This is a genomic window from Branchiibius cervicis (assembly GCF_042661605.1).
GTDB lineage: Bacteria > Actinomycetota > Actinomycetes > Actinomycetales > Dermatophilaceae > Branchiibius > Branchiibius cervicis.
This window is the reverse complement of record NZ_JBHSWJ010000002.1, coordinates 3,745,732-3,801,842: the sequence shown is the minus strand read 5'-3', so window position 1 is coordinate 3,801,842 and position 56,111 is coordinate 3,745,732. Positions and strand designations below refer to the sequence as shown.

Annotated in this window: 57 protein-coding genes and 2 pseudogenes (2 of these 59 only partly in view); 29 read left to right on the top strand and 30 right to left on the bottom strand. The window is 67.7% G+C overall.

Features of this window, described 5'->3' with window-relative positions; genetic code table 11:
• The 3 genes in view from ACFQBT_RS19640 to ACFQBT_RS19630 are tightly spaced (at most 26 nt apart) and all read left to right on the top strand, a layout consistent with a single transcriptional unit that may run on beyond the window.
• A protein-coding gene (locus tag ACFQBT_RS19640) for a glycoside hydrolase family 3 protein (protein ID WP_377819846.1) crosses the window boundary here: on the top strand, positions 1–838 show its 3' portion. It extends 617 nt beyond the left edge of the window; the window shows 838 of its 1,455 coding nt (coding positions 618–1,455); the start codon falls outside the window, past its left edge; the stop codon is at positions 836–838.
• On the top strand, positions 835–1,626 hold the full coding sequence (locus ACFQBT_RS19635; RefSeq protein WP_377819845.1) for a hypothetical protein: 792 nt from the start codon (positions 835–837) through the stop codon (positions 1,624–1,626). Before ACFQBT_RS19640 ends, ACFQBT_RS19635 begins: the two co-directional genes overlap by 4 nt.
• 26 nt (positions 1,627–1,652) lie before the next feature.
• Positions 1,653–2,429 (top strand): hypothetical protein, encoded by a 777-nt coding sequence (locus tag ACFQBT_RS19630; protein ID WP_377819844.1) that lies wholly within the window; start codon positions 1,653–1,655, stop codon positions 2,427–2,429.
• Positions 2,430–2,432: 3 nt separating this feature from the next.
• Here ACFQBT_RS19630 and ACFQBT_RS19625 read toward each other — a convergent pair whose 3' ends face one another.
• Genes ACFQBT_RS19625 through ACFQBT_RS19615 form a run of 3 tightly spaced genes read right to left on the bottom strand, consistent with a single transcriptional unit; the run spans position 2,433 to position 6,331 of the window.
• Entirely contained in the window at positions 2,433–3,347 is a 915-nt protein-coding gene (locus ACFQBT_RS19625) for a M56 family metallopeptidase (protein WP_377819843.1), read from the bottom strand.
• 50 nt (positions 3,348–3,397) lie between these two features.
• Positions 3,398–5,728 carry an MMPL family transporter gene (locus tag ACFQBT_RS19620; RefSeq protein WP_377819842.1) on the bottom strand — a complete coding sequence of 777 codons (2,331 nt, stop codon included), beginning with the start codon at positions 5,726–5,728 and terminating at the stop codon, positions 3,398–3,400.
• A gap of 24 nt (positions 5,729–5,752) precedes the next feature.
• Positions 5,753–6,331 (bottom strand): TetR/AcrR family transcriptional regulator, encoded by a 579-nt coding sequence (locus tag ACFQBT_RS19615; RefSeq protein ID WP_377819841.1) that lies wholly within the window; start codon positions 6,329–6,331, stop codon positions 5,753–5,755.
• 180 nt (positions 6,332–6,511) lie between these two features.
• Here ACFQBT_RS19615 and ACFQBT_RS19610 point away from each other — a divergent pair, with 180 nt between their 5' ends.
• The 3 genes from ACFQBT_RS19610 to galK are packed head-to-tail and all read left to right on the top strand — an operon-like array spanning position 6,512 to position 9,540.
• Positions 6,512–7,267, top strand: coding sequence for a DUF4282 domain-containing protein (locus ACFQBT_RS19610; RefSeq protein WP_377819840.1), 756 nt, complete (start codon positions 6,512–6,514; stop codon positions 7,265–7,267).
• A 6-nt stretch (positions 7,268–7,273) separates the two neighbouring features.
• The gene (gene galT / locus ACFQBT_RS19605; RefSeq protein ID WP_377819839.1) at positions 7,274–8,371 is read left to right on the top strand and encodes a galactose-1-phosphate uridylyltransferase; all 1,098 of its coding nucleotides are present in this window, start codon (positions 7,274–7,276) and stop codon (positions 8,369–8,371) included.
• Positions 8,368–9,540 (top strand): galactokinase, encoded by a 1,173-nt coding sequence (galK, locus tag ACFQBT_RS19600; RefSeq protein WP_377819838.1) that lies wholly within the window; start codon positions 8,368–8,370, stop codon positions 9,538–9,540. The genes galT and galK overlap by 4 nt, the downstream gene beginning before the upstream one ends.
• Positions 9,541–9,639: 99 nt before the next feature.
• Here the strand turns inward: galK and adhP are convergent.
• Positions 9,640–10,658: pseudogene (adhP, locus tag ACFQBT_RS19595) on the bottom strand (alcohol dehydrogenase AdhP).
• Positions 10,659–10,763: 105 nt separating this feature from the next.
• Here adhP and ACFQBT_RS19590 point away from each other — a divergent pair.
• Genes ACFQBT_RS19590 through ACFQBT_RS19575 form a run of 4 tightly spaced genes read left to right on the top strand, consistent with a single transcriptional unit; the run spans position 10,764 to position 13,545 of the window.
• A complete protein-coding gene (locus ACFQBT_RS19590) occupies positions 10,764–11,537 on the top strand; it encodes a VOC family protein (RefSeq protein ID WP_377819837.1) in 774 nt (257 codons plus the stop codon).
• Between the two features lie 44 nt (positions 11,538–11,581).
• Positions 11,582–12,997 (top strand): adenylosuccinate lyase, encoded by a 1,416-nt coding sequence (purB, locus tag ACFQBT_RS19585; RefSeq protein WP_377819836.1) that lies wholly within the window; start codon positions 11,582–11,584, stop codon positions 12,995–12,997.
• A 37-nt stretch (positions 12,998–13,034) separates the two neighbouring features.
• Entirely contained in the window at positions 13,035–13,316 is a 282-nt protein-coding gene (locus tag ACFQBT_RS19580) for a metal-sensitive transcriptional regulator (protein WP_377819835.1), read from the top strand.
• 10 nt (positions 13,317–13,326) lie between these two features.
• A complete protein-coding gene (locus ACFQBT_RS19575; RefSeq protein WP_377819834.1) occupies positions 13,327–13,545 on the top strand; it encodes a heavy-metal-associated domain-containing protein in 219 nt (72 codons plus the stop codon).
• 12 nt (positions 13,546–13,557) lie between these two features.
• Here ACFQBT_RS19575 and ACFQBT_RS19570 read toward each other — a convergent pair whose 3' ends face one another.
• From ACFQBT_RS19570 to ACFQBT_RS19540, 7 genes are all read right to left on the bottom strand, one after another.
• A complete protein-coding gene (locus ACFQBT_RS19570) occupies positions 13,558–14,211 on the bottom strand; it encodes a VOC family protein (RefSeq protein WP_377819833.1) in 654 nt (217 codons plus the stop codon).
• A gap of 43 nt (positions 14,212–14,254) precedes the next feature.
• Complete coding sequence (locus ACFQBT_RS19565) at positions 14,255–15,064, bottom strand: TrmH family RNA methyltransferase (RefSeq protein ID WP_377819832.1); 810 nt, start codon at positions 15,062–15,064, stop codon at positions 14,255–14,257.
• Positions 15,061–15,852, bottom strand: coding sequence for an HAD family hydrolase (locus ACFQBT_RS19560; protein ID WP_377819831.1), 792 nt, complete (start codon positions 15,850–15,852; stop codon positions 15,061–15,063). Before ACFQBT_RS19560 ends, ACFQBT_RS19565 begins: the two co-directional genes overlap by 4 nt.
• A gap of 42 nt (positions 15,853–15,894) precedes the next feature.
• Positions 15,895–16,956 carry a hypothetical protein gene (locus ACFQBT_RS19555; protein WP_377819830.1) on the bottom strand — a complete coding sequence of 354 codons (1,062 nt, stop codon included), beginning with the start codon at positions 16,954–16,956 and terminating at the stop codon, positions 15,895–15,897.
• A 91-nt stretch (positions 16,957–17,047) separates the two neighbouring features.
• The gene (locus tag ACFQBT_RS19550; protein ID WP_377819829.1) at positions 17,048–18,229 is read right to left on the bottom strand and encodes an ABC transporter permease; all 1,182 of its coding nucleotides are present in this window, start codon (positions 18,227–18,229) and stop codon (positions 17,048–17,050) included.
• Positions 18,226–19,137, bottom strand: a complete 912-nt coding sequence (locus ACFQBT_RS19545) for an ABC transporter ATP-binding protein (protein ID WP_377819827.1) — start codon at positions 19,135–19,137, stop codon at positions 18,226–18,228. The genes ACFQBT_RS19550 and ACFQBT_RS19545 overlap by 4 nt, the downstream gene beginning before the upstream one ends.
• A 65-nt stretch (positions 19,138–19,202) precedes the next feature.
• On the bottom strand, positions 19,203–19,862 hold the full coding sequence (locus ACFQBT_RS19540) for a response regulator (protein WP_377819826.1): 660 nt from the start codon (positions 19,860–19,862) through the stop codon (positions 19,203–19,205).
• 54 nt (positions 19,863–19,916) lie between these two features.
• Between ACFQBT_RS19540 and ACFQBT_RS19535 the strand changes: the two genes are divergently transcribed.
• Entirely contained in the window at positions 19,917–21,665 is a 1,749-nt protein-coding gene (locus ACFQBT_RS19535; RefSeq protein ID WP_377819825.1) for a pyruvate dehydrogenase, read from the top strand.
• 131 nt (positions 21,666–21,796) lie between these two features.
• Entirely contained in the window at positions 21,797–22,186 is a 390-nt protein-coding gene (locus ACFQBT_RS19530) for a hypothetical protein (protein WP_377819824.1), read from the top strand.
• Between the two features lie 7 nt (positions 22,187–22,193).
• On the opposite strand, the gene ACFQBT_RS19525 is transcribed toward ACFQBT_RS19530, so the two are convergent.
• Together ACFQBT_RS19525 and serS are read right to left on the bottom strand one after the other, a co-directional pair.
• A complete protein-coding gene (locus tag ACFQBT_RS19525) occupies positions 22,194–23,468 on the bottom strand; it encodes a sensor histidine kinase (protein ID WP_377825294.1) in 1,275 nt (424 codons plus the stop codon).
• Between the two features lie 18 nt (positions 23,469–23,486).
• Positions 23,487–24,797, bottom strand: coding sequence for a serine--tRNA ligase (serS, locus tag ACFQBT_RS19520; RefSeq protein WP_377819852.1), 1,311 nt, complete (start codon positions 24,795–24,797; stop codon positions 23,487–23,489).
• 144 nt (positions 24,798–24,941) lie between these two features.
• Between serS and ACFQBT_RS19515 the strand changes: the two genes are divergently transcribed.
• Together ACFQBT_RS19515 and ACFQBT_RS19510 are read left to right on the top strand one after the other, a co-directional pair.
• Entirely contained in the window at positions 24,942–25,748 is an 807-nt protein-coding gene (locus tag ACFQBT_RS19515; protein WP_377819822.1) for a diacylglycerol/lipid kinase family protein, read from the top strand.
• A gap of 57 nt (positions 25,749–25,805) precedes the next feature.
• Entirely contained in the window at positions 25,806–26,543 is a 738-nt protein-coding gene (locus ACFQBT_RS19510) for a class F sortase (protein WP_377819821.1), read from the top strand.
• Here the strand turns inward: ACFQBT_RS19510 and pheA are convergent.
• A complete protein-coding gene (gene pheA, locus ACFQBT_RS19505; protein WP_377819820.1) occupies positions 26,540–27,457 on the bottom strand; it encodes a prephenate dehydratase in 918 nt (305 codons plus the stop codon). The two genes, ACFQBT_RS19510 and pheA, sit on opposite strands and share 4 nt — an antisense overlap.
• Positions 27,457–27,881, bottom strand: a pseudogene (locus ACFQBT_RS19500) (DUF4446 family protein). The gene pheA and the pseudogene ACFQBT_RS19500 overlap by 1 nt, the downstream one beginning before the upstream one ends.
• Positions 27,882–27,971: 90 nt before the next feature.
• Here ACFQBT_RS19500 and ACFQBT_RS19495 point away from each other — a divergent pair.
• Positions 27,972–28,613, top strand: coding sequence for a TMEM165/GDT1 family protein (locus ACFQBT_RS19495; protein ID WP_377819819.1), 642 nt, complete (start codon positions 27,972–27,974; stop codon positions 28,611–28,613).
• An 18-nt stretch (positions 28,614–28,631) separates the two neighbouring features.
• The gene (locus ACFQBT_RS19490; RefSeq protein ID WP_377819818.1) at positions 28,632–30,740 is read left to right on the top strand and encodes a hypothetical protein; all 2,109 of its coding nucleotides are present in this window, start codon (positions 28,632–28,634) and stop codon (positions 30,738–30,740) included.
• Here ACFQBT_RS19490 and ACFQBT_RS19485 read toward each other — a convergent pair.
• From ACFQBT_RS19485 to ACFQBT_RS19475, 3 genes are read right to left on the bottom strand one after another with little or no spacing between them, the layout of a single operon-like run.
• Positions 30,631–31,857: a glycosyltransferase 87 family protein gene (locus ACFQBT_RS19485; RefSeq protein WP_377819817.1), complete on the bottom strand. Its 1,227-nt coding sequence runs from the start codon at positions 31,855–31,857 to the stop codon at positions 30,631–30,633. The two genes, ACFQBT_RS19490 and ACFQBT_RS19485, sit on opposite strands and share 110 nt — an antisense overlap.
• Before the next feature lie 25 nt (positions 31,858–31,882).
• On the bottom strand, positions 31,883–32,377 hold the full coding sequence (locus ACFQBT_RS19480) for a hypothetical protein (protein ID WP_377819816.1): 495 nt from the start codon (positions 32,375–32,377) through the stop codon (positions 31,883–31,885).
• Entirely contained in the window at positions 32,320–32,544 is a 225-nt protein-coding gene (locus ACFQBT_RS19475) for a hypothetical protein (protein ID WP_377819815.1), read from the bottom strand. The genes ACFQBT_RS19480 and ACFQBT_RS19475 overlap by 58 nt, the downstream gene beginning before the upstream one ends.
• Positions 32,545–32,617: 73 nt before the next feature.
• On the opposite strand from ACFQBT_RS19475, the gene ACFQBT_RS19470 reads away from it, so the two are divergent.
• The 5 genes from ACFQBT_RS19470 to ACFQBT_RS19450 all read left to right on the top strand — a co-directional run bounded on the left by ACFQBT_RS19470 (position 32,618) and on the right by ACFQBT_RS19450 (position 40,790).
• Positions 32,618–34,645, top strand: coding sequence for a DUF2339 domain-containing protein (locus ACFQBT_RS19470; protein ID WP_377819814.1), 2,028 nt, complete (start codon positions 32,618–32,620; stop codon positions 34,643–34,645).
• Positions 34,646–34,771: 126 nt separating this feature from the next.
• The gene (locus ACFQBT_RS19465; protein WP_377819813.1) at positions 34,772–35,581 is read left to right on the top strand and encodes a GNAT family N-acetyltransferase; all 810 of its coding nucleotides are present in this window, start codon (positions 34,772–34,774) and stop codon (positions 35,579–35,581) included.
• Between the two features lie 84 nt (positions 35,582–35,665).
• Complete coding sequence (gene aspT / locus ACFQBT_RS19460; RefSeq protein ID WP_377819812.1) at positions 35,666–37,354, top strand: aspartate-alanine antiporter; 1,689 nt, start codon at positions 35,666–35,668, stop codon at positions 37,352–37,354.
• A gap of 27 nt (positions 37,355–37,381) precedes the next feature.
• Entirely contained in the window at positions 37,382–39,109 is a 1,728-nt protein-coding gene (gene aspT, locus ACFQBT_RS19455; RefSeq protein WP_377825292.1) for an aspartate-alanine antiporter, read from the top strand.
• 10 nt (positions 39,110–39,119) lie between these two features.
• Complete coding sequence (locus tag ACFQBT_RS19450) at positions 39,120–40,790, top strand: bifunctional aspartate transaminase/aspartate 4-decarboxylase (protein WP_377819808.1); 1,671 nt, start codon at positions 39,120–39,122, stop codon at positions 40,788–40,790.
• Here ACFQBT_RS19450 and mptB read toward each other — a convergent pair.
• From mptB to ACFQBT_RS19425, 5 genes are read right to left on the bottom strand one after another with little or no spacing between them, the layout of a single operon-like run.
• On the bottom strand, positions 40,726–42,240 hold the full coding sequence (gene mptB / locus ACFQBT_RS19445) for a polyprenol phosphomannose-dependent alpha 1,6 mannosyltransferase MptB (protein ID WP_377825290.1): 1,515 nt from the start codon (positions 42,238–42,240) through the stop codon (positions 40,726–40,728). The genes ACFQBT_RS19450 and mptB overlap by 65 nt on opposite strands.
• On the bottom strand, positions 42,213–42,893 hold the full coding sequence (locus tag ACFQBT_RS19440) for a glycosyltransferase family 2 protein (RefSeq protein ID WP_377825289.1): 681 nt from the start codon (positions 42,891–42,893) through the stop codon (positions 42,213–42,215). Before ACFQBT_RS19440 ends, mptB begins: the two co-directional genes overlap by 28 nt.
• A complete protein-coding gene (locus ACFQBT_RS19435) occupies positions 42,890–43,759 on the bottom strand; it encodes a DUF5926 family protein (RefSeq protein ID WP_377825287.1) in 870 nt (289 codons plus the stop codon). Before ACFQBT_RS19435 ends, ACFQBT_RS19440 begins: the two co-directional genes overlap by 4 nt.
• A gap of 20 nt (positions 43,760–43,779) precedes the next feature.
• Positions 43,780–44,208 (bottom strand): ATP-binding protein, encoded by a 429-nt coding sequence (locus ACFQBT_RS19430; protein WP_377825286.1) that lies wholly within the window; start codon positions 44,206–44,208, stop codon positions 43,780–43,782.
• Positions 44,205–45,020 carry a glycerophosphodiester phosphodiesterase gene (locus tag ACFQBT_RS19425; protein WP_377825284.1) on the bottom strand — a complete coding sequence of 272 codons (816 nt, stop codon included), beginning with the start codon at positions 45,018–45,020 and terminating at the stop codon, positions 44,205–44,207. Before ACFQBT_RS19425 ends, ACFQBT_RS19430 begins: the two co-directional genes overlap by 4 nt.
• Before the next feature lie 45 nt (positions 45,021–45,065).
• Between ACFQBT_RS19425 and ACFQBT_RS19420 the strand changes: the two genes are divergently transcribed.
• On the top strand, positions 45,066–45,530 hold the full coding sequence (locus ACFQBT_RS19420; protein ID WP_377825283.1) for a MerR family transcriptional regulator: 465 nt from the start codon (positions 45,066–45,068) through the stop codon (positions 45,528–45,530).
• Positions 45,527–46,519: an aldo/keto reductase gene (locus tag ACFQBT_RS19415; RefSeq protein WP_377825281.1), complete on the top strand. Its 993-nt coding sequence runs from the start codon at positions 45,527–45,529 to the stop codon at positions 46,517–46,519. The genes ACFQBT_RS19420 and ACFQBT_RS19415 overlap by 4 nt, the downstream gene beginning before the upstream one ends.
• Here ACFQBT_RS19415 and ACFQBT_RS19410 read toward each other — a convergent pair.
• On the bottom strand, positions 46,499–46,963 hold the full coding sequence (locus tag ACFQBT_RS19410; protein WP_377825279.1) for a glutamate ligase domain-containing protein: 465 nt from the start codon (positions 46,961–46,963) through the stop codon (positions 46,499–46,501). The genes ACFQBT_RS19415 and ACFQBT_RS19410 overlap by 21 nt on opposite strands.
• Positions 46,852–47,925 (bottom strand): Mur ligase family protein, encoded by a 1,074-nt coding sequence (locus ACFQBT_RS19405; RefSeq protein ID WP_377825278.1) that lies wholly within the window; start codon positions 47,923–47,925, stop codon positions 46,852–46,854. Before ACFQBT_RS19405 ends, ACFQBT_RS19410 begins: the two co-directional genes overlap by 112 nt.
• Before the next feature lie 202 nt (positions 47,926–48,127).
• Here ACFQBT_RS19405 and ACFQBT_RS19400 point away from each other — a divergent pair, with 202 nt between their 5' ends.
• The 5 genes from ACFQBT_RS19400 (at position 48,128) to ACFQBT_RS19380 (ending at position 52,265) form a co-directional block, all read left to right on the top strand.
• Positions 48,128–48,304: a hypothetical protein gene (locus ACFQBT_RS19400; protein ID WP_377825620.1), complete on the top strand. Its 177-nt coding sequence runs from the start codon at positions 48,128–48,130 to the stop codon at positions 48,302–48,304.
• Positions 48,265–49,479, top strand: coding sequence for an HNH endonuclease (locus tag ACFQBT_RS19395; protein ID WP_377825576.1), 1,215 nt, complete (start codon positions 48,265–48,267; stop codon positions 49,477–49,479). The genes ACFQBT_RS19400 and ACFQBT_RS19395 overlap by 40 nt, the downstream gene beginning before the upstream one ends.
• Before the next feature lie 63 nt (positions 49,480–49,542).
• Positions 49,543–50,178: a hypothetical protein gene (locus ACFQBT_RS19390; RefSeq protein ID WP_377825277.1), complete on the top strand. Its 636-nt coding sequence runs from the start codon at positions 49,543–49,545 to the stop codon at positions 50,176–50,178.
• Between the two features lie 31 nt (positions 50,179–50,209).
• Positions 50,210–50,884, top strand: a complete 675-nt coding sequence (locus ACFQBT_RS19385) for a VIT1/CCC1 transporter family protein (protein ID WP_377825275.1) — start codon at positions 50,210–50,212, stop codon at positions 50,882–50,884.
• Positions 50,885–50,984: 100 nt separating this feature from the next.
• Complete coding sequence (locus ACFQBT_RS19380) at positions 50,985–52,265, top strand: cryptochrome/photolyase family protein (protein ID WP_377825574.1); 1,281 nt, start codon at positions 50,985–50,987, stop codon at positions 52,263–52,265.
• Here the strand turns inward: ACFQBT_RS19380 and ACFQBT_RS19375 are convergent.
• Genes ACFQBT_RS19375 through ACFQBT_RS19360 form a run of 4 tightly spaced genes read right to left on the bottom strand, consistent with a single transcriptional unit; the run spans position 52,244 to position 55,204 of the window.
• On the bottom strand, positions 52,244–52,636 hold the full coding sequence (locus ACFQBT_RS19375; protein ID WP_377825274.1) for a Fur family transcriptional regulator: 393 nt from the start codon (positions 52,634–52,636) through the stop codon (positions 52,244–52,246). The genes ACFQBT_RS19380 and ACFQBT_RS19375 overlap by 22 nt on opposite strands.
• Positions 52,633–53,484 carry a metal ABC transporter permease gene (locus ACFQBT_RS19370; RefSeq protein WP_377825272.1) on the bottom strand — a complete coding sequence of 284 codons (852 nt, stop codon included), beginning with the start codon at positions 53,482–53,484 and terminating at the stop codon, positions 52,633–52,635. Before ACFQBT_RS19370 ends, ACFQBT_RS19375 begins: the two co-directional genes overlap by 4 nt.
• Positions 53,484–54,293 (bottom strand): metal ABC transporter ATP-binding protein, encoded by an 810-nt coding sequence (locus tag ACFQBT_RS19365; RefSeq protein WP_377825270.1) that lies wholly within the window; start codon positions 54,291–54,293, stop codon positions 53,484–53,486. Before ACFQBT_RS19365 ends, ACFQBT_RS19370 begins: the two co-directional genes overlap by 1 nt.
• Positions 54,290–55,204 carry a metal ABC transporter solute-binding protein, Zn/Mn family gene (locus ACFQBT_RS19360; RefSeq protein WP_377825268.1) on the bottom strand — a complete coding sequence of 305 codons (915 nt, stop codon included), beginning with the start codon at positions 55,202–55,204 and terminating at the stop codon, positions 54,290–54,292. The genes ACFQBT_RS19365 and ACFQBT_RS19360 overlap by 4 nt, the downstream gene beginning before the upstream one ends.
• Positions 55,205–55,334: 130 nt before the next feature.
• Here ACFQBT_RS19360 and ACFQBT_RS19355 point away from each other — a divergent pair, with 130 nt between their 5' ends.
• Positions 55,335–55,946, top strand: coding sequence for an HdeD family acid-resistance protein (locus ACFQBT_RS19355; RefSeq protein ID WP_377825266.1), 612 nt, complete (start codon positions 55,335–55,337; stop codon positions 55,944–55,946).
• Positions 55,947–55,975: 29 nt separating this feature from the next.
• On the opposite strand, the gene ACFQBT_RS19350 is transcribed toward ACFQBT_RS19355, so the two are convergent.
• Positions 55,976–56,111, bottom strand: the end of a protein-coding gene (locus tag ACFQBT_RS19350; protein WP_377825264.1) for an enoyl-CoA hydratase/isomerase family protein. Its footprint extends 641 nt past the window's final position; 136 of the gene's 777 nt are visible here — the last part of the coding sequence; its start codon lies off the right edge, out of view; it ends in the stop codon at positions 55,976–55,978.

Here is a 56,111-nt window from a genome sequence, read left to right as displayed (position 1 = left end):
CATCGCGTCACAAGCGCCGGCCATCATGACCTCGCACGTTGTGTTGCAGGCCCTCGATCCCGGCCGCCCCGCGACCCTGAGCCACCGGGTCCTCACCGAGCTGCTGCGCGACGAACTGGGCTACGACGGGGTCATCGTCACCGACGCGCTCGATATGGCCGGTGCCAGCCAGGGTCGCGGAATCCCGGCCGCTGCCGTCGAATCCCTCGTCGCCGGAGCGGATCTACTGTGCCTGGGCCCGCTTCTCGGACCGACGCCGACGGTACTGCTCGAGTGCGTGCAGGCCATCGAAGCCGCGGTCCGTGACGGCAGTCTCGCGGCCAACCGGCTGCTCGACGCAGCGCAGCGCGTCGGCGCACTGCGGCAGCGATGGACCGGCGCGGCCATGCCCGATCCGGCCACCATCGCCACCGGACGCGCTCGAGCACGAGCCGTCGCCGACCGGGTCGTGTCCGACGCGCCCCACCTTGCGCCCGGCCCGGTCACGGTCCTCCGCATCACCAGCGGCACGAACCCCGCTGTCGGAGAGACGGTCTGGGGTCAATTGGCCCTCGGCTCGAGTACCGACGTCGCCGTCGATGCGCTCGATCAGACTGTGCCGCCGAGCGGACCAGCGGTGATCGTCGGGCGCCGGGCCAGCAGTGATCCTCGGGTCTGGGCGTGGCTGGCCCATTGCCTGGAGCAGAATCCGGAAGCGATCGCCGTCGAGCTGGGCTGGCCCACCCCCGCCGCCCTGCGACACCCGGCCGTGGTGTGCACCTGGGGGCAGGCCCGCGTCCTGACCGACGCTCTTGCGGAGGCATTGCGTCCCGGGTCGCACCTACGATCAGACAGGTGAGCATCGCACGACCTCGTCTTGCCCGAATCGCCGCTTCGTGCGCGTTGGCGCTGAGCCTGACCGGTTGTGCGTCATCGATCCATCTGACGCTGCCCTCGGGCGCCACCAGCTCGACGCCTCCAGCCAGCCCTACGCCTTCAGCAAGCCCGACACAAAGCACCACCCCCGGTAGCAGCGCGTCGAGTACCGGCGGCTTGCCCACCGCCGAGGACCTCACCCGCCAGATCGCCGCGAACTTCACCACCGCCAAGAGCGCTCACCTGGTCGCGACATACACCAAGAACGACGAAACGCGGACGCTGGACGTCTCCGGCACCGTGGACGGCAGCAACCAACGCACCGTGCTCACCATCAACAAGGACAACGTCAAGGCGGAGATCCGCACGGTCGACGCGCGCGTCTACGTGAACGGCAACGAGGCGTACTACCGATACTCCGGGGTGCCGAGCTCCCGGGCCAAGCAAGTCGCCGGACGCTGGTTGTCGATCCCGGCAGCCAGTGCCGCATCGACCACCCGGGACTTCACGTTGCGAACCATCTTCAGCGACCTGAACTCCAACCTGTCCAGGAGTGAGAGCCGCGGCCTGACCGTCACCGAGTCGAGCCGCGACGGGAAGAAGATCTGGCAGGCAGCCAACGCCCAGACCACGATCCTGGTGGCTGCCGACGGCAGCGGCCGGCTGCTGCGCGCATCCAACAAGGGCCTGCTGAACACCCAGGCCTACACGTTCGACCAGTGGGACTCGGCACCCACGGTCGATGCCCCGTCGAATGCGGTGACGACCTGAGCGCGACCAGCACCTACCATGACCGGATGACCCGTCACGTCACCCGAACCACCCTGTCCGTCGCTGCTGCTGGCCTGGCCCTTGCGCTGGCCGCCTGCGGCGGCACCACCACGGTCAGCACGACCGGCAGCAACTCCGCCGGTGCGAGTACGACGACCGGAAGCTCCACCTCCTCCGCCAGCCCGACGTCGACCACCAGCGCCGCCGCGGCAACTCCCACCGTGCAGGGTGCCGTGCGCCAGATGAACGCCGGCTTCGCGCAGGTCAAGAGCGCGCACGTGGTCGCCGAGGATCTCGATGGCAAGGACACGATCAAGATCGAGCTGGCCGGAACCGTCGACGGCAAGAACCAGCGCGGCTCGATCTCCAACAGCTCCGCCACCGACGGCGGTGTGGTGCAGTTCGTCGTGGTCGACGGCAAGGAATACGTGAACGGGGACGCCGCGTACTACAAGTCCTCGGGCAACACCAAGGGCTCGACCTACGCCGGTAAATGGGTGGTGGTTCCCTCGACCGCCGCCCAGAGCTTCAGCGATCTGACCCTCAAGAGCCTCTTCGATGAGATGGAAAGCGACTTCAGCGACGCCAAGACCACGAAGATGAAACTGACCACCGTTTCCGAGAACGGTGTGCCGGCTTGGCGGATCGCCGACAGCCAGACCACGGGGATCATCGCCGCCGACGGCTCGGGACATCTGATGCGCGCCGAGCACACCGAGGGCGGCAAGACCGAGAGGTACGTCTTCGACCGGTGGAACGCTGTTGCCCCGGCCACCGCACCGGCGGGGGCCATCCAGGGGTGAGGGTCAGTACCCCGCCAGCGCCCAGGCGGTGACCGCCAGCGGCAGCGCGATCAGCACCGCGCTGACCAGGCTCACGATCACCGTCTGGGCAGTGTAGGAACGAGTATCGGCCAACCGCTCGAGACGCGCGACGGCCGGGGCGCCGCCGGTACCCATCGCCCCGGCGGGATGCGGTGCATCCGCCAGCAACACGATCGCGCGGGCCACCGGCGTGCGACCCACAACCTGTTCGGCGCCGCGGTCGGCGAGGATCTCCACCAGCAAGCGGCCGCGACTCAGCCCGTGATCACTGCGCAACGCGGTGGGTACGGCGGTGTGCAGCACCGTGAAGAACTCCAGGATCAGGTCGTGCCGCTGCCGTAGGTGGGCCACCTCGTGCGCCAGGACCGCCTGCAGGCCGACCGGTCCCAACCGCTCGCCGACCGCGTCGCTGACCACCACACGGCCACTGAGGCCGGGGACGCAATACGCCGTCGGCGTCTCGAGCGCGAGCACGCGCAGGGAGTGCGGCGGGCTGCCCAGGGCGCGCCATCGACGTACGTCGGGTAGCGGCTCGCCGCCGGGATCCACCGCGAGCAGGTCGACGAGTTCGCGATGTTGGCGCCGGGAGGTCCGCAACGCCGTACCCACTCGATGGCCCCGGACGGCCAGGCGACCGCACAGGACACCGGAGATGACGACGGCCACCAGCACCAACGGCAGGTGGGCAGCGGGATTCGGTAGGTCGGGGCCGTCACGGACGACGCCGAGCACGGCCACGGGGGCGAGCAGGACGCCGGCCAGGATCGCGGCGACCGAAACCGCCTGCCACAGGAACAGGCTGGAACCCGGCGCGCGCACCTGACCGCGCCACCGCGGCAGCACATGGGTCGTGAGCACGCATGCCGCCGCGATGAACAGAAGAATCAGCGCCGGCACCCCTCCATTGTCTCGCAATCGGAGGGCTGCCGGCGCCGGTTCGCAGGCGATCAGACCGGGTCGGGTGCTTCCTCGTGGGCGGCGTGCTTGGGCGTGTGCTGCGAGGAGTCGCCGCTGATGGCCTGCAGCTTCTCGCCCTCGACGTCCACCGCCGGCAGGATCTTGTCCAGCCACTTCGGCAGCCACCAGGCCTTCTCCCCCATGAGGAACATCGCCGCCGGGATCAGGGTCATGCGGACCAGGAAGGCGTCGAAGAAGACGGCGGCCGCGAGCGCGAAGCCCATCGAGACGATGAACTGCTGACCTTGCAGCATGAACGCCGCGAACACCGAGATCATGATGCAGGCCGCGGCCGTCACGACGCGGGCACCGTGCCGGAAGCCGTCGACGACGGACTCATGGGCGTCGGCCCCGTGCACGTGGGCTTCTCGCATCCGGCTGACCAAGAACACCTGATAGTCCATCGCCAGGCCGAAGACGATCCCGATCAGGATGATCGGCAGGAAGCTGACGATCGGTTCGCCGGAGAAGATCCCGAAGGCGCCCTTCTGGAAGATCATCACCGTCGCACCGAACGTCGCGAGGACCGACAGCAGGAAGCCGATCGTGGCGGTGAGCGGGACCAGGATGGAGCGGAACACCATCATCAGCAGGATGAAGGCCAGGCCGACCACGATCGCCAGGTACTTCGGCAACGCCGAGGTCAAGGCGTCGGAGACGTCGGTCTGGATGGCGGTGACCCCGGTGACGCCGACCGTGGTCTTGGTCTGGGATTCGATACCTGCCTGACCGTCGCGCAGGTTCTGCAGCAACGTCGTCGTCGCCTCGTCGTCAGGACCCGACTTGGGCGTGATCAGGATCTGCGCACCCGTGGAGTCCTGGTTGACCGCGATCACCTGGGCGTTGGCCACGTCACCCTGTTTCGCGGCCCACTCGGTGACCCCGCCGAACGCCGCGAGGCGCTCCTTGGGGTCCTGGATCCCGGTGGCGTCGACCACGGTGATCAGGGGCGCGGCCCGGCCGGGGCCGAAGCCCTCGGTGATGAGGTCGGCGGCCTTGCGCTGGGTGGTATTGGTTGCCGCCGTCGAGTCGGTCGGCAGCGCCAGGTGCAGATCCTTGGCCGGCACCGCCAGCACGATCAGCACCAGCGTGATGATGCCGCCGATGACGGCCGGTCGCTTCCCGATGAAGCGTGCCCAGCGGACACCGTTGTTGATGACTTTGCCGTCGGAGTCGAGTTCGCGGTGCGGGGTGCGGAACGAGCCACCGAACGCATGCGACTTCAACATGCCGAGGATCGCCGGCAACAGGGTCAGGGCAACCAGCACCGCGAAGAACACGGTGCCCGCAGCCGCCATACCCATCGTGGTCAGGAACGGGATGCCGACGACGGCCAGCGCGGCAAGTGCGATCAATACGGTCAGGCCCGCGAAGACCACCGCGGAGCCGGCCTTTCCGACCGCCAGACCGGCCGCGTGGGCGCGGTCGTCGGTGTTCCGCAGTTCCGAGCGGTACCGGGACAGGATGAACAGGGTGTAGTCGATCCCGACCGCCAGACCGATCATCGTGGCCAGGATCGGAGTCGTGGTGCTGATAGTCGTGAACTTGCTGGCGATCATCACCCCGATGGTCCCTGCGCCGACGCCGACGAAGGCCGACAGGATCGGCAGGCCGGCGGCGACCAGGGAGCCGAAGGTGATCAACAGGACCAGCGCCGCGACCGCGACACCGAGCAGCTCTCCCGAGCCACCCTCGACATCGAAACTCTGCATGCCGCTGCCGTTGACCTCGGCCTGCAGACCGCTCTTGCGCGCGTCGGCCAGTGCGTCCAGCACCGCATCCTGGCTGGCCGGCTTCACATCGGTCACCTTGGCGACGTCGAAGTCGAAGGTCATCGTGCCGATCCGGCCGTCGGCGGACAGCGGTAGCAGCGCCTTGGCGTTGGCCTCGGCGACCGCCTGCGGCTGTCCCTGCTTGACCGCGGCCTGCACCGCCATCTGGTACTGCGCCGCCGAGGCCTGCACCGGGTTGACCAGCGTCTTGGCGTCCGCCGGCATCTGCGGGACCTTCTTCAACTGCGCGATCAGGTCGTTCACGGCATTGGAGTACGTGGGCTCCTTCAGGGTGTGACCCTTCGGCGCAGCGACGACGACCGTGACCGATGCCTGGTCCTCGGCGTTCCCGGTGCCCGGGAAGAGCTTCTGCTGCATCGTCTGCGCTTGCAGCGACGGGATGCCGGGGATGGAGAAGGTGTCCTGATAGGGCTGCTTAACCGCTCCCGCCAGGGCGCCGAACCCGACCAGCGCCACGATCCAGGCGGCCAGGAAGTAATACCACTTGCGGTACGCCGCGTGGCCGAGCTTGTAGAGCAGAGTCGCCATGGTTCCTCGTTCGGTGAGTGCGGTTCAGCGGATGGAAAGTAGGGACCGGGCCACCCGCAGGTGGTCACGGACGATGGTGTCGAGGCTTCGGTCGTCGGGGCGCTCGACGAATTGGTCCAGGGCGCTCCCGAAGACCCCTTTGATCACACTCAGCGCGACGCACGCCTCTTCGCGCGGCAACCCGGAGCGTTGCTCGACCAACTCGGTCATGGTCTTGGCGATGTCATCAAAGCGTTCGATCGCCGCGTTGAACACCCTCGGATTGGCGATGAGGCAATCTCGCATGGTGGCCCACTGCTCGCGGGTGAGTGGTCCCCACACGGTCAGCAGCGCGCAGACCAGTTCGCCGAGATCGCCGAGAATCTCACCCTGCGGGCCACCGGCCACGAACCTCTCGACGGCCTCGGTGGGCAGGCCGGGACGGGCGCCGAGGACGGCATCGAGCTTGCCCGGGAAGTAGTTGAACAGCGTGCGCCGGGACACCCCGGCCTGCTCGGCCAGTTCGTCGAGGGTGAAGTGGTCGTAACCCTGCTGGACGGCCAGACTCTGGGCGCAGAAGGTGATGCGCCGTGCCGTCTGGTCTCGGCGCGTCAGGGTGGACATGAACAAAACGTTTGCATTTTGATGCCTCAAAGTGCAATTCGGGTCGGTGTGATCCGCGCCTCACCCGGGTGCGCGGCAGACCGCCGCGTACCCCTCGGCGCGTAACCCGAGGGTGTGGGCGGCCTCGGCTAGGTTGAGAACAAGAAGCACTCCCGACGCGATTCTTCGAGGAAGACGACCATGACCGACTCCGATACCCCTAACACCCCGGACCCCCAGCAGCCCGCCCAGCCGGGCAGTCTCGGTCAGTCCTACCCCGGTCCGGAGCACACCCAACCGACCACCACGCACGGCACCCCCGCCGGCGGTCAGCCGCAGGCGCCGTACCAAGCCCCTACCCACCAGCAGGCTCCCCAGCCCGCCGCCGCGCAGCAGCCCGCAACCGGCCAACCGGCGCCCGGTCAACCGCGCCCCTCGCAGTACCAGCAGCCGACACAGGGCTATCCCCAGCAGGGCGCTCCCCAGGGCGCGCCGCGTCAGGGCTACCCCCAGCAGGGGTATCCGCAGCAGGGGTACCCCCAGCAGGGCGCTCCGCAGCAGGCGCAGCAGCCGAGCGGTCCGGGCTTCGGTCAACAGGCGGCAGCGGTGGGCGGCCAGTTCGCCAACGATGCCGGCAAAGTCGCCAAGGGCGCCGGTGACGGTCTGGGCGCGCTGTTCTCGGACCTGCAGTTCAAGAAGTCGCTGACCGGCAGGCTGGCCAGCATCGTCTTCCTCGGCGCCATCGTGTGGGCGGTGCTCAACCTGCTCAGCAACCTGACCTACTACTGGGGTTCCACCAACGGCTACAGCAACATGGGTGGCGGTTCGGCGACGTTCCACACCATCGCCGACATCATCTGGTTGTTGTTCTTCATCATCTCCGTGCGGATCCTGCTCGAGGTGGCGCTGAATATCGCCAAGATCGCCGGTCGCGACAAGGACTCGAGTAGCAAGTAAGCCGCCGTGGAGCGCACCGAGGCGCTGCTGGCCGACGGCCGACAGATCATCTGGTACGACGCCGACGGCACCCACCGGGTGCCGTCGGTCGATCGCCGGCCCTTGGAGCCGTCGGTCGTCATGTCGCAGATGCGGCATGACCCGCTGACCGGTGAATGGATCGCCGTCTCGTCGGCGCGGCAGAACCGCACCTACATGCCACCGGCCGATCAGTGCCCGCTGTGCCCGTCGCGCGATGGCCGGATGACCGAGGTCCCCTCGCCCGAGTACCAGGTCGTAGCCTTCGAGAACCGTTTTCCATCTTTCGCCACGCAGATCGAGGGCGTGATAACCGAGAACGACGGGTTCGAGCAGATCCGTCCCGCGACCGGTCGCTGCGAAGTCCTGTGCTTCACCAGCGATCACAATTCCACCTTCGCTGCGCTCACCCCGGCCCAGGCACGGCTGGTGGTGGACGCGTGGGCCGACCGCACGACGTACCTCAATGAACTCGAGGTCGTGAAGCACGTCTTCCCGTTCGAGAACAGGGGTATCGAGATCGGGGTGACCCTGCAGCACCCGCACGGGCAGATCTACGGCTACCCGTTCATTCCGCCCCGGGCGTACACCGAGTTGATGCACGCCGCCGCCCACCGTCAAGCCCACGGGCGGAACCTCTTCGGCGATCTCATCGCGTTCGAACAGGCGGGGCCGCGGACCGTGGCGAGCAACGAGGAATGGCTCGCGTTCGTGCCGTTCGCGGCCCGCTGGCCGGTGGAGGTGCATCTCTACCCGCTGCGGCGAGTGCACGACCTGAGCGAACTCGACGAGGCGCAACGCGACGCGTTCACCCTCATCTACCTGGACATCCTGGGCCGCTTCGACCGCATGTACGACTCGCGGCTGCCCTATATCGCCGGCTGGCAGCAAGCGCCGGCGCCCGATCCGGACAATCCCGACACGACCGCACTGCGCGACGAGGCATGGCTGCACCTGGAGCTCACCTCGATCCGGCGCGGGCCGGACAAGCTGAAGTACCTCGCCGGCTCCGAATCCGGGCAGGGTGCCTTCATCGCCGACATCCTGGCCGAGCCGCTGGCCGCGCGCCTCCGGGACCTGGCATGAGCGCGGTCCGGACGCCAGCGCCCCGCTCGGTCGATGATCTGGAGGCCACCTTCCGCGACCGGTTCGACGCGGCACCGGACGGGGTGTGGTTCGCACCCGGCCGGGTGAACATCATGGGCGAACACACCGACTACAACGGCGGATTCGTGCTTCCGATCGCCCTGGCGGAAGGCACCTGGGTCGCGGCGCGCCGTCGTGACGACGACACCGTGCGGCTGCACACCGACTCCCCCGACGTACCCGATCCGTCCGCGAGCGTCCACCTCGGTGAACTGCACGACGGAGAGTCGGTGGGGTGGGCCTCCTACGCCGCCGGAGTGGGTTGGGCGGCCGCGCAACGGGGATTCGACGTACCCGGCCTGGACATCGCCGTCACCTCCAACGTGCCCACGGGAGCGGGGCTTTCGTCCTCGGCGGCGTTGTCCTGCGGTACGGCGCGTGCCTGGGTCGATCTGGCAGGTTGGAGTCTGACGGACACCGAGGTCGCCGACCTCGGTCGGGACGCCGAGAACCACATCGCCGGTGCACCCACCGGGTTGATGGACCAGTTGGCTTCTGTCTGCGGGAGATCCGGGCACGCGATGCAGATCGACACCCGATCGGTCGAGATCACCCAGATCCCGTTCGACCTGTCCGCGCACGGCCTGGCGCTGCTGGTGATCGACAGCCGTGCGCCGCATGCTCTGGTCAGCGGGGAGTACGCCGAGCGGCGGCGATCCTGCCAGGAGGCCGCCGCGGCGTTGGGCGTCCCGGCGCTGCGCGACGCCACCGTGGCCGATCTGGACGGTCTGCCCGATCTGTTGCTACGTCGCGCCCGGCACGTGATCACCGACAGTGCCCGTGTCGAGCAGGTCGCCGCGTTGCTGACCGACGGCTCCGACCCGCGGATGATCGGACCGTTGCTCAACCAGTCGCACCTCTCGATGCGCGACGACTTCGAGATCACCGTGCCGGTGACCGACCTGATCGCCGAAACCGCTGTGCGCGCAGGGGCTTATGGCGCCCGACAGACCGGCGGTGGCTTCGGCGGGTGCGTGATCGCCCTGGTCGACCAGGACGCGGCCGAGACGGTCGCCGAGGCGTGCGTGGCGGCCGCGACGGCCGAGAACTTCAACGAACCGGCTTCGTTCGTCGCCGTGCCGTCCGACGGTGCTCGCCGGATCAGTTGATCCCGCCGTCAGAAACTCGGAAATCTGCACTGCCGCGGACGGCGTGGGCGCACGCGACCGAGACAGTGACGACGGCCGAGTAGGTGACCGCCCCGCCGTTCAGTAGCGGATGACCACGCGACCCTCGATGGCACCGTCCTTCATCTCATCGAAGATGTCGTTGATCTCCTCCAGGGACCGGGTGGAGATCGTCGGATGGATCAGGCCGCGGGAGTAGAAGTCCAGCGCCTCGATCATGTCCTGGCGCGTGCCCACGATCGACCCACGGACCGTGAGGCGCTTCAGCACGATGTCGAAGATGGGCGCCGGGAAGTCACCGGGGGCAACCCGACGAAGACGATGGTGCCGCCGCGCCGTGCCATTCCGATGGCCTGCCCGAACGCCTCCGAGTGCACCGCGGTCACCAATACTCCATGGGCTCCGCCGGTCTGGGCCTGGATCGCACCGATGGGGTCTTCGGTCGCCGCGTTCACCATGACCTCGGCGCCGTGTTCCTTGGCCAGGTCCAATTTGTCGTCGGCGATGTCCACCGCGGCGACTCGCATGCCCATGGCCTTGGCGTACTGCACCGCAACGTGCCCCAGACCGCCGATCCCGGAGATGACGACCCACTGCCCGGGCCGCACCTCGGTCTCCTTCAGCGCTTTGTACACGGTGACGCCCGCGCACAGCACCGGCGCCACCTCGTACGGGTCCGAGCCGGCTGGGATCCGCGGGGCGTACGTCGCGTCCACCAGCATGTATTCACCGAAGGAACCATCGACGGAGTAGCCGCCGTTCTTCTGCTGCTCGCAAAGGGTCTCCCAGCCGCTGCGGCAGTATTCGCAGTGCCCGCACGCCGACCACAGCCACGCGTTGCCGACCAGGTCGCCGACCTTGAAGCCTTCGACTCCCTCACCGACGGCCTCCACCTCGCCGACGCCTTCATGCCCGGGCACGAACGGCGGGCTTGGTTTGACCGGCCAATCTCCCTGCGCCGCATGCAAATCCGTGTGACAGACGCCGGAGGCAACCAGCTTCACGAGCAGCTCTCCGGGCCCGGGGGCGGGCTTGTCGTACTCCCCGACGGTGAGTCGGTCACCCAACTCCGTGACGTACGCAGCCTTCATCGTGCTCATCAGCATCTCCTGACGTCGCTGGCTCCGCCCCGTTGCGGAGCCGGACTTCAACGCTACTGGCCGCAAGGTTGCATCGGGGTTTCGCGAGCGCCGTACGCTCAGGGCATGACCACGCGCGACACGAACTGGCCCGCCGGCTATCCCTGCTGGATCGACATCAGCTTCGACACCGAGCATCGCCGCTTGCATCACGCGGCGACGTTCTACGGCGAACTGTTCGGCTGGCGGGTCGAAGAGGGCGACGAGCAGTACGGCGGCTATCGGATGTGCTTCAAGAACGACGCCGCCGTGGCCGGCCTGGCCCCGAAGATGGATCCCCAGCAGCCGAGCGTGTGGCTGCTCTACCTGGCCAGCGACGACGCCGCGGCGACGACGGCCGCGGTCCGGCAGTACGGCGGCCAGGTCATCGTGGAACCCATGGATGTGGGCAACCTCGGCACGATGAGCGTGTGCGTGGACCCGCAGGGCGGCGTCTTCGGCGTGTGGCAGGGCAAGGAACACCACGGTTTCGAACTCATCGACGAGCCGGGCTCGGTGGGCTGGTCGGATCTGCTGACCCACGACGGCACCGCCGCCCAGGAGTTCTACGCAGCAGTCTTCGGCTACACCTACCGCGAAGCAGACGCCGACGGCTACTTCTTCATCGAGAAGGACGGTCAGGTCGTCGGCGGTCTGCACCAGGCGCCGCAGGACGTACCGGTCGGCTGGCTGGTGCACTTCAACGTCGCATCGCGTGACGCCTCGGCCCAGATCGCCCAGGAGCTCGATGGAGAAATCATCATGACGCTCGACACCGTCGCCGGGCCGGAGGCGACCATCCAGGGCCTGGGCGGTGAGTTGTTCAACCTCGTGGAGCCGACGACCAATTTCACCCTGTAGCCCGCGTTTTGCCCCGCGATGGGCGGGCACGGGAGAATCGGGGCATGCATTCGCTGGCCGACATCACCCCGCCCATCGCCCTCGGTGCCCTCGACGGCCGCTACCGCGCCGCCGTGGCGCCGCTGGTCGATCACCTGTCGGAGGCGGCCCTCAACCGGCAGCGGGTGCACGTCGAGATCGAGTGGCTGATCCACCTGACCAGCGAGCACGTCGTCCCCGGGGTCCGCGAACTGACCGGCGCAGAGCAGGACCACCTGCGCGCCATCGTCGATCACTTCGGGGCCGACGACATCGCCGAGCTGGCCGAGATCGAACGGGAAACCGTGCATGACGTGAAGGCGGTCGAGTACTACCTCAAGCGTCGGCTGCCGGCGATCGTGGGCGACGCGGACGCGGCCGGGTTGTCGGAATTGATCCACTTCTGCTGCACCAGCGAGGACATCAACAACCTGTCCTATGCGCTGATGGTGCAGGGCGCGACACAACAGGTCTGGCTGCCGAAGGCCACCGCATTGGTGGACCAAGTCACGACCATGGCCCGGGATCTGGCCGAGACCCCCTTGCTGGCGCACACCCACGGCCAGCCGGCGACGCCGACGACCATGGGCAAGGAGTTGGCTGTGCTGGCCCATCGCTTGGGTCGCCAACTGCGCCGGGTCAAGGACGCCGAGTACCTGGGCAAGCTCAACGGGGCCACGGGGACGTACGGCGCGCATGTCGAAGCGGTGCCCGGCGCCGATTGGGTGGGCATCTCCAAGTCCTTCGTCCAAGGCCTGGGCCTGACCTGGAACCCGCTGACCACCCAGATCGAGAGCCACGACTGGCAGGCCGAGCTCTACTCCGACATCGCCCGCTTCAACCGGATCCTGCACAACCTGTGCACCGACATGTGGACCTACATCTCGATGGGTTATTTCGCGCAGGTCCGCGGCCAGGGCACCGTGGGTTCCTCGACCATGCCGCACAAGGTCAACCCGATCCGCTTCGAGAACGCCGAGGCCAACCTCGAGGTCAGCAACGCGTTGCTGGACGTCCTCTCGGCGACGCTGGTCCAGTCGCGCCTGCAGCGCGACCTGACCGACTCCTCGATGCAGCGCAACGTCGGCACGGCGTACGGGCACTCGGTCCTGGCGATGGACAACGTGAGCCGCGGGCTGGCCGGTCTGGACGCCGTACCGGATGCGATGCTGGCCGATCTCGAGGCGAACTGGGAGGTGCTCGCCGAGCCGATCCAGTCGGCCATGCGCGCGCTCGGCGCCCAGGGCGTGCCCGGGATGGAGCAGCCCTACGAACGGCTCAAGGAACTCACCCGCGGCCGCCGGATCAACGGCGAGGATCTGCGCGAGTTCGTCAAGGGGCTCGGCCTGCCGGGTGAGGTCGAGGAGCGGTTCCTGACGATGACTCCCGCGACGTACGTCGGTCTGGCGCCCAACCTGGTCGCCTACCTCGACATCCACTGACGTATACCCCGAGGGGGTATCAGTGTAGGCTTGAGCTATGGCTGGGTACACCGGGAGCAAAGACGACTACCTCAAGCGGCTGCGTCGCATCGAGGGACAGGTGCGGGGCGTGCAGCGCATGGTCGATGAGGACACCTACTGCATCGACGTCCTGACCCAGATCAGCGCGATCACCAAAGCGTTGCAGTCGGTCAGCCTGGGCCTGCTGGAGGATCACATCGGGCACTGCGTCGTTGGTGCCGCCCGCGAGTCCGACGAGGCCGCGCAGGCCAAGGTCGAAGAAGCCTCAGCCGCCATCGCGCGGCTGGTGCGAAGCTGAAGGAGACGCAATGCAACAGCAGGTGAAGGTGTCGGGCATGACGTGCGAGCACTGCGTGCGTGCGGTCACCGAGGAGTTGACCGCGCTCGACGGGGTCAGCGATGTCCACATCGAGCTGATCAGCGGCGGCGACTCGCCGGTCACCATCCTCAGCGAGGATCTGGTCGACCCCGAGCTGATCGCCGCGGCCGTCGACGAGGCCGGCTACCAGGTGGTCACCGGGGACTGAGGTCCGAGGACCTCAGATCGTGACGTCGCCGTTCGGCGTCGCGAAGGTGATCGACATCAGACCTGGGGTGCCCTTCGGCGCCGCGAAGTCGAACACGATCTCCGGCTCCCAGTCCTCACGGTCCACCCCCGGCTCACCGGTGAGGCCCAGCCATTCGCGAACCCGGTCCGGAGAGCCCGCGATCGCCATGCCTTTGAGCGACGCGTGGGCGGGGCCGTCGGTCGACGGGTGCGGGACACCGTCGCCCCACTGGATGAAGAACGGCACCTGCGCGTCGTTGGTCAAGCCCTTCACGCCCAACTGCTTCCAGGTGAGCTCGATCCCGTCGGGGCGGTGCCGCAGACCCGGAGCGGAGGTACGGCCGACCAAGCCCTCCGCGATCGCGATGTCGTCGACGCCGACGACCCACGCCATCCAACCGCCACCACCGATGGAGCGGGCACGGACCGCCTGACCGAAGGGCGCCTTGTCCGAGGCGGGGTGGTCGAGGACCTCCACAACCTCCAGGAACCGGCCGTCGAGTAGCGGGATGATCGAGTTGCGCGTGCCGAAGCGGGGGTGCACACCGCCATCGACCGGTTCGGTGCCGAGCTCATCGCCGAGGCGCTTGGCCGTCGCGATCAAACCATCGGGCTCTGCTGCGTAGACAACGTGATCGACTCGCATGTTCAGATGGTGCCACCTGTGATCGCCCACACCGAATCGGGGGTCAGCCTCCGCTTCGTCGCTGCCGGACCGCTTCGTAGATAACGATCGCCGCCGACGTCGCCACATTGAGCGAATTCACTATGCCGGACATGGGGATTCGGACCTTCACGTCGGCCGCGTCCAGCACCTCTTCGGTCAGCCCGGTCTTCTCGGTGCCCACCGCGATCGCGACCGGACCGGTCAGGTCCACGTCCGTATGCAGCGTGTCCGTGTCGGGGGTAGTGGCCACCAGACGTACGCCGTGTGCGGACAACCACTGCAGCGTCGCCGTGGTCGGGGCCGCGGCGACCGGCACGGAGAAGACGGTCCCTTTCGAGGCCCGCACGACATTCGGATTGCCCCAGTCGGTCACCGGATCGGCAGCCACGAACGCATCGACGCCCGCCGCGTCGGCGGTCCGCAGCATCGCACCGAGATTGCCGGGCTTCTCGACCGCCTCGGCCACGAGAAGTAACGGCTGCGCCGGTAGTTCCAGGTCCTCGGGGCGCGCCAGGACAGCAGGGACGACAGCCAGGAAACCGTCCGCTCCCTCGCGATAGGCCACCTTCTCGAACGCAGCGCGACTGAGGGTGATGACCTCGGCGCCCGCGGCCGTGGCCGTGTCGACGACGTCCTGCTGGCCCGCCGGATCCGCCATCAGGTCCGGGCAGAGGAACAGCGTCTGCGGGCACACCCCGGCGGACAGGGCCAGGCCCAGCTCGTCGTACCCCTCGACCAGGGTTTGCCCGGTCTGCTCGCGACCGCGACGGCGACGCAGCGTCGCGAGGGCTTTGAGTCGCGGGTTGGCCGCGGACGTGATGTGCAGGCTCACAACAGCGAGCGCAGGACGGTGGCCGCACCGTCCTGCTCGATGGTCCCGGTGACCTCGTCGGCGACGGCCTTCACCTCGTCCGGGGCCTGGCCCATCGCCACCCCGCGCGCGGCCCACTCCAGCATTTCCAGGTCGTTGCGGTGGTCTCCGACCGCGACGGTGTCGCAGGGTTCGACGCCCAGGGATCGGCGTACCTGCTCCAGGGCGGAGGCCTTCGAGACGCCCTCGGGGTTGATGTCCATCCACGCCGAGAACCCGACCGCGTAGTTGACCTCGTGCAGACCGAGCCGCTCGGCCAGTTCCAGGAAGTCCTCCGCGGTGCCGCTGGAGGAACGGAAGGTCAGGCGCGTCGTGGGGTGTTGCTCCAACTCCTCCCAGGAGACGACCTTCTGCACTCCGTTGAGCTCCCCCTCGGGGAACGGTGCGCTGAGCAGGAAACCCTCGCCCAGCACCTCGACGGCGACGGTCGCATCCGGCCACGCGTCCCGCAGCTTGCCCAGCACCGGGCCGGGGTCGAAGGTGACCGTCTCGATCACGTGATAACCGGCCGGCGCGGCCGGGTCGAGCGTGATCGTCACGGCCCCGTTGGAGCACACGACATAGCCGTCGGTCAGACCGATGTGCTCGGCGATCGGGGTGGCCGCGATGACGGACCGGCCCGTTGCGATGACGACGTGATGGCCCGCGTCGACGACGGCGCGTACGGCGTGCCGTACCGCATCCGACATCGTCCCGTCGAAGTGCAGCAACGTGCCGTCGACGTCCAGGGCCACGAGCTTCCGGGTCACGCGCTCACTGTACGGGGCGTGGACCCGGCGGCAGCGTAGGTATCAGTTGCGTCGCAACAGGCCGAGCACCCCGGCGGCGGCCATCAGGATGCCGGCGACCAGGGTGACCCATAGGCCGACCCCCGGCTTGTACGTCACGGTCAGCGCCACACCGGAGTTCTTCAGCTCGTCGGTGTCGATGAAGTGCGAGATCTGGGCGATCCGGAAGATGGCGAGCCCCATGATGATCAATCCGCCGGCGATGGCGGCGATCGCACCCGGCAACGGCAACCTGCCCAGCAGGGCCAGCACGGCCAACACCAGGACCACGACCGCGATGACGATCACGATCCACCCGGTCGTGATGCCTCCGCTCGACGTGACGTTGTCCGCGAACTCGCGAAGGATCTCCGAGTTGTTCGGCAACGTCACACCGACCGCCCCCACGCCATTGGCTGTGACACCGATGTCACCCTGCGCCAACAGCGGGATGTTCAGGGTGGCGGTGAGCCAGTTGAGGAAGGAGCCCAGGATGGCCAGCAGCGATCCGACCGCGGCACCGATGGCGCCCAGGCGCGCCAACGAGCTGACCGGCGCCTTGGTGGCCGTGGATTGCCCGTAACCGGTCGCGCCGTAGGCCGGTGCGCCGTACGGCTGGCCGTACTGCTGGGGCTGGCCGTATTGCTGGGGCTGGCCGTACTGCTGGGGCTGGCCGTACTGCTGGGGCTGGCCGTACTGCTGCGGCTGCGCGTACTGCTCGGGCTGGCCGTACTGCTGCGGCTGGCCGTACTGCTGCGGCTGGCCGGACTGCGGGGGTTGGGCGTACTGCTGCGCATCGCCGTACGCCGGCTGCTGGGGTGCGTACTGCTGCGGCGCCTGACCGTAGGGCTGCTGCTGCGGCGCCGACTGGCTCTGCGGCGATTGGTAACCCGGGGGCTGGTAGGAGGGCGCGCCGTACGGGCTGCTGACGGGGGTCTCCTGGGTCGGCGGGGTGACCGGCGTTGCCTGGGTGACATCGGCGGAGTCCGACGACGGGCTGCCGTACGGCGAGGCGGGGGGCGGTGCCTGGGGCGCTTGCGCCTGCTGGGGATCCGGCTGCTGGGGGTCGGGCTGCTGGTCGGTCATGACGGTCTCCGCGTTCGTGCGATGGCGCCGTGCGGCGCACTCCTGCCCTCAATCTATGAGGAAAGGAGGCGCCGCACCATGTCGGGAATACTCAGTCGTCGGTGAGGGCAAGGGCCTCCCGGTAGCTGAGCCGGTGGCCGGTCTGCAGCAGCGACCGCCGGTACAACCGCTCCGCGATGCGCACGATGTAGTACGCCGCGGCCAGCCCGATCAGCAACGCGACCACCGGTTCCCACCATGCGGCGTCCCCCGACACCACCCGCACGGGCATTGCGATCGTCGAGAAGAGCGGCACGTAGGACGCGATGGTCAGGAACAGCCCCTTACCGGTGATCCCGACGATGAAGACGATGACCACGAGCATCGTCAACGGAGTCGACGTGGATTGCAGGTCCTCGTTGCGGGTCGCGAGTGCCCCAGCCACCGCCCACACTGCGGCGAAGGTCACGAATCCCACCACGAAGAACAGGACGAACCAGAAGATGCCGCTCGACACCTGCGACAAAAGGTCACGACGACCGGTCGCGACGAGGCCGATGATGCCGGCCAGCGCGAAGATCGCGACCTGGGCCAGGGCCAGGACCGTGTTGCCGACCACCTTGCCGATCAGCAGCTGCCGCAACGGAATCGCGCTGGCCAGGATTTCGACGATCCGGTTCTGCTTCTCCTCGATGACGCTGCTGGCGATCGACATCCCGAACAGCAGCGCCGCGATGTAGAACAGGAATCCGAAGACCAGCCCGATGATCTTGCCGGTGCTCTGCTGGTCATCGCCCGATTGCAACAAGTCGTACCTGACGGTGCTGCCCTTGGCCAACTGGTCCAGGGAGACCCCGGCGGCGGCCGCGTTACGTTGCAACGCATCCTGCTGGACCGCTTGCGGGATCCACGTCTGCGCGGCACTGTCCTTGCTGGACTTGCCGACCAGTCGCCAGCCGCCGTCACTGGTGGGAAGGAGCGCCACATCCGCCTTGCCGTCAGTCACGGCACGCTCGGCCGCCGCTTGATCGGCGTACGTCGAGGTCTTGAAGGTCACCTTGTCCGAACCGGCCTCGTGAGCGGCCTTTTCCGCCTGCTGGGTCACGGTCGTCGCGCTCGAACTGAGCACTGCGACGTTGGTGGTCTGGGGCCGGCTGGCCAGGTAACCCTGGACCGCCAGGGTGCCCAGGATCAATGCCAGCACCACCACGGTCGAGACGATGAAGTTGCGATCCTTCAGCTTGACCGACATCTCCCGGGCGGCCACGATCCGCCACAACTGGTTGGTCTTCATGCCGGCACCTCCTGCTGGCTGTGAGCTGTTCCTGCGGTCACTTCGCGATAGATGTCGGCCAGGCTGGGCCGGATCGGCCCGAACTCCTGCACCGAGCCCCGGGCCATCGCCTCGCGCAGTACTGCGTCCGACTGCTCCGGCGAATCGAACTGCACGACAGCGGTATTGCCTTCGATGTCGACGACGTGCACGCCCTGATCGCGCAGCCATCCGGCGTCGCCGCCCAGGACCAAACGGTGGCGGACCGCCTCCGTGGCGCGCAGATCGTCAGCGGTTCCCTCGGCCACGACCCGGCCGCGGGAGAGGATGACCAGCCGGTCGCAGAGCCGCTCGACCAGATCCAGTTGGTGGGAAGAGAACAACACCGGCACACCGCGTCCGGTGAACTCGCGCAGCAGCGCCGCCATCGAGTCGACCGCCGCGGGGTCCAGGCCGGAGAAGGGTTCGTCCAGCACCAGCATGGTGGGATCGGCTACCAACGCGGCGATGATCTGGACCCGCTGCTGATTACCGAGGGACAGCGATTCCAGTTTGTCGCCGGTCCGCTCGCCGAGGTCGAACCGCTCCAGCAACTCGGTCGAGCGGGTGGCTGCATCCTGCGCGCTCAGGCCGCGCAGCCGGGCCAGGTAGATCAACTGGTCCAGGATCGGCTGCTTGGGGTAGAGGCCGCGCTCCTCGGGCATGTAGCCGAAGCCGCGACGGTCGGCGGTGGTGATGGCCCGATCCTGCCAATCGATCTGTCCACCGTGTTGGGCCAGAACGCCCATGATCATCCGCATCGTGGTCGTCTTGCCGGCGCCGTTACCGCCGACGAAGCCGGTCATCGCCCCGTCCGGCACGGTGAAACCGACCCGGTCGACGGCCAGGTGGTCACCGAACCGTCGAGTGACGTCTCGTAGTTCCAACATGCTTGCGACGCTATGGCCGACGACCGGGCCCGCGGATCCACCCGCGGGCGGAGATCGACCTGCCGCTACTCCCCCGGCAGGACGAGGCCGCTTTCGTAAGCGCGTACGACGGCCTGCACCCGGTCGCGTAACTGCAACTTGGCCAGGACGCTCGACAGGTGGGTTTTGACGGTGCTTTCGCCCAACACCAGGTGCTGCGCTATCTCCGCATTGGACAGACCCTTGCCGACGAGGGTGAGCACCTCGAGCTCACGCGGGGTGAGTTGCTCCAGAGCGCGGTCCGGCTCCGGGGTGGGGGTCGCCGTACTGCGCTCGATCACCCGGCGGGTCACCTCGGGCGCCAGCAGGGCGTAACCACGGCCGACGGTGCGGATCGCGTCGGCCAACTCCTCGGGGCTGGTGTTCTTCAACAGGAAGCCGCTGGCTCCCGCGGCCAGGCCTTCGAAGAGATAATCGTCACGATCGAACGTCGTCAGCAAAAGCACCTTCGCGGTGCCGGCCGACACGATGCTGCGACACGCGTCGATGCCGTTGCACCGGGGCATCTCGACGTCCATCAGGACAACGTCCGGCGCCAATCGGGCTGTCGCCTCGACGGATTGGGCACCGTCGGCCGCTTCACCGACGACCTCGATGTCGGGCTCGACCGACAGCATCATCGCGAAACCGCTGCGGACCAGGGCCTGATCATCGACGACCAGGATGCGCAAGGGTGCCTCGGACATGGCTCGACCATATCCAGCGGCTAGCGTGGGACTACCCGCCGACCGAGAGGACGCATGCTCGTGAAACTCGCCCAGCAACTTGTCGGACAACTGCAGGACGCCGGGGTGCGCCGGATCTACGGGATCGTGGGCGACAGCCTGAATCCCATCGTGGACGCGGTGCGGGAGACCGGGGGCAGCGCCAAGGGCGGGATCGACTGGGTCCATGTCCGGCACGAAGAGGCAGCGGCGTTCGCCGCCTCCGCCGATGCCCAGTTGACCGGTGAACTGGCCGTGTGCGCGGGCTCCTGCGGCCCGGGCAACCTGCACCTGATCAATGGCCTGTACGACGCGAACCGCACCGGGGCGCCCGTCCTGGCGATCGCCAGTCACATCCCGAGCGTCCAGATCGGGCAGTCCTACTTCCAGGAGACCCACCCCGACCGGCTCTTCAACGAATGCAGTGTCTACAGCGAGTTGATCAGCACCCCGCAGCAGTCCCCGCGGGTCGTGCACGCGGCTATCTCGCACGCGCTCGGCGATGGCGGCGTGGCGGTGGTGACGCTGCCCGGCGATCTGGCGTCGCTGGACGCGCAGGGTGAGGCACCGGCGTACGTGCCGATCGAGCACGGCCACCTGATGCCCGCGCCGACCGTGGTGCAGCAGTTGGCCGAGGCGATCAACGCCGCGTCGCGGGTGGCGATCTTTGCCGGCTACGGCACCGGTGAGGCGCACGATCAGGTGATTGCGCTCGCCGAGAAGATCGGTGCGCCCATCGGGCACAGCCTGCGCGGCAAGGACCAGATCCAGTGGGACAACCCCTATGACGTGGGGATGACCGGTCTGCTCGGGTACGGCGCGGCAGCCGCCGGGATCGAGGACGCCGACCTGTTGCTCCTGCTGGGGACCGACTTCCCCTACGACCAGTTCCTGCCCGATGTGCGCACCGCTCAGGTCGACCGGCGGGCCGCGATCATCGGGCGCCGGACCGGGGTGGACCTGCCGGTCCACGGCGATGTGCTGCCCACGTTGCTGGCGCTGGAGGAGTTGGTCGAGCCGAAGAAGGACCAGAAGTTCCTGGCCAAGACACTCAAGAAGCACGAGCGGCTGATGAGCAAAGCCGTTGGTGCGTATACGAAGAACGTCGAGACCCGAGTCCCGATCCACCCTGAGTACGCCGCGTCGATCCTGGACAAGGTGGCGGCGCCGGACGCGATCTTCACCGCGGACACCGGTATGTGCAACGTGTGGACGGCCCGCTACATCGAGCCGTTGGGAACGCGCCGGTTGATCGGGTCCTTCCTGCACGGGTCGATGGCCAATGCCCTTCCGCAGGCGCTGGGCGCGCAGTTCGCCTTCCCGAACCGTCAGGTGGTGGCGGTCTGCGGCGACGGCGGGCTGTCGATGCTGCTGGGCGACATGCTGACCGCCCGGATGTACGACCTGCCGATCAAGGTCATGGTGTTCAACAACGCCACGCTCGGCATGGTCAAGCTCGAGATGCTCGTCGATGCCATGCCTGACTACGGAACCGACACTCCCTCAGTCAATTTCGCCGATATCGCGGCGGCAATGGGCTGGCATTCGATCCGGGTCACCGACCCGCGGCAGTTGGAGGGCGCGTTCGGGGAATCACTTGCCTCGGACGGTCCGTCGTTGGTGGACATCGTCACCGATCCGCGCGCGTTGTCCATCCCGCCCAAGATCACCTCCGACCAGGTCTTCGGCTTCGCGACGGCCATGAGCAAGATCGTGCTCAACGGCGGCGCCGGGGAGGCCGTGGCGATGGCACGGTCCAACCTGCGCAACATCCCGCGCGGCTGAGGACTTGCCTCGACGGCCGGCCAGACGAAACGGCAGTGATCGCTGGCGATCACAGGCTTGCCCTGGTGGGGTGACGGTATGGCTTCAGACCCGGCGCCGAGGACGTTGCTCGCTGGTCCCGTCTGCTCCTCGTGCGGGCCGCGACCTTCGTCCTCATCACGCACTCGGCCGTCGCACGTCAACTCGGTATCAGTCAGCCCGCGGTGACCAAACAGCTCGGTGCCACGAAACTCGCTGACGTCCAACGCCTCGATCGGGCGCTTCTCCTCGAGGCCTGCCCGCCTGATGCCGCGCCAGTTCACGTCTCGTCGTCGGACGACGACGCGACGCAGCGGGCCTGGCTTGACCAAGCGACCGCCTGGATGTTCGGTGAATCGCTGGTCGAAGCCGTCGACGAGCCACCTTTTGATGCCTTGGTGACGGTGCCCATGGGGATCGGACACAACGAGGTCGACGAGTTGTCCGGCATGCTCCAGCGACTGCTGCGGCGGGACGTCATCATCCACCCCGTCGCCGGGTGAACCCGACCTACACCAGGAAGGGGATCCGCGCCCGCACGCGGAACCCTCCGGTCGCCCGCGGACCGATGTCCGCTTCGCCGCCGAGGGCGGCGACGCGTTCGCGGATGCCCTGCAGCCCCAGGCCCGTCCCTGCGGTCCCCGCCAGAGTGGAGCCGCCGTCGAGAACCTCCACCTCGACGTACGCGCCATCTCCGGCCCGCACGACACGCACAGTCACCGACGCAAACGTCGCGGAGGAGTGCGCGCGCACGTTGGACAGCGCCTCCTGCACTACCCGATACACCCCGAAACCCGCTGCTGCGGGCACCCGCTCGGCCAGGCCATCGACGTCCACCAGCACGTACGTCGTGCCAAGACCCAGCGTGTCGAACTGGGCTACCAGCGCCGGGACGTCCGCCAACGTCGGTGGCGGAGTCCTCGACTCGGCGTCGTCGCCGCGCAACGTTCCGACCAGGGAGCGCATCTCGGTGACGGCCGAACGGGCCGATGACTCAACGGTTTCCAGCGCACCGGCCGCTGCTGGCGGATCAACCGTGAGCACGCGTCGCGCGGCGGCTGCTTGCACGCCCATCAGCGCCACGTGATGCGCGACCACATCATGCAGCTCGCGGGCGATCCGGACGCGTTCGTCGACGACCGACCGGTCACGCAACTCGGCGGCCTGTCGCTCGATCAGCCCCGCCTGGCCGGCCAGCGCGGCCCGCTGCCGGGCGTTGCGCCAATCCAGCGCTCCACCCAGGATCGCGCCGCCGAAGTAGATCGCGTTGATCAGGTAGATGTAACCGGTCAGCGCAGCTGCATAGGGGAACGGGCCCGGAGACGAGGCACCGTTTGAGGTCCGGTGGACCAGATCGACAGTCACCCACACCATCAACGCAGCGACGCACAACAGCACGACCGCCACCGTCCGGCCACGCGGCGCACCCCAGGCGATTGCCGCGTAGAAGACTGCGAGGAAAAGGAATTGCAGCACGAGGCTCACCGCGAGCGGCGGTAGCAGGATCCCGGTCACGAGCCACAGCACCGTGATGGCTGCGACGGTCGCCACCGGGAATCGCCGGCGCCACACGATGAGCACACCCGCGAGTACCAGCGGCAGGTGCTGCACCACTTCCGGTGCGGCGATCTGGCTCAGCGAGCCCAGGCTGCGTTCCAGCTCCAGACCGACCGCTCCCACCACCAGGAAGCCGACCGCAATCGCGATATCCCGGCGCCACCAACGCGAAGGAAGCGGTCGACGCCATGGATCTCCGACACCGAAAAACGCCCCAACTGTCGCCACCGGGCCAGGCTAGCCAGGTCAGGTGACCGGCTTGAGGACATCCTCACCGACGTACGGCGCGAGCGCGGCGGGCACTCGGACCGAGCCGTCCGACTGCTGGTGGTTCTCCAGAATCGCCACCAGCCACCGCGTCGTCGCCAACGTGCCGTTCAGCGTTGCAACGATCTCCGACTTGCCCTCGTCCGTGCGGAACCGGGTGTTCAGGCGGCGGGCCTGGTACGTCGTACAGTTCGAGGTCGACGTCAACTCGCGGTACCGACCCTGGGTCGGCACCCACGCCTCGCAGTCGAATTTGCGCGCCGCCGGGTTGCCCAGATCGCCCGCCGCGGTGTCGATGATCCGGTACGGCACCTCGATCTTGGCCAGCATCTCCCGCTCCCAGCCCAACAACCGCTCGTGCTCGGCCTGCGCCTGCGCGGGATCGCAGTAGACGAACATCTCCAACTTCTGGAACTGGTGCACCCGGATGATCCCCCGGGTGTCCTTGCCGTGCGAGCCGGCCTCGCGGCGGTAACAGGTCGACCAGCCGGCGTAGCGCTTCGGCCCCTTCGACAAGTCGATGATCTCGTCGGCGTGGTAGCCCGCGAGCGCCACCTCCGAGGTACCGGTCAGGTACAGGTCGTCGGCTTCGAGCCGGTAGACCTCATCGGCGTGTTCGTCGAGGAACCCGGCACCGGTCATGATGTCCGGCCGGACCAGCGACGGCGTGATCATCGGGGTGAACCCGTGCTCCACCGCGAAGGCCAGACCCATCTGCAACAGACCCAGTTCGAGCCGGGCGCCGACACCGGTCAGGAAGTAGAACCGCGAGCCGGCGACCTTGGCGCCCCGCTCCATGTCGATCGCCCCCAGCTTCTCGCCGAGGGCCAGGTGGTCCAGCGGCTCGAAATCGAACTGCGTCGGGGAACCCACGACCTCACGGACCGTGTAGTCGTCCTCCCCGCCGCTGGGTACACCGTCGACGATGATGTTGCCGACCTTCTTCAACAGCGCCTCGAAGGTCGCCGACTGTTCGTCGGCCTGGGCCTCCAGCGACTTCACCTGCGCCGCGAGGGCGGCCGCGTCGGCGCGGGCCTGCTCGGCCTGTTGCTGCAGGGCCGTGACATCCTCGCCGCGTTTGCGGGCGGCGTTCAACTGGCCCATCGCGGCGCCGACCTGCTTGCTGACCGACTTCTGCTGCGAGCGCAGTTCCTCGAAATGCGACAGCGCGTTGCGTCGCGCGGAGTCGGCCGCCAGGATCTGGTCCACCAGGGACTCGTCGGCTCCCCGGGCTCGTTGGCTGGCCTTGACCCGCTCCGGGTCCTCCCGCAACACCTTGATGTCGATCACGATCGACAAGGCTAGCCTGGCCCTGGGATAGGTTGCGGTCATGCCCACGGCTGCGGTGATCGTCAACCCGACCAAGGTGTCCGACGCCGCCACCCTGCGATCGCAGGCCCGCGGCGTTTTCGAGCGCCACGGGTGGGGGAACCCATGTGGTTCGAGACCACCGCGAAGGACACCGGGCGCGGTCAAACGATCCAGGCCATCGAGCACGGTGCCGATCTGGTCTGCCCGTACGGCGGGGACGGGACCGTCCGCGCGGTGGCCAGTGGTGCTCTGGGCAGCGGGGTCCCGTTGGGACTGCTCAGTGCCGGTACCGGGAATCTGCTGGCCCGCAACATGAAGCTGCCGCACCGGCGGTTCCAGGACGGCTTGGTGGCCGCGCTCACCGGCACTCCCCGGCCCATCGATGTCATGCGGATCACCATCGACCGCGACGGCTCCGGTGGGTGGAGCGAACCCGAATACGGCCTGGTGATGGCCGGATTCGGCCTCGATGCAGACATCCTCGGCGGCACCCCCGAGGCCCTGAAGGCCAGGCTGAGCTGGCTGGCCTATCCGGTCAACGGGCTGCGGCACATTCGGCACAACCACATCCCGATGACCGTCACCTTCGATGCCGATCAACCGGTCGACACCGAGGTCACCACCGTCATCGTGGGCTCGTGCGGACTCCTCACCGGCGGGGTGCAACTGATGCCCGGTGCCCGCTTCGACGACGGTGAGCTGGACGCCGTCATAATCCGCGCCGGCGGTGCCCTCGGCTGGCCGAAAGTCGTCACCAGCATTTTGAGCCGCTCCAAACGCTCGACCCACGCGGTGGAACGCCGGGTCGCCGAAGCCGTCGACCTGCGAGCCGGTACGCCGACCCCCATCGAGATCGACGGCGACCACCTGGGCAGTGCGATCGGCGTACGCCTCGAAGTGCTGCCCAGCGCGCTGAGCGTCCGCGGCTGATCCGCCGCCGGCCCGGGCGGCGTCGGAGCGGCCAGGTTCACCAGGCACACTCTGAGCATGACTCGCCGCCTGCTCGCCCCCGCCGTCCTGGCCGCGGCCGCACTCACGCTCAGCGCGTGCGGTGGCGGGGCTTCGAACTCCTCATCGGGTACGCCGAGCGGCACCACCGGCACCGCCGCGACGAGCAGTTCCGCACCGACCAGCACCTCGACCACCGCCACCTCCTCCGCCGGCAGCGCCACGACCGGTCATTCCCCGAGCACGAGCACGGGTTCGACGGCTACAGCCGGCAGCGTCCTGCCGAACCCCACCGGGTACAGCACGCCGACCTCCGTGATGCCGGTCGGCAACGGCTGCGTGCCCGCGCGGTTGTCCGTCAGCAGTGTCGGCATCGACGGCGAGCAGGTCGTGGCGATGGGCACCAACGCCCAGGGGCAGATCTACCCGCCGCCGAAAACGACCATGTGGTACGACAAATCGGCCCAGTTGGGCACCAGCGGTCGCACGGTCATCGCCGGCCACGTGACCTACGACGGCCCGGATGAGTTCTACGACCTGGACCGGGTGCGCACCGGTGCACCCGTGGACATCACCTGCACCGACGGGCGCCACCTGACCTACACGGTCACCGACAAACGATCCGAGCTGAAGACGAAGGTCACGACCGACCAGCAGGTGTGGGGCGGCAGTTCGTCACCGGTCCTGGTGCTCATCACCTGCGACAAGAACAGCCCGCTCATCGGTCAGCACCACCTGAACAACTACCTGGTCTGGGCCGAACCGGCCGCCTCCTAACCCAGCGACCGCAGCCATTCCCGCGCATCGGCGAAGGCTGCGTCGGTGGCGGCTGGTTCAACGGTGGCAGCTCGCAGATCGGCCCGCGGGTACGAACCCAGGAAACGCACGTCCGCGGCGGTCCGCCGCAGTCCGAGAAGGGCGTCCGCGACCCGTTCGTCGCGCAGATGCCCCTCCAGATCGATCGAAAAACAGTAGCTACCCATCGCCGCACCGGTCGGCCGCGACTCCAATCGGGTCAGGTTGATTCCGCGGGTCGCGAACTGCTCCAACAACTCCAGCAGGCCCCCGGCCCGGTCGGAGTGCTGGTAGAGCACAAGCGTGGTCTTGTCGAAGCCGGTCGGTGTCGGCAGCCAACCGGGCCGCGCCACCAGCACGAACCGCGTCACCGCCGACTTGTTGTCGCCGATGTCCTCCGCGAGCACCTCGAGGCCGCCGGCGGCGACCGGAGCGCAGACGGCTGCGTCGTACGGCGCGGGCTCACCGGCCGCGAGCGCCGCCTCGAGTGCCTGGGGCCCGGCGGCAGTTGACAGCGCCGGCACGTACGTCGCGCCGGGAGTGTTCGCTGCCGCCCAGCCGCGCACCTGTGCCCAGGCGTGCGAGTGGGTGCCGATCGTGCGGATGTCCGCGAGCGTCGTACCGGACGGCGCGACCAGCACGAAGGTGATGGGCACGAGGACTTCCCCGACGATCACCAGTTGCAGTGCGTTGAGGGCGTCGATGGTGGCCGGGACACCGCCCTCGATGGAGTTCTCGATCGGCACCATCGCGGAGTCGACGTCGCCGGACTGCACCGCGCGCAACGCGGCGTCGACGGTGGCGAAGGGCACGTGCTCGGCGCCCTGCGCCGGCCGCCAGGACAGCAGAGCCGCCTGGGTGAACGTGCCCTCGGGACCGAAGTATCCGTAGCGCATCAGGCGTCCTTCCGGTTGGTGCGGGCGGCGGCAATGGCCTGCTGCTCCTCGGGGGTGAGCTTCACCTCGGAGCGCCCGGAGAGCACACCCTTGGCGTAGGTGCGCGACTCGTCGCGGGCGTGGATCGAGGTGATGACCAGTCCGTCGCCGGAGTCGTCCAGCAGCGCCGCCGAGAACGATAGCTGCCCCCGGAATCGCCGAACGCGTCGTACCGCACGACCGCGACGTGCCGCAGGGCGGCGGCCACGTGCGGTGTGAGCCCGTCGACACGCGCGGCGAGGGCGCCCAGGTGCCGCTCGATCGCCGTACTGCGATCGGCCTGGCGGGTGAGCACCGCGAGCGCGTCACGTCGCTGGTCCGGGGGCCACAACGCCGTGAACTGCCGCTGGATCGCGCGCAACCGCAACAGCGCGGCCGCCGCCACCAGCAGCGCCAGCACGGCGAGGGTGAGGGCCAGCGCGAGCAGGGCGGTTTGCACGGATCGAGGGTACGGCGTAGGTAGACTTCGCGGGTCATGGATATCGGGCTGATGGTCACCGTCTTCGTGACCATCTTCCTGGTCGAACTGCCGGACAAGACGTTCATCGCGACCCTGGTCCTGGCCACCCGCTACCGGCCGATCCTGGTCTGGATCGGGGTGTGCGCGGCCTTCCTCGTGCAGACGGTGGTCGCGGTCGCGTTCGGCGGCCTGATCGGCCGGTTGCCGGAGAAGCCGGTGCATGCCGTGGTGATGGTGCTGTTCGCGATCGCCGCGGTCCTGCTGATCCGCAGTGCCAAGGACGCCTCCGCCGAAGAGGCCGAGACCGAGGAGGAGTTCGAGCAGAAGACGACCCGGCCCGCGTCCGGTTTCCACGCGGTGACCGCGTCGTTCCTGATCCTCTTCCTGGCGGAATGGGGCGACCTGTCCCAGTTGGCGACCGCCGGTTTCGTGGCCAAGAGCGGCGGCGGCCTGGGTGTCGCGCTCAGTGTGGGTGTCGGCGCGTTCCTGGCGCTGGCCGCGGTGTCGGGGCTGGCGGTGCTGCTGGGCCGCAAACTGCTCGACCACGTACCCCTGTCGATCATCCGGCTCGTCGGCGGTTTGGTCTGCGCACTGTTCGCGGTCCTGCTCGCGTTGGGACTCTTCGGGGTCTCGCTGCCGTCCTGGCTACCTATCTGAGCCGCTTAACCTTGCGGGGTGATCCGGCGCTGGCTTCTTGCGGTGGCCGTCGTCGTGCTCGGGATCAGTGCGGCGTCGGCCGCGATCAGCGCGTTGTCGGCCCGGCCCGCGGTCCAGACGATCAAGCAGCCGGGCCGGTTGGTCATCGTGTCGATGCCCACCCTGACCTTCGACGGCGCGAATTCGCATACGACGCCGGCGCTGTGGGCGATGGCCCGCACCGGCGCGGTCGCCGCCCTGACCACCCGCAACCTGACGGCGCACAGTTGCAGCAACCAGTCCTGGTTGACCTTCGGCGCCGGATCGCGCACGACCATCGGCCAGCCGGTCGGTGAAACGCCCACCGGCGCTCGACCGGGCACCTGCAGTCCCGAGTTGCAGCCGGTGCAGGACGGCGAGGGCGCCTACTACCCGGATTGGGCCACGTGGCGCGCCTCAGCACCCGGCGCCGGCACCACCACCGATCTGGGGCTGGTCGCCTCGTCGTTGGAAGCCCACGGGCAGTGCCTCATGGCCGCCGGCAAGTACGTCGCTCTCGGGGCGGCCGACCGGACCGGCCGGATCGCGCACTACCAGCGCAGCGTCGACGACGTGTCGCTCACGACCTGTCCGGTGACCTTGATCGGCCTGGACGGACCCGACGACCGCTACCTGTCGCAACTCCTGGCCCGGTTGCCGGCGAAGACGACGCTCGTGGTCACCGGGGCCGCCGACGACACCACACCCGAGTCCCTGCGCGCCGTGGCCATCATCGGCCCGCGCGTGCGGCACGGCCTGGCCACCTCCGCCTCCACCCGACAGGTGGGGCTGCTGCAGACCACCGACCTGTCAGCGCTGACCCTGTCGCGCATCGGGTCGGCCGCTCCCACCCTGCCCGAGGGTCGCGCGCCCGTCGTGCAGCCCACCGGCAGCCCCACGGCGCCGGTGGTCCGGGTCACGCAGTTCACCACGGCGCTGCAGATCGAGCACGCGTTCGTGCTGCCGTTCTTCGTGTGCTACCTCGGCGGGACCGCGATCGCCTGCGCCATCGGTGGGGTGTGGTGGTGGCTGAGCCGGACCGGATTCAGCCGGGGCTTGCGACGCTACTTCGCCGGTACCGCGGCGGTCGTCGCGGCGACGCCGGTGGCCACCTTGCTCGTCGGCTTCCTGCCCTGGTGGCGCGCCGACCAGCCCCGGGTGGTGCTGGGTATCTTCACCTTCGCCGGAGCGGTGTTCATCGCGGCAGCCGCCTTGCTCGGACCCTGGGGGCGCTACCGACGCGGACCGACGGTCTTCCTCGGGGCCTTCACCCTCGTCGTACTCGGATTGGACGTCGTCCACGGCTCGGCGCTGCAGCTGACCTCGCTCACGGGTCTGCAGCCGGTGTACGGCGGCCGGTTCTACGGCATGGGCAACGTTTCCTACGCGTTCTATGCAACCTGCGGGTTGTTGGTCGCGGCCTCGCTGGCCGGCGCATTACTGGACCGCGGGGCCCGGCCGCTGGCGGTTCTGACCGTCCTGTTGATCGGTGCGGCCGTCGTGGTCGTCGACGGCTACCCGGGATGGGGCGCGGACGGCGGCGGTACGGCGGCCCTGATCCCCGCGTTCGCCTACCTGGCGCTGAACGCCGCCGGGCGACGGGTGACCTGGCGGCGGATCCTGCTGATCCTGGTGGTCAGCGGGGCGTTCGTTCTCGGGCTCGCCTTCCTGGACTACCTCCGGCCCGCGCAGAACCGCACCCACCTGGGCGATTTCATGGCCGGGGTGATCCACGACGGCTCCGCCGGTCCGCTGGCCCGGATCTGGCAGGCGAACTGGACGATGCTGGTCTCGTCCCCGGTCAACCTGCTGGTGCCGGTGCTGCTGGTGCTGGCAATCATCGCGCTGGGCTTGCCCAACTCCCGACTGGGCCGCCCGTTGCGCCCGTTGTTCGAGCAGGTGACGTTCTACGACCGGGGTCTGGCGGCCGCGGCGGTCTGCTGGTTGATCGGCTTCGTCAGCAACGACTCCGGGACCGCCATCCCGCCAGCGGGACTGCTCATGGCAATACCGCTGACGGTGCTTCTCGCGGCGAGTCCGGCCTGGCGGCTCGACGACGTACCGCCGGGAGCGACCACGCCAGAACGCCGAGTAGCAGCACTGAGATAAGGCCGTAACTGTCGTTGAGCAGTTGCCAGCCGGGATTGCCGCTGGAGGAGGCCGGGAAGTCCAGACCCTGCTGCAGTCGCCACTGACCCCACCACGGCAGCGGCATCGTGAACAGCGCCCAGACAATCGCGGCGGCCAGGAGTTTGCGGACCTGCAACAGCGCTGCGAGCGCCACCACCACCCACACGAAGTGGTGGATCCACGACACCGGCGAGATGAGAACCCCCACGATGCCCACGGCGGCCGCCTCGTGCCAGAACCACCCGCGGCGGTGCGCGCGTCGGGCGATACCCAGTCCGACGACCATGACGATCAGCACCAGGACCAGCCACAGAGCACTGGAGTCCCAGTGCGCTCGTAGCAGGATCCCCCGCAACGCCTGGTTGGACGTGCCGTCGTTCAGGCCCAGTCGGTCGGGGTCCTGTAGGGCGCCGCCCCAGAACGCAAAACTGGCGTTCGGCAACAACAAGAATGCGGCCAGCGTGAAGCCGGCCGCGCTTGCGGCGGCGGTGGCGGCGGCGCGCCACTGCCGGGTCACCAGGAGGTGAACGATGAAGATGCCGGGGGTGAGCTTGATCGAGGTAGCCAGCCCGATCAGGACACCGCGCGGGATCCGGCCGCTGCGCTCACCCAGATCGAAGAGCACCAGCGCCATGAGGAAGATGTCCACCTGACCGAATCTGATGCCGTCGCCGACCGGCTGGAGGCAGCCCACCGCGGTCCAGATCCCGGCGAGCGCAAGCGGCCACCACCGGCCGCAGCGCTGGGCCGGCTCCCGGAAGAGCCACCACACCAGGGCCGCGAGTACGGCGAACTGGGCCAGCGTCCACAACCATCCGGCCAGCCCGAAGGGGATGAGAGCCAGCAGGATGGCGAAGATGGACGCGATCGGCGGGTAGGTGAAGGGCAGCAGTTGCGGCGGCGCGGTCACGGCCGCGTAGACGGGCCGGCCGATGAGGTTGGAGATGCCGGCGTTGCGGTACACCTCGAGGTCGACCAGCCACCGGGTCGGCGGGGTCTGTACCACGAAGTGGTTGATCAGCATGTACGGACGGATCAACGCGACAAGGATGGCTGCCGCCCAGATCCAACGGGACGGGCGGGCGGCAACGGTCACCCCGGCATTCTGCCCTGTCCCCGGATCACGGCGGCGCGGCCGTAGCCGTCAAGGACGCTCGAACCGTGTCGATCTGCCCCTGGTGCGCGGCCCAGTAGGCCGGTGTGGCGGTGATGGTGATGCGGTGCTTTACCCCGGCCGGATCGAACGCGATCACGGCCCAAGCCCGCACCGGCACCTGCGCGACGCACGTCCACTGCAGTTGCAACCCGATGAGGCCGTGCTGCTCCCAGCGCGTGACCGGCACCTTCGGGGTGAAATCGGAGAAACAGCTATGTCCCCGGCCCTGGGTGAAGTCCCAGATGTTGGTGGGGTCGACGTTGTACTGCAGGATCCCTTCGCCGATCAGCGCACGTTCACGCGCGGCTGAGACATCCGTGCCGGCCCGCGGCGCCGTATCGATCTCGTGGGTCACGGTCAGGTCGGCCGGCTGCTCTCCCTGGCCGCCGACCAGCCACACGCTCATATGGACCAGGTCCTGCTGGGCCCGGGCGACGTCCTTGCGCAGGACGGCCCCCATTGCGCCGGCAGGGCCATCTGCAGCGTGTAGTCCTCGACCGTGCCCTTCGGGGGCGTCGAGCTACGCGTGGTCGACGCCCCGGGCACCGAGACCGTCGTACTGCAGCCCGACAACGTCAGCCCTACCGCTGCGACCGCCAGTCCGCGGCGCACCTTTCGCGTCTCCATGGCCGGGACGGTATCGGCGCCGACTCATCGACCGCAGAAGTTATCCACAGCCTCGGTCGATTAGTCTCGGGCCGTGGTGCGGCGTTGGGTGATCGCGGTCGTGTCGATCGCCGCGTTGTTCGCCGTCGCGTACGGCATGACCGGGCTCGTGACCGCCCAGCCCGACCCGAAGCCGGTGGCGACGAGCGGCTCGGTGGTGCTGGTCGCCGTACCCGGACTGGCCTGGACCGACGTCTCCGCCACCCGCACCCCCGACCTGTGGCAGGTGCTCGACTACGGCGCGACCGCCAACCAGGTCGTGCACACCGTGGGATCCACCGCGTGTACGCCGAGTGCCTGGCTCACGCTCGGGGCCGGACACGGCGTCGACGCGGCCGGGTGCGCTGCGCCGGCCCCGGTCGTGAGCGGGGGCACCGCGACCTGGCCGTCCTGGGCGCAGTGGCGATCCGCGGACTCCGGCATCGGCCTGCTCGGCGCAACCGCGACCCGGCACGGTCGCTGCATCGAAGCAGTCGGACCGGATGCGGCTCTGGCCGCGGCGGATTCGACCGGTCGCGTGTCCCATTACGCGGCCTCGCTCGCGACGGCATCGTTCACGACCTGTGCAGTCACGTTGGTGACAGCATCGGCCACCGAGCTCAACACCATCGTGGGGAAACTGCCCGCCACGGCGACGCTGATCGTGACGGGCCTGTCCGACGGGTCGTCCGACGACGCAGGTCTGCGGTTGGCCTACGCCCTGGGCACTGGGGTCCCGGCCGGGGTGCTGCGCTCAGCTTCGACCAAGCAACCGGCCCTGATCCAGACGGCCGATCTCACGGCGACGATGCTGCAGACGCTGGGCGCGTCCTCGCCGCCGGCTGGCGTGCACGGTTCGCCGCTGCAGGTGGTCCCCACCCCGCAAAACGCCGTGACCGCGACCGCGAACAACGCCGCCCTGGCCCGGGCGGTCTCGGTGAATCACGCCGTCCTGGTGTGGTTCTGGCTCGCGTGGGCCGTGCTCTTCGTCGGGTTGCTCGCGATGGTTGTGCGCAGCCGCCCCCGCTGGACCCGGCCCGCACTGGCGTTTCTCGCCGCCGTCCCTATCGGCACCTTCCTGGCCGGGTTGCTGCCCTGGTCGCGGTGGCCGGCGCCGGCACTGTGGCTCGTGGTGCTCTCACTGCTCTGGGCCGGGGTCATCGTGGCGATCGCCTACGCGGGACCGTGGCGGCGCTGGATCGGCTCGCCGTGGGTGACAGTGGGTGCGGTCTCGTCGGCGGTACTGGCGCTGGACGTCATGCACGGCTCGTCGCTGCAACTGCCGGCGATGCTGGGCCTGCAGCCGGAGTACGGCGGCCGTTACTACGGGATGGGCAACGCCGGGTACGCCATCTTCGCGACCGCCGTGCTGCTGCTCGCGGGGCTGCTCGGCGGCCGGTTGATCGCGGTCGACGAACGCCGCCTCGGTGCCTGGACCATCGGATTGCTCTGCGGCGCAGCGGTGCTGGTCCTGGCCGCCCCGATGTGGGGCGCCGATTTCGGTGGGCCGCCGCCCCTGCTCATTGCCGGCGGCATCATGGTGGTCCTGTCGTTGGGCCGCTCGCTGTCCTGGCGACGACTAGCACTGATCGTGGGCGTCGCGGTCCTGCTGGCGGTGATCGCGGGAGTCATCGACGCGTTGCGGCCGGCGTCGTCACGCAGCTATCTCGGCCGCTTCTTCGCCGGTCTCTTCGACGGCTCCGGCGGCATCGTCGGGGAGAAACTGGGGGCGAACCTGCGCCTGCTGGTGGCGACTCCGGTCAGTCCGTTGATCCCGTTGGCGTTGATCTTCTGCGGGTACGTCGTGTGGCTGGCGGGCCGGCCCAACCAGCCCGGGTGGTCGTGGGCCCGGCGACTGGGCGACGCCGTGGGTCTTTCCGAGCCGCTGGAGGTCGCGGCCGACACCCGGGTCGGCGCTGAGGAGGTGCCGTTCCTGCGGGAGACTGCGATCGGCGTCCTGGTGATGTGCGCAATAGCTATGTGTATCAACGATTCCGGGGTCGGAATCCCAGCCATCGCGGCACTGATCGCGTTCCCGTTCGCAGCAGTTCTGGCCACCCGCGATCCGCTGACCACCGCGTGACTTCTGCCCGATGTGTGACGACATCGCCACAAGTCGCTGCCCCCAGCAGCCCCCGCATCACGATGTGTGACGACAGAGCCGAAAATCTGGTCGTGCACCACGGCAGCCCTCTGACAAGGTGGCCACGTGAATTCGTTGCTGCAGCAGTTCCACCAGCAGATCCGTCTGGCGAACCGCGAGTCAGAGGGCGGGCCGGGGATCGTCCGGGACCTGGACGGACCGGTCCGGCGCCGCTACCCGGTCACGCCGGGGGCGTCGTACGCCATGGTCGAGTCACCCGAAGGGCTCGGTGACGATCCGGATCACTGGATCGCCCGGACGGCAGCGTTCTTCACCGCTCGCGGGGAGCGCGTGGAGTGGAAGACGTACTCCTACGACGAGCCGGCTGATCTGGGAAACCGCCTGCAAAGCAATGGTTTTCAGAAGGAGGATGACGAAGCGCTGCTGCTCGGCGAATCCGCTGCTCTTGTGCACGGGGTGGCGCTCCCCGCGGGTGTGACTCTGCGAGAGGCGGATTCGCCGCAGGATTACCACCGCATCCACGAGTTGATGCAGACCATCTGGGGTCCGCGCGATGGCGACATGACCGAGGAGCTGCGCCGCGAGAAGGAGGCCGACCCGACCAGCCTCGACGTCGTCCTCGTCGAGCAGGACCGCGAGACTCCGGTCCTCTGCGCCGCCTGGTGCCGGTACTCCCCGGGCACCGACTTCGCGTCCATGTGGGGCGGTTCGACGCTGCCCCGGTGGCGGCGGAAGGGTATCTACCGCTCGACGGTCACCTGGCGGGCGCAACGTGCGATCGACCGTGGCTACCGCTACATGCGCCTGGACACCTCACCGGACTCCCGGCCCATCCTGACCAAACTGGGGCTGCAACACGTCGCCGAGACCACGCCGTACGTGCACAGTTCACCACTCACCCGTATGGGTGATTGAAGGTCGCCGGTCGATGTGAGCCGGGCGTAGCTTGCCACAGGTAACCGCAGGTCACAGCAATGATGAGCGGATCGGGGCAGGCATATGTCGTTACTCCGGGACCATGCCGAACTGGCCATTTTCCTATGCATCGCGGGCGGCTACCTCGTCGGCAAGCTGCACCTCGGCCCGATCAAGCTCGGCGGCATCTGCGGGACGCTCATCGTCGCGCTGCTGATCGGGACCCAGCACGTCAAGGTCGACAACGACGTGAAGGTCGTCTTCTTCGCCCTGTTCATCTTCTCGTTGGGTTACATGGCCGGCCCGCAGTTCTTCGCCAACCTGAACAAGCGCAGCCTGCGCTTCCTGGTTTTGTGCCTCATCGAGATGGTCAGCGTGCTGGCCATCGCCTTCTTCCTCGCCAAGGCCTTCAAACTCGACCTGGGCACGGCCTCCGGCATTCTCGCAGGCGCAGCGACCGAGTCCGCTGTCGTCGGCACGGCCACAGAGGCCATCGGCAACGTCCCGGGTCTGAGTTCCCAACAGATCACCCAGTACCAGAACAACGTGGCCACCGGTTATACCGTCTGCTACTTCTTCGGCCTGATCACCATCGTGCTGCTGACCAGCCAGATCTATCCACTGCTGCTGCGGATCAACCTTCGTGACGAGTGCGCCAAGATCGCTCGATCGATGCGCGGCTCGAGCGACGCCATCGCCTCCGGTGAGGTGGTCGCCGCCCCCGCTCTGGTGGGACGCACCTTCCAGGTGTCCCAAGCCGCAGGCAAAACCGTCGCGGCCATCGAGTCCGATCTGAACGATGACGTCTCGGTCGAGTCGGTACGTCGTGTCGGGGCGCCCGACCTCACCGTCGACTCCGACCTGGTGCTGCAATCGGGTGACACACTTCTGCTCGTCGGCGAACGCACCGCGGAGATCAAGGCGGACTCGGTCATCGGTCCGGAGGTGGCCGGAGACCCGGAATCCCAGAGCCGGGTGGCCACCAAACAGGTGACGCTGACGCAGAAGGAGGTCGACGGCAAGACCCTGGAGCAGATGCAGGACGAGTACGGCGCGTTGCGCGGCTCCGGCGTCTACGTCACCGAGTTGATCCGCTCCACCGATCAACACCTTCCGGTCACGCCGGCCACGGTGCTTCGACGCGGCGACATCGTCACGCTCGTCGGTGCCCGCGCCGCGATCGACCGGCTGATCAAGAAGATCGGTGTCACGGTCACCAGCAATGCCACCGACTACATCTACCTGGGTCTCGGCATCGTCGTCGGCTCGTTGATCGGCCAGTTGTCGGTCAAGCTCGGAGACGTGCCGCTGTCGCTGGGCACCGGCGGCGGCTGCCTGGTCTCCGGGCTGATCTTCGGGTGGTTCCGATCGCGCACCCAGGTGATCGGCGCCTACCCACCCCAGGCGGCCACCACACTGAAAGATCTGGGTCTGTCGATCTTCATCGCGTGCACCGGCCTCGCCGCCGGCCCCGAAGCCCTCCCCATGCTCAAACAGCACGGCCTGCTCCTACCGCTCGCCGGGATCGGCATGGTGCTCATCCCGGCCACCATCTCGTTGATCGTGGGCCGCCGACTCCTGAAGATCCAGGACCCGATCCTGCTGGGTGCCATCGCCGGCCAGCAGTGCTCGACCCCGGCCATCACCTCTTTGACCCAGACCGCGGACAGCTCCGTGCCGATGCTGGGCTACACGATCACCTACGCGCTCTCCAACTTCTTACTCCCGCTCACCGGTCCGATCCTTGTCGCGATGCTCGTCGCGGCGAAGTAACCCGAGTCGAGACCGGAGGTACACCAGGTGTGGACCTTCCTGACCGACCACGTGTTCCGGCCGCACCCCGAACTTCTGGTCTTCATCACCGTCGCCATCGGCTTCTTCGCCGGCAAACTGCACTACCGCTCCATCGCGCTGGGCGCCGTCACCGGATGCCTGGTGGCCGGCCTGGTCATCGGAGCACAGGTCAAGGTGCAGATCGACGGCACGGTCAAGAACCTGTTCTTCACCCTCTTCCTGTTCGCGCTCGGCTACAAGGTGGGCCCGCAGTTCTTCCGGGGACTGAGAAAGGACGGCCTACCTCAGGTCCTCAATGCCGTGATCGTGGCCGTCACCGGCCTGCTGGTCTGTTGGCTGTTCGCGTCCATGCTCGGCTACGGGCCGGGCCTGAGCGCCGGGTTGTTGTCCGGCGCCCTCACCCAGTCGGCCGCCATCGGAACCGCGAGCGATGCCATCGCCAACCTGCCCGGCCTGAGCGCAGCGCAGGTGCAGCAGCAGCAGAACCTGGTCGCCGTCGGGTACGCCGTGTGCTACCCGCTGGGCACCATCTTGTGCGCAGTCCTGCTGGCCAACGTGCTGCCCAAGCTCTACCACTGCGACCTCGCGGCCGAATCGGCAGAACTGTCAAAGGAACTCGACACACCCGACGACGACCCTGACACCCGCAACGCATACGAGGAATCGGTACTTCGGGCCTACACCGTGGATCACGACGAGCTCGTCGGCAAGACCATCGACCAGTTCGAGCAGGATCAGAAGCAGCACGGACGGCGGATCTACATCACGCGGGTCCGTCGCGGCGGGACCATCATCCACCACACCCAGGACACCGTCCTGCAGCGCGGGGACGTCGTCGCGGTCAGCGCCCTGCGCCACGACCTGGTGGACTTCGACGCCCGCACCAATATCGGACCGGAAACCGACGACGTCACCCTGCTGGGCTACCTCAGCGAGACGATGCGCGTCGTCGCGTCCAACGACCACGAGCTGGGCCGCACGATCTCCGAACTACGCCAGCAGCCGTTCATGGTCGGGGTTTACATCGACAAGCTCTATCGGGCCGGGTCGGAATACCCGTACGTGCTGGCCACCAAGGTCGAGCGCGGTGACACGCTCATCCTGACCGGTCCCAAACGCCTCGTCGACCCGGCGGCCAGAGCCATCGGCGTACCCGTCCCTACGAGCTTCGCCACCGACATGGTGTGGGTCGGACTGGGCACGTTCCTCGGCGGCTGCCTCGGCATCCTGGCGGTGACCGTCGGCGGCGTCCCGATCTCCCTGTCCACCTCCGGCGGCGCCCTCATCATGGGTCTGGTCTTCGGCTGGCTGCGCGGCAAATACCCGACGTTCGGTCACGTCCCGCCGGGCGCCCAATGGATGATGGACACCCTCGGACTGTGCGTGTTCGTGGCCATCGTGGGCTTGAACGCCGGTCCGTCCTTCGTGTCCGGTCTCAAGCAGGCCGGCTGGGGGTTGCTGGTCTTCGGAGCGATCGCCACCGTCATCCCGTTGATCGTGGGGTTCTTGTTCGGGCACTACGTGCAAAAGATCCGCTTCCCGATCCTCATGGGTGTGCTCGCCGGCGGCCAGACCACTACCGCAGCGATCGGTGCGGTCAACGAGACGTCGCGATCGCAGATCCCCACGCTGGGGTACACGATCCCCTACGCCATCAGCAATGTCCTTCTGACCATCTGGGGGCGGTCATCGTCATCCTCAACCACTGATCCGAACACACGACTCGTCCGATAGGAGACCCGCCATGACCACCCAGACTTTCACCCGGGCCGAGATTCACCGTCTTTCGCAGCTCAGCCCCTTCGAACTCAAGAACAAATTCATCGAACTGGCTCAGGAGGCACAGGCTGACCAGCCCGGCCAGAAGGGCAAATCCAGCGTGCAGATGCTCAACGCAGGTCGGGGCAACCCCAACTGGGTTGCCACCGGGCCGCGCGAAGCCTTCTACGCCCTGGGCTACTTCTCGATCGCTGAATCACGCCGGGTTTGGACGGCCGACAATCTGGGCGGAATGCCCGATGCACCGGGAGCTCACGAGCGGTTCGAGTCCTTCGTGCACACACACCCCGACCTACCCGGCGTCGACCTGCTGAAGCGGAGCGTCGACTACGCCATCAGCACCTTCGGTTTCGATGCTGACGCCTTCGTCCATGAACTCACCGACAGTTCGATCGCGGACAACTATCCGGTGCCGGGCCGGGTGCTGAAGTACACCGAGACCATCCTGCGCGCCTACCTCGCCAAGGAAATGTACGCCGGCAAGAACCCGGGCGAGTCGCTCAAGCTGTTTCCGACCGAGGGTGGCACAGCCGCGATGTGCTACATCTTCGACTCGTTGATGAAGAACGGCCTGCTGCACCACGGCGACAAGATCGCTTTGCTGGTACCCGTTTTCACGCCGTACATCGAGATCCCCGAACTGGACACGTACGGCTTCGACGTCACGCGGGTCGAGGCGTCGCTGTTCGCCGAGACCGGTGTGCGCGAGTGGCGGTACCCCGAGGAGGAGATCGCGAAACTCGCCGACCCCGACATCAAGATGGTCTGCATGGTCAACCCCTCCAACCCGCCGTCGCTGGAGTTGGGCGACCGGGCCCGGCGGCAGATCATCGAGATCGTGGGGACGAGCAACCCCAACCTGATCATCGTCACCGATGATGTCTACGGCACGTTCGTCGAGGGGTTCCACTCCATCGCCGCCGATCTGCCGCGCAACACGCTGCTGGTCTACTCCTACTCCAAGCACTACGGAGCGACCGGCTGGCGGCTGGGCGTCATCGGCCTGGACGACGACAACGTCATCGACGAGATGATCGCGGCCCAGTCGCAGGCCGATAAAGACCGCCTCAACAAGCGGTACGGATCCTTGACCCTGGAGCCGGAAAAGATCAAGTTCATCGACCGGCTGGTCGCCGACTCACGTCAGGTCGCGCTGAACCACACGGCCGGTCTGTCACTGCCGCAGCAGATGATGATGGTGCTGTTCTCGATCTTCGACCTCTTGGATGAGGGTCAGGACTACAAGTACCGCGTCCGGGAGATCGTGCAGCAGCGCCTCGGCCTGCTTCTGGAGGGCGTGCAGCTCACCGTGAACGACGACCCGCACCGCGCCGGCTATTACATCGAACTGGACCTGCTCGCTGAGGCGCAGCTCAAGATGGGCCAGGAATTCGTGGACTTCCTGCAGGCCAACTACGAGCCGGTCGATCCGCTGTTCCGCCTGTCGGCCAAGACGGGTGTGGTGCTGCTCAACGGCGGCGGTTTCGACGGGCCGGAGTGGTCCGTTCGGGTGTCCCTGGCCAACCTCGATGACCTGGACTATCTCAAGATCGGCCACCATCTGCAGACGATCATGGACGAATACGCCCAGGACTGGGAGGACTCGAAGGCGAAGGATCAGACCGGGAAGAAATAGACCGCCACCCCAACCACCCGAACGCCGCGACGATCACCCAACCCAGGTACGGCGCGACGTTCTCCCGGAAGCCAAGGGTCCAGTTGGCGGTGCTCTGGTCCAACCCGCTGGCCCGGCCGGGCGCGTAGGCCAGGGCCATGATCACCGCGCGTACGACGAACACCGGGTCCCACACGAACGACATCAGCAGCGGCAACAGCAGCCAGGTTGTCGCGTCGTACCACGGCAGTGTGTAGGGCGCGAGGAACGCGAACGCCGTCGACAGCACGAACGTCATCACCACGGCGTACCGGGTCAGCGGATCGGGGATCCGATCGGCCAGGCCGTAGTGCCGGATCACCGCCCACAACCCCATCGCGAGCAATACCATCGCCGCCGCCGCAAGCACGAACACGATCGTGGTGACAAGCCATTCAGGCAGGCCGATCACCCGCAGCAACCGGATCGGCAACGACCACGGCGAGGCGTAGGAGAACGAGCCACCGGCCGCGCCGAGTTGGTGCAGCACGTGCGGACCGGCTACGACGTAACACGGCACGATCACCAGCAGTGCCCCGCCGAGCAGCGACCACAGGCGCCCGGGCAGGATCCAGGTGCCGCGAGCGCCGATCTTGCGCCGATCCACCTGCCACCACGCCCACGCCAGCGCGAGGCCGACCACGCCGTAGGTCACCTTGGTGCTGAAGGCTGCTCCGACGAAAGCGCCGGCGAGCCACGGCGAGCGACGGGCGGCGAGAATCGCTGCCACGACGAAGAATCCGGCGATCAGATCAACGTGGGCGCCCAGGACCAGGATCCCGAAGACCAGCGGGTTGAACGTCCACAACAGGTCGATGCGACCGCGTCGGGCAGGGGCAAGTCGCAGCAGCACCCAGCGGCAGCCGAGCCAGGCGAGCACGATGAAGACCTGCCAGATCCACACCGTCACCCGCAGGTTCTGGCCCCCGACGAAGGACGATATCGCCTGCAGCATGGTGGCGAACGGTCCGTAGATGCTCGGCGTGTGCTGCCACGGCGGTTGTACCGAGGCGGTCACCGGATCCAGGCCGCCGTGCCAGCCGATCGGCGATTCGACGTAGGGGTCGCCGCCCTGTGCCGCGATCCGGCCGTAGGCCGCGTAGTTCACGTGATCGGCCGAGCCGAACGGTCCGGTCAGCAGAGCGAGTACGCCGAGCCCGACCGGTAGCGCCCATCCCCACAACCGCGTCGGCGGGTTCAGCAGCGCGAGGATCACACCCACGCCGCCGGCGATGAAGGCGATGTAGAGCAGCACGCTGACGCTGGTCGGAGACAGCTGCCAGTCGAGCGTTCCGGGTGCCCAACCCCGCGGGCCCAGAGGCGGCTTCGCCGCCGACGGCCCGGCGATGCCCACCGCGATGAGGATCGCGAAGGACAGGACGAGCAGCCCCGTGCGCACCCGGGTCATGACGCTGACCGGAAGTCGCGCCATCGACGTACGGCGAGGGCGCGCGCTACGTCGCGGTACTGGGCGGCGCGGTGCAACTGCCCGCGCCAGTCCGACCCGGTGACCCGGTGCCGCAGGTCGCACGGCACTTCGCGCACCCGCAGACCGGCCTGCAGGACGTCAACGGTCAGGCCGACTTCCACGCCCCAGCCCGCCGCGAGCGGTGAGCCGGCCCGCAACGCGGCTCGGTTCAGGCAGCGCATCCCCGACAACGGCTGGGTCGCCTCCCACCCGGTGAGGTGACGGATCCCCTCACGGGCCAGCCGGACGACGAAACCGTGCCCACCGCCCGGTCCCTGCGGCGGCAGGACGGCGATGGTCATGTCCGCCTCATCGTCCGCTACAGGGGGAACCAGTACTCCTACGGCCGTGGCCGATTCACCCAGGTCGGCGTCCACGAAAAGGATCCGATCGGCCGCTCCGACCTGCGCGAGACCGGTCGTGAGGGCAGCCGCCTTGCCCCGGTTGCGCCGATGTCGCACGACGGTCGCTCCCGCCGCCCGAGCCAGACGCGCCGTGTCGTCGGACGAGCCGTCGTCGACGACGACGACCTCGGCACCGAGGTCGCGGACAGCGTGGACAGTAGCGGTGATGCGTTCCGCCTCGTCCTTGGCGGGGATGATGGCGGCCAGACTCACCGGATCGTCAGCTGCCTACTCACCAGGCGATCCCGCGCGCGGCGCTGCTCGACATCGAGCGGCTCGTCGGCCGCGACGTGGTCTTCGAATCGCTCTGTCACAGAGGAGAAGTCGTCGACCACGGCCTCGGGCTCCAGTTGTGTGTCCACTTCCCAGACCGGGACCAGCAGACCGCTGGCCCGGAAGGCACCCAGGAGCCGTCCCTCGCCGAGACCGGCCTCGTCTGCGGCGATCAGCCGGGCGAGCGCGTTGGTGGCGGTGTCCTCATCGCAACCCAGCACCCACCGCACGAAACTGCGGTCACCGACCCGGCACCAGTAGGCCGACTGGTCCGGCGCCAGCCGCCGCGTCAGAGCGACTGCTTCGTTGGCGCGTTCCAAGGAGGCCTTGCCGTCATCGTCGAGGTCGCCGTCCTCGACCCAGAAGTCGAAGCCGTCGTACAGGGTCGGCTCGAAGGTCGTGCTGGTGATCAGGTCCTGCAGCCGAGGCGTGTCGAAGGTCGGTCTCGGCACTGCCGTCAGCGGCTGGCCGGGCTCCAACTCCAGGGCAGCGATGAGTGCGGCGGCCAGATCACGACTGGCATCGCCGGAACCTCCGCCGCTCTGCATCGCGATCAGCACGTGGCCGCCGTTGTCGGTCGCTCGATGAAGGGCCGGCCAGGCGAGTGGCAGGACGGTGGCGACAGTCGCCTGACCGGACCGGCCGGCGTACGTGAAATCGACACTGGCGGTCGCGGCGGGGATGAATTCGCGCATCGCGACCCAGTCGGTCTCCCCCGCCAGGCCCTCGAACGGGCGCGCGACGAAGGGCGCCGGTACAACCTTGTCTTTACGGTCCTTGCGTTCCCGCCGAGAAGCCTTGCCCATGAGGCTCCACTGTAGGGGGATTACATCCGGCGCCGCGAAGGGCCGCCGAGCGCCGCCCAGACGGTCGTGCGGCCGTCCTCGTCGCTGACTCCCCACTCGTGAGCGAGGGAGCGCACGATGCGCAGACCGCGGCCGCTGCGCGCCCACTCCGCGGACGGTTTGGGGGCCGGTGTCTTGCCGCTACCGCCGTCGGAGACCTCGATCTCGACGCGCGGCGGACGCACCTTCCAGTGCACCCGGATCGAGCCGTCGGGCAACGGTTTGCCGTGCAGGATCGCGTTCGCCACCAGCTCGGAGGCCACCTGCTCGGTCTCCTGGATCACCTGCTCGGGCACCGTCGTACCCGCCAGGTCCTCCAGCACTGCTCTGCGGATCCGCGGCACGGACTGCAGATCCCACGCCAGGCGCACCGTGCGGACGTGCGCGTCCTGTCCGTCGTTGTCGGTCATGAAACCCCCTGCTGGCTCACCGCGAAGCGTACGTCGGCCGGTCGGTTGGTGATGATGGCGTCCACCCCCAGCTCGAGGCAGAGCGCGACGTCCTCGGGTTGGTCGACGGTCCAGACGTGGACCTCGCGGCCGGCGGCGTGCTGGCGTGCCACGAACTCGGGGAAGCGCTTGATGATGCCCAGGCGCGGCCCGACGATGGGCAGGTCGGCGGGGAAGAAATCGATCATCCGCAGTCCGGCGCCGACTTCGATCAGTTGCACCCGCTGCAGGTTCGGAGCCAGACGGCCGAAGCGGGCGACGGCCCGGGTCGAGAAGGACATCATCCGCACCCTTGGTTTGTCGGGAGCGGGATTGAGCAAGTCGTATTCGCGCAGCACCGAGACCAGTTTGCGTTCGACGTCGCCGGCCCAGCGGGTCGGGTGCTTGGTCTCGATGACCAGCTCCAGCGGGCGGTCAGCGGCCAGGACCGATCGGATCAGCTCGCGCAGCGTGAGGATCTGGGCGTGGTGGCGGTCCGGCTCCTCCGACTCATCGGGGTGCTCGCGTTTCCAGCTACCCCAGTCCAGGCCCTCCAGCTGAGCCAACTCCAGCTCCGAGACGATTCCTTCGCCGTTGGAGGTGCGGTTGACCCGGCGGTCGTGCACACACACCAGGTGCTGGTCGGCGGTGAGGCGAACGTCGCATTCGAGGCCGTCGGCGCCTTCATCGATGGCCCGCAGATAGGCGCCGAGGGTGTGCTCGGGTTCGGAGTGGCTGGAACCACGGTGGGCGATCACCCGCGGCGGTTTCCCGGACAGCGTCACACGGGTCATTCTGGCACTTGCGTTGGAGCGCGCTCAAAGCTCTAGCGTTCCGTCATGGCTACAGAGGACCTGATGCGTCGGGCGCTGTCCGCACTCGATGAGATCGACGGGCCGCTATCGGTGGAGGTGATCCACCGGCTCACCGAACTGCCCGAGGTGGACGAGCCGCTGACCGTGGCCCAGGTGGCGGAGTTGCTCGACATCTCCCCGCACTCCCTGCGCTACTACGAGCGGATCGGCCTGGTGTCCGTGCCGCGCGATGCGGCCGGGCAGCGTGCCTACTCGGCCGAAGCGGTCCGTCGACTGATCTTCGTCACCCGGATGCGCCTGTCGGGTATGCCGATCCGCGACCTGCAGCACTACGTATCACTGGTCGACCTCGGCGACGACACCGTGCCGGAGCGGCTGGACATGCTGCTGGAGCACCGGGACACCACCCGTCGCCAGATCCGTGAGTTGACGCTGTCGCTCGCGGCTACGGAATACAAGATCGCGACCTACGGAGGACACACCTCATGACCATGACGTACCGCACCATCGGCGACCTGTCCGTCTCGGCGCTGGGCCTGGGCTGCATGGGCATGAGCTTCGCCTACGGACCGGCCGATTCTGCCGAGGCACTGGCGACGCTGTCCCGGGCGTTGGAACTCGGCGTCAACTTCTTCGACACCGCTGACATGTACGGCATGGGCGGAGCCAACGAGCAACTCCTGTCCTCGTTCCTGGCCGACCATCGCTCCGAGGTGGTGCTCGCGACCAAGTTCGGCATCGTCACCGACCCCGACACCGGTCTGCCGGCGGGGGTCAACGGCTCGCCCGACTATGTACGCAGCGCGGTCGACGCCTCGTTGCAGCGGCTCGGCACGGAGGTGATCGATCTGTACTACCTGCACCGCGTCGACCCGAACGTGCCGATCGAGGAGACCGTCGGGGCCATGGCCGCTCTGGTCACGGCCGGCAAGGTGCGCCATCTGGGCATCTCCGAGGCGTCGGCCGATACGATGCGCCGGGCCGCAGCAGTGCACCCGATCGCGGCGTTGCAGTCGGAATGGTCGGTCTTCAGCCGTGACATCGAGGCCTCGGATGTGGTGGCTGCGCGGGAGATCGGCGCAGCGATCGTGCCGTACAGCCCACTGGGGCGCGGGATGCTGACCGGGTCGGCGGCGGCGCTCGCGCCGGGGACGGACGACTTCCGAACCACCCTGCCGCGTTGGCAGGCCGAGAACATCGAGCGCAACCGAGCCCTGGTCGCGCAGGTGTCCTCGATCGCCGCCTCGATGGATGCCACCCCAGGACAGGTTGCGCTGGCCTGGCTGCTGGCACAGGGCGACGACGTCATCCCGATCCCGGGGACGAAGCGGCGTTCCTACCTGGAGGAGAACGTCGGTGCGGTCTCCCTGTCACTGTCCGCCGAGCAGCTCGCGGCGTTGTCGGCATTGCAGCCGGCAGGCGACCGTTATCCCGACATGGCGTGGGTAGCGGGCGAATCAGCCTCTGTCGCGGAGTAGTTCGGTCGCGACGGTGGCGTCGTGGAAGTCGACGTCACCGTCGGGCAGGTGCTGCACCCGTTCGTGCCCCTTGCCGGCGAGCAGGACCAGATCGCCGGGTCGCGCATAGTTCAGAGCCTTCTGGATCGCGGACCGGCGATCGAGGATCACCTCATGCTCCGGTGCGCCGGCCTTCACCTCGGCGGCGATGGTCTCCGGCGACTCGTCGTAGGAGTCATCGGTGGTGATGATCCCGATATCGGCCTTGTCGGAAGCGACCACGCCCATCTTGGGACGTTTGGCCGGGTCGCGGCGGCCAGCGGCGCCATAGACGACGATGACCCGGCCGTGGGTCACAGCGCGTGCGACGTCGAGGACGGCGGCCAGGCCGACGTCGGTGTGGGCGTAGTCGACGATGATCTCGATGCCCCGATCATTGGGAACGCGCTCGAATCTCCCCGGCACCTGGGGCATTTCGGCAACTGCTCGCTGCAACCTATCCGGGTCCATGCCGGTCTCGAGAGCGACCGCCGCAGCACCGGTGACGTTGAGGACGTTGTAGTCGCCGAGCAGCGGCATGTGCAGCGGCAATTCCAGGGTGGAGTGCGCAGTGTGAAGTCGGTGCCGGCACCCGTCTGTACGACGCCCAGGGCGCGGTAGTCGGCGTCGCTGGCCGTCCCGAAGCGCAGGGTGCCGGGGATCTCGGCCGCCAAGCGGTCGCCGTACTCGTCATCGGCATTGGCCAGCTTCGGTCCATCGGTCCATTCGAACAGCCGCCGTTTGGTCAGGTAGTAGTCCTCCATTGTCGGATGGAAGTCGAGGTGGTCCCGCGAGAGGTTGGTGAAAAGTGCTGCGGCGTAATGGGTTCCGGCGACACGCTGTAGTGCGATGCCATGCGAACTGGTCTCCAGGACGACGTACCGCACGCCCTCGTCCCGCATCCGCGCCAAGGTACCCTGCACGAGGGGCGCCTCACCCGTCGTACGCACAGCTGGCTGACGGTCGCGGCCCACGATGATCTCAGCGGTGCTCAGCAGACCGGTTTTCGCGGCCCCGTAGGCGCCCGTCAGGATCCCGTGCAGCACATAGGAACTCGTCGTCTTGCCGTTGGTCCCGGTAATGCCGTAGACGGTGAGGTCCTTCGACGGGTCGCCGTTCACGGCCACGGCCAGGCGTGCCAGCGCAGCCCGGGTGTCGGGCACGACGGCGGTCGGAGCGCCATCGATCGGGTGATCGGCCACGATGAGGGTGGCACCCTGCTCGAGGGCCTGGGGGACGAACTGGGCGCCGTCGGTCGTGAAGCCCTTGATCGCGACGTACGCCGTGCCCGGGCTGACCGCCCGCGAATCGTTGGTCACCGCGCTGACCTGCACCTCGGGTACGGCAACACCGAGTACGTCGCGCAGGGCCGGGCCATCCAGAATCACCGCGCGAGCGTATCGCTTGGTGTCTCTTGCCCTATCTAGGCTCGCCGCTAGAGAAGGGAATACGTGGGTATCGAAGGAAGATCTTGTCGCCACGACCTCGCGCACGCACGAACCGCGCAAGGGTGAGCGGGTTCTTCGGATCCACGGTCATCCGCAGATGGTCTCGCACGATGTTGTCGGTGGTCGGTTATAGCGTCTTTGCATGGACGGAAAGCACCTGCTGGACGAGGCCGAGCAGGCCTCGATCGCGCTGGTGCAGCGGTGGCGTGCGGAAGTGAACGCGACTGCGGGGCAGGGCGAGTCACCACGGATCCAGCAGGGCCTGATCCAAGAACTCGAATACCTCAAGATGCGATCACCGCCCGTCAGATCGAACTGACCGCCGCCTCCAGCGAGGACACCCGTGCCCGCCGACCCGGCCTGCCCGCCGAGCGCAACGACCGGCACACCGGGACGGGAATCGCCCTCGCTCGTCGGCGTCATCCACTGTCCGGGCACCGGTTGGTCCACCAGGCGCGGGTGATCGTCCACCAGATGCCGCAGATCCTGACCGCGATGCGCGCCGGGCACCTGGACGAGACGCGCGCGGCCATCCTGGTCCGTGAGACCGAGGGCCTGGACCCGGCCGCTCGCGCGCACACGACGCAGGAGTTACAGGAGCGCTGGCAGTACCTCGGTGACCGCGGCCTGCGTGAGGCCGTTCGCGGGATGGTGACCCGCCTCGATCCGGATCTGGCGCACGTACGCGCCATCGCCGCCGCGGAAGACCGACACGTGACCTGGCGCTCGGCCCCGGGCTCGATGATGCGCTTGACTGCCCTCTTGCCCGCGACCACCGGCCTGGCCTGCGTGCAAGCCCTCCAAGCCGCGGCCACAGCTTCCCAGAACGCGAAGACCACCCAGAACGGCACGAGCACCCAGCAGCACCGGCGGCGCGGGCTGGCCGACAGCCTCGTCGCCCTGGTGACCGGCACAGCCCCCGAGCAACGGCCGCCGGTGAACGTACGGGTCAATCTGATGGTGCCGATCGACGCGCTGACCGGTGATGCCCCCGGTCACCTGGAGGGGTACGGCACGATCAGCGGCCAGTTCGCGCGAGACCTCATCGGCAGGTGCGCCGATGAGCACGGGCCGGCGATCCGGCGGATCTTCACCACCCCCGACCACCAAGAGTTGGTGGGGATGGAAACCACCTCGCGCACCTACAACGGCCTACTGCGGGAGTTCATCCGGTTACGGGACCAACGCTGCCGCACCCCGTTCTGCGAATCAGAGATCAAACACATCGACCACATCCGCCCTGTTTCCGGCGGCGGGCCGACCAGCGCAGCCAACGGCCGGGGCACGTGCGAACGCTGCAACCACGACAAGGAACACCCCGACTACCAAGTCACCGGCGACGCCCATCACACCCTCTCCACCGTCGGTGGCGTGACCGTATCGTCCAGACCCCCCACCCCGCCCAGTAGCTCGCCACCACAACCGGTTTCGCCGGTCGAACGCCACTTCATCGACATCATCTGGGGTGGCTTCCTGACGCCCCGGCGGGTGTAGCCAACCGGTTGCTGACCTCGATGCGTGATACGGATTGCTCTCCGATCAACGTAGGGGGCGTCGATGGAGCCGTTGCCAGTGCCCGCGGGGCTGGAAGGTCGCGTGCGCGAGCTGTGGGAGCGAGCCCGCACACGATGGTTGATCAACATGGCCGTTGCGCTGGTCGTCGGGCCAGTCGTTGGCGTCCTCGTAGCGCGGCTGATCAGCCCTGATCATCCGCGTCACAGCACCCACGGCCCCCGGCACGTGGTGTTGGGTGTCGTGCTCCTGATTCTGTTCATCGCTCTCTATGCGCTCGTCGTCACGATCCTCATCCGTCGTCTGCGGCGGCGTTACAAGGGCCAATGGATTCCGCTGGCCGCGGGCTTGTCTCGTCGTGACCGGCGGCACGTGCGGCGTGCGGTCCGCCGCGGCGAACCGAGCGCCGATCGATTCTTGCGCTACGTCGAGACCACCACGGCTCGCAAGATCGCGCTGCAGCGAAGGCAACTGCGGTGGAGTCTGCCGCTCAGCACTGTCATCTGGGTGTTCCTGATCGCCGCCAATTGGACGCACAACCGCGCCGCCGTCTGGTTCGGCGTCATCGCGTTGCTCACCGTACTGCTCACCCTGCCTAGGACCATCCAGCTGATCCGTGGCGCGGACAGGTATCTGCGCACCGTCAACATCGATCCGGCCGCTTTGCGCAAGGCGGGCTGATCGCCGAGTCCACCGCACTACGATCTGCGCTGTGGCAAAAGTGAGCCCACGGATCCGCGCGCAGATCTGGCGCGAGCGCGTGGTCGACGTCAACGACGGAATCCTCGGGATCGCGGGTCTGTTGTCCGGTCTTGCCACCGCCGATCTGCGCAGCACCACCATCATCATCACGGCGACCGTGGCCATCGCAGCCGGCGCGACGTCCATGGCCGCGATGCGCTACACCGAGGCAGCCTTCAACCGAGACGCCATCATGGCCGAGATCGCCGAGGAGAAACGCCGACTCGCCCTGTCGCCGGACGAGGAGTACCAGGAGCTGGTCGATATTTACCTGGAGAAGGGGTTGAGCGAGCGTCTCGCGCACGACGTCGCGGGCGAACTCACCCAGCACAACGCCCTGGCCGCGCACATGTCCGACGAGCTCGACATCGACGAACGCGACTTCGAAGCCCCCATCCTGGCCGGACTCAGCGCTGCGATCGCTTTTGCCGTGGGCGCCTTCATGCCGGCGATGATCGCTCTCGTGGTGCCGCCGTCCAACCGGCTGATCGTCACCCTGGCCGCTGTCACCATCTCTTTGTCCATCACCTCGCTCGTCGGTGCCAAGTTCGGCCACACCCATCCTGTGCGCACCATCGTGCGCGCCGTGTCCTTCGGTCTACTCACGCTCGCCATCGCGGCGTCCGTCGGCGAACTCGCGGACTAGGCGGGCCGCCAACCCTCCGAAGGTACGCCGACCCCCAGGTAGGTGGCCGGTACGTCGGCGGACCGGGGAGGCTAGGCCCCGTGAATGAACCCGCGATCCTCTGGCTGCGTCGCGATCTGCGCCGCCACGACCACCCGCGCTCCTCAAGGCGCACGAAGACGCCGGCAGCGCAGGCGTCCTTCCCCTCTTCGTCATCGACCCGGTGCTCTGGAAGTCCGCGGGGCCGGCGCGCCGGGGCTGGCTGGCCGCGACGCTCAAGGCGACCAACGCGGCGTACGCCGATCGACTGGTCATCCGCCTGGGTGACCCTGCCGTCGTGGTCCCGAAGGTGGCCCGCGAGCTCGGCGCCGAGCGGGTGCACGTCACCCGCGAAACCACTCCGTACGGCGCGCGACGGGACCGGAAGATTGCCGCCGCACTCAACGACGCAGAGGTCGAATTGGTCGAGACCGGAACGCCGTACGCCGTCGGACCGGGGCTGATCACCAACGGCAGCGGCAACCCCTACAAGGTCTTCACCCCCTTCTCGAAGGCCTGGCGTGAACACGGCTGGCCGGCACCGGCCAAAGTCGATCGCGTGCATTGGGCGACTGCGGAGTCCGACGGGCGAGTGGCGAAGATGCTCGACAAGGCGATCCGCGAAGCACCCGAGCTTCCGGGCGCCGGCGAGGACGCGGCGATCACGCGCTGGCATGAATTCCTCGACGACATCGACGATTACGGTGACGACCGCAATCGTCCCGACCTCGATGCAACCTCCCGGTTGTCGCCCTACTTGAAGTACGGCGTCCTGCATCCCCGCACCCTCCTGGCCGATATCACCAGCAAGAGCAAGGGCGCCGAGCGATTCGCGACCGAGCTGGCGTGGCGCGAGTTCTACGCGGACGTCCTGCATCACAACCCGCGCTCCGCGTGGCAGGACCTGAACCCGCTGGGTATCCCCTACGACGACCCCGATGATCTCTTCGAGGCGTGGAAAGAGGGCCGCACGGGCTTCCCCATCGTCGATGCGGGAATGCGGCAATTGAACGAGACCGGGTGGATGCACAACCGGGTCCGGATGATCACCGCCAGCTTCCTGACCAAGGATCTGCACGTCTGGTGGCCGCACGGCGCCCGTTACTTCCTCGACCGGCTGATCGACGGTGACATTGCCTCGAACAACCATGGCTGGCAATGGGTTGCGGGCACCGGAACGGATGCCGCGCCGTACTTCCGGGTCTTCAATCCGACCACCCAAGGCGAGAAGTTCGATCCCACGGGGGCGTACGTGCGCCGGTGGATCCCCGAACTCGGGACCGACGACTACCCGGAGCCGATCATCGACCACAAGGCGGAACGCGAGGAAACGCTACGGCGTTATGAGCATCGCGGGCACTGACCGAAGATCTCCACGGTGTGGCTGACCTGCGTGTAGCCGGCATCCGCGGCGATCTGCGACGCCCACTTCTCGACGGCACTGCTGGCCACCTCGACGCTGGCTCCGCACACCCGGCAGACCAGGTGATGGTGATGGGAGTCAGCCTCCGACGGACCGCACAACCGGTAGCGGCTCTCACCGTCCGGGCCCTGCACGACGTCGGCGCGCCCGTCCTCGACGAGGGTGTTCAACTGCCGGTACACCGTGGCCAGACCGATCGGCCGACCGTCCACCCGCAAGCCCGCGTGCAATTCCTGCGCACTGCGGAAGGTCGTATCGGAGGCCAGTGCCGCCTCGACCGCCGCTCCTTGCTTCGTGACCCGGCGACTCATGCCGGCCTCCGGGCGGTCCAGCCGCGGGCACTGCGGGCCCGACCGACCGCCCAGCAGATCAGATAGATCAGAAACGACAGTGTCGTGACATAGGGGCTGATCGGGATACTCGCACCGGTCGCCAGCAGGATGCCGCCGACCATTGCGATGAGCGCGAAAACCGTTGCCAGCACAGGCGCCCACACCGGGGATGCGGTCACCCGGAACGCCGCCGCCGCCGGGGTGACCAACAACGACAACACCAACAGGGCACCGACCACCTGGATCGACAATGCGACCGCGATACCGAGCGCCAGCATGAAGGCCAGCGACAACGCCCGCACCGGCACACCCCTGGCCTGCGCCACCTCCGGGTCGACACTGGCGAAGAGCAACGGCCGCCACATGATCAGCAGCGCGACGATGGCGATGGCCGAACCGACCAGGAGCGCCGCCAGCTGGGTGTCGTCGACCGCCACGATCTGTCCGAGGAGCAGACCGAACTTGTTGGCCGACCGCCCTTGATACAGGGACAAACACAGCACACCGAGACCAAGACCAAAAGGCATGAGTACGCCGATGATCGAGTTGCGGTCGCGCGCTCGGCTCCCGAGGAAGCCCAGGATGCCTGCGGCCAGAAGCGATCCGATGACCGAACCCGCGACGACATTGATCCCGAACAGCAGCGCAGCCGAGGCACCCGCGAAGGACAACTCGCTGATCCCGTGCACCGCGAACGGCAGGTCGCGCATCATCACGAAGGTGCCGAAGAGTCCGCCGAGGAAGCCCAGGGCGATCGCCGCGATCAGCGAGTTCTGAACCAGCGGAAGCAGTTCCGCGTAGTCACTGAAGTTGAAGATCCGGTCCATCAGTGCTCCTCCCCCGGGTGGCAGTGCTGATGATGCGTGTCGCCGGCAGCGACATCGGTGCCCAGCACCACGATCCGGTCCCCGCGGCGGATGACCTCGATCGGCGCCCCGTAAAGTCGGCTCAGCGTCTCGTCGTTCATCACTTCATCGACTGTTCCGAGCTGGAAGCTGCCTTCCACCAGATAGAGCACTCGATCGCAATACGGCAGAACTGGATTCAGCTCGTGAGTGATGAAGAGCGTGGCCGTGTCGTTGTGCCGCTGGTCCGAAATCAGCTGGACGACCGCCTGCTGGTGCGGAATGTCCAGCGACACCAACGGTTCGTCACACAGCAACAGCGCGGGCCGGTTGGCGATCGCCTGGGCGATTCGCAGCCGCTGCTGCTCACCTCCGGACAGCAGCGACATCGGCACATCGGCGTAGGACGAGGCCCCCACCTGTTCCAACAGTTCGTCGACCCGCGCCTCGACCGAGGCGTTGCGTCGACCGGGTCCCCAATGGTTCCCGTCGATGCCGAGCCGGACCAGGTCCCGGCCGCGGATCGCGAACGCCGAAGCGGACGACCGATGCTGGGGTACATAACCCACGTGTTCGTTACCCCGATGCACCGGCTCCCCAGCCACCCGGACCATGCCGGAGATGTGCTGCAGGCCGAGGATCGCGCGCAGCAGACTCGTCTTACCCGAGCCGTTGGGACCGAGCACGGCGATGAACTCACCCGGTTCGACGGTCAGGTTCAGCCCGCTCCACAGGACGCGATCGCCGTACGCGAGGGCGGCGTCGGTCAACTCCAGGGCGGGGGTGGTCATGCCTGGCCCAACGCGCTGGACAGGGCGTCCAGCTGGCTCTTCATCCAGGTAACGTACGTCGATCCGTCCGGCATCGTCTCGGTCACCGGCACGACGGGTACCTTCGAGTTCTTCGCCGTGTCCAGCACCTTCTGAGTGATCGGTCCGGTGGTCTGCTCGTTGTAGACCAGCGCCTTGACCTGGTGAGCGGTGAACAGCTTCAGGGTGTCGTTCAGCACGCCGACGGACACATCGTTACCGTCCTCGATCGCGGCGCTGAACGCTTCGGGGGTCTTGTTGACCAGACCGCACGCCTCCAACATGTACCCCGGCACCGGCTCGGTGATCGCGACCGGTTCGCCCGCGTGCGCAGCTTTCACCGAACTCGTCTGCGCTTCCAGGGTTTTCACCTGATCGGTGAATCGAGCCAGGTTCGTTGCGAAGGTGTTGGCGTGCGCCGGGTCCAGGGCCGCCAGTTTGTCCTTGAGGGCACCGGCCACCTTGAGGACCGTGGGGAAGTCGTACCAGACATGTTCGTTCAGGTCCTCGCCCGCAGCCGCCTTCTTGCCGGAGATCTCGACGGCATTGAGCACCGTGTTGCTGTCACCGACTGAGCTGACCATCTTGGTCATGAAATCGTCGTACCCGCCGCCGTTCTCGATCACAATGCCGGCGTTCTTGATCGCAAGCTGATTGCGGACACTCGCCTCGTACTCATGCGGATCCTGGCTGGGGTCGTTGATGAAAGACGTGACCTGCACCGCATCGCCGCCGACGGTTTTGGCGACATCGCCCCACACGTTGGTCGAGGCCACCACGTGCACGGCCCCGCCGCTGCTCGACGGGGCACTGGATCCGTCGCCACCGCATGCGGTCAACCCACCTGCCAGTGTTGCCAATCCGAGAGTCATACCAAGCAGTCGCCGCGTCATGACATTAACGATAACGGTTCTCATTTGCATCAGCAACCCAACTGGCGAGTAACCGAACAATTACGCGCGACACGTGCCGCGCCGCAGCTCAAACCTGTTTGTTTCCCGGGAAAGTCGCAATACTGCTGACATGAGCGAAACACTGACCTCCGATCCCGACGACTACGGTCTCCGGATCGATGCCAACACTCTGGAGCGCACGGTCGCCCAGCGTTTCAAGCAGTTCCTCCTGGTGACCGGCGCGGTACTCCTGGTCATCGGACTGCTGATCCTGATCTGGCCGGGTCACACCGCCAAGGCCATCACCGCGCTATTGGCGATCGGTGTGCTGTTCACCGCCCTGGGCAACGCCGCAGTCGCGCTGACCCCGGGCCTACCCGGACGCGCCCGCGTCATCGCCGCGATCGTGGCGGTGTTGTTCGCATGGGCCGGGATCTGGGCGCTGGCTCACCTGGGCAGCGCGACCGTGGGGCTCGCTTTCGTCGTCGGCCTCTTCATCGGTATCTCCTGGATCATCGACGGCATCGCCACCCTGGTCACCCTGGGCGACGCACCGTCGAAGGTCTGGGCAATCATCTACGGCCTGATCAGCATCGTGGCCGGCGTCATCCTGTTGATCGGTCCCATCACGGGTGCCTCGATCATCTGGCTGATCCTCGGAATCACCTTCGTGGTCATGGGTGTTCTGCAGATCATCCGCGGTCTGCGCTTCGGCAACCAGACCATCAAGGGAACCCTCTAACCATCTCCGGGAACACCCCGGTTCATCGGTCAGTGACCGGTGAACCGGGGTTTTTCCTTGGCCAGGAAGGACTTCACGGCGCCCCGATGATCCTGGGTCAGACCCAGCCGTTGCTGGGCGGGACCCTCGGCGTCGAGCGCCTGGTCCAGCGAGCAGGAGGCGGCG

Coding starts and splice junctions, on each gene's coding strand:
- ACFQBT_RS19475 (WP_377819815.1), bottom strand. CDS start 32,544: ATGGAGACGCGAAAGGTGCGCCGCGGACTGGCGGTCGCAGCGGTAGGG.
- ACFQBT_RS19590 (WP_377819837.1), top strand. CDS start 10,764: ATGACCACGCGCGACACGAACTGGCCCGCCGGCTATCCCTGCTGGATC.
- aspT (WP_377819812.1), top strand. CDS start 35,666: ATGTCGTTACTCCGGGACCATGCCGAACTGGCCATTTTCCTATGCATC.
- ACFQBT_RS19580 (WP_377819835.1), top strand. CDS start 13,035: ATGGCTGGGTACACCGGGAGCAAAGACGACTACCTCAAGCGGCTGCGT.
- ACFQBT_RS19515 (WP_377819822.1), top strand. CDS start 24,942: ATGTGGTTCGAGACCACCGCGAAGGACACCGGGCGCGGTCAAACGATC.
- ACFQBT_RS19615 (WP_377819841.1), bottom strand. CDS start 6,331: ATGTCCACCCTGACGCGCCGAGACCAGACGGCACGGCGCATCACCTTC.
- ACFQBT_RS19360 (WP_377825268.1), bottom strand. CDS start 55,204: ATGACGCGGCGACTGCTTGGTATGACTCTCGGATTGGCAACACTGGCA.
- ACFQBT_RS19620 (WP_377819842.1), bottom strand. CDS start 5,728: ATGGCGACTCTGCTCTACAAGCTCGGCCACGCGGCGTACCGCAAGTGG.
- ACFQBT_RS19355 (WP_377825266.1), top strand. CDS start 55,335: ATGAGCGAAACACTGACCTCCGATCCCGACGACTACGGTCTCCGGATC.
- pheA (WP_377819820.1), bottom strand. CDS start 27,457: ATGCGCTACGGATACTTCGGTCCCGAGGGCACGTTCACCCAGGCGGCT.
- ACFQBT_RS19550 (WP_377819829.1), bottom strand. CDS start 18,229: ATGAAGACCAACCAGTTGTGGCGGATCGTGGCCGCCCGGGAGATGTCG.
- ACFQBT_RS19480 (WP_377819816.1), bottom strand. CDS start 32,377: ATGGGGGCCGTCCTGCGCAAGGACGTCGCCCGGGCCCAGCAGGACCTG.
- ACFQBT_RS19495 (WP_377819819.1), top strand. CDS start 27,972: ATGGATATCGGGCTGATGGTCACCGTCTTCGTGACCATCTTCCTGGTC.
- ACFQBT_RS19540 (WP_377819826.1), bottom strand. CDS start 19,862: ATGTCCGAGGCACCCTTGCGCATCCTGGTCGTCGATGATCAGGCCCTG.
- ACFQBT_RS19400 (WP_377825620.1), top strand. CDS start 48,128: ATGGACGGAAAGCACCTGCTGGACGAGGCCGAGCAGGCCTCGATCGCG.
- purB (WP_377819836.1), top strand. CDS start 11,582: ATGCATTCGCTGGCCGACATCACCCCGCCCATCGCCCTCGGTGCCCTC.
- ACFQBT_RS19545 (WP_377819827.1), bottom strand. CDS start 19,137: ATGTTGGAACTACGAGACGTCACTCGACGGTTCGGTGACCACCTGGCC.
- ACFQBT_RS19430 (WP_377825286.1), bottom strand. CDS start 44,208: ATGACCGACAACGACGGACAGGACGCGCACGTCCGCACGGTGCGCCTG.
- ACFQBT_RS19365 (WP_377825270.1), bottom strand. CDS start 54,293: ATGACCACCCCCGCCCTGGAGTTGACCGACGCCGCCCTCGCGTACGGC.
- ACFQBT_RS19425 (WP_377825284.1), bottom strand. CDS start 45,020: ATGACCCGTGTGACGCTGTCCGGGAAACCGCCGCGGGTGATCGCCCAC.
- ACFQBT_RS19610 (WP_377819840.1), top strand. CDS start 6,512: ATGACCGACTCCGATACCCCTAACACCCCGGACCCCCAGCAGCCCGCC.
- ACFQBT_RS19370 (WP_377825272.1), bottom strand. CDS start 53,484: ATGGACCGGATCTTCAACTTCAGTGACTACGCGGAACTGCTTCCGCTG.
- ACFQBT_RS19435 (WP_377825287.1), bottom strand. CDS start 43,759: ATGGGCAAGGCTTCTCGGCGGGAACGCAAGGACCGTAAAGACAAGGTT.
- ACFQBT_RS19420 (WP_377825283.1), top strand. CDS start 45,066: ATGGCTACAGAGGACCTGATGCGTCGGGCGCTGTCCGCACTCGATGAG.
- ACFQBT_RS19450 (WP_377819808.1), top strand. CDS start 39,120: ATGACCACCCAGACTTTCACCCGGGCCGAGATTCACCGTCTTTCGCAG.
- ACFQBT_RS19630 (WP_377819844.1), top strand. CDS start 1,653: ATGACCCGTCACGTCACCCGAACCACCCTGTCCGTCGCTGCTGCTGGC.
- ACFQBT_RS19510 (WP_377819821.1), top strand. CDS start 25,806: ATGACTCGCCGCCTGCTCGCCCCCGCCGTCCTGGCCGCGGCCGCACTC.
- galK (WP_377819838.1), top strand. CDS start 8,368: ATGAGCGCGGTCCGGACGCCAGCGCCCCGCTCGGTCGATGATCTGGAG.
- ACFQBT_RS19570 (WP_377819833.1), bottom strand. CDS start 14,211: ATGCGAGTCGATCACGTTGTCTACGCAGCAGAGCCCGATGGTTTGATC.
- mptB (WP_377825290.1), bottom strand. CDS start 42,240: ATGGCGCGACTTCCGGTCAGCGTCATGACCCGGGTGCGCACGGGGCTG.
- ACFQBT_RS19535 (WP_377819825.1), top strand. CDS start 19,917: ATGCTCGTGAAACTCGCCCAGCAACTTGTCGGACAACTGCAGGACGCC.
- ACFQBT_RS19575 (WP_377819834.1), top strand. CDS start 13,327: ATGCAACAGCAGGTGAAGGTGTCGGGCATGACGTGCGAGCACTGCGTG.
- ACFQBT_RS19375 (WP_377825274.1), bottom strand. CDS start 52,636: ATGAGTCGCCGGGTCACGAAGCAAGGAGCGGCGGTCGAGGCGGCACTG.
- ACFQBT_RS19555 (WP_377819830.1), bottom strand. CDS start 16,956: ATGACCGACCAGCAGCCCGACCCCCAGCAGCCGGATCCCCAGCAGGCG.
- ACFQBT_RS19390 (WP_377825277.1), top strand. CDS start 49,543: ATGGAGCCGTTGCCAGTGCCCGCGGGGCTGGAAGGTCGCGTGCGCGAG.
- ACFQBT_RS19415 (WP_377825281.1), top strand. CDS start 45,527: ATGACCATGACGTACCGCACCATCGGCGACCTGTCCGTCTCGGCGCTG.